The sequence below is a fragment of the Aeromonas sp. sia0103 genome (assembly GCF_963895295.1).
Lineage (GTDB): Bacteria > Pseudomonadota > Gammaproteobacteria > Enterobacterales > Aeromonadaceae > Aeromonas > Aeromonas encheleia.
Genome location: NZ_CAWQKG010000061.1, coordinates 163,679 through 211,896, shown reverse-complemented (window position 1 = coordinate 211,896; position 48,218 = coordinate 163,679). Strand labels below are relative to the sequence as shown.

The following is a 48,218-nucleotide window of genomic DNA, read 5'->3' as shown; positions in this document are numbered from 1 at the left end:
TGCCTGCTTGGCCAGTTCGGCCTTCACTAATTGTTCGAGCTGCTCATAGGGAAGCGCGCCCGGCACCAGCTGGTTGCCGATCAGGGTCGCCGGTGTGCCTTGCACCCCCAGCAAGGTGCCGATGCGCTGACTGTATGGACGCAGCTCCACGGATAGTTTCCTCATGCCTGCTTGGCCAGTTCGGCCTTCACTAATTGTTCGAGCTGCTCATAGGGAAGCGCGCCCGGCACCAGCTGGTTGCCGATCAGGGTCGCCGGTGTGCCTTGCACCCCCAGCAAGGTGCCGATGCGCAGGCTATTGCGCAGCTCCTCGGTGGCCTTGCCTTCAGGTTTGAGCGCCACATTGCCGGTGGCCGCCAGCGCCTTGTTGATGTCCGCCTCGGTCAGCATGCCCTGCTTGCTCATCAGCTTGTCGTGGAGCGGCAGGAAGCGGGCCGGATCCTGCTGCCACAGGGTCAGGCTGTACTGGGCCGCCTTGGCGGAGGTCTGCCCCTTGAACGGCAACAGCTTGATCACCAGCCCCAGATCGTTCGGATAGGCCTTGAGCAGCTTGGCTATCTGCGGATCGAACTGTTTGCAGTAGGGGCAGTTGTAGTCGGTGAACAGCACCAGGGTCAGCTTGGGGTTCCGGGCACCGAGCCGCGGGCTGGTGGCACTGTTGAACAGCATGTCCTTGTTGCCCTTGATGAAGTCACCGAGCTGGGCCTCCTGGGCCGCGGTGTTCTGCTTCTCCCAGGATTCGGCCGCCTCGTCGAGGATCTTCGGATTGGCCACCAGGGTCTCGCGGATCAGCTCCTTGATGCGGGCCTCCTGCTCCGGGGTGAAGGGGGCGGCGTGCAGAGCCGGGGCCAGCAGGCCGGCGGACAGGGAGGCAATCAGGGTCAGAGTGCGCAGGGTCGGTTTCATTTGTTCTCTCCTTCGAAATGGGGGGACTCGCCGTCGCCTTGGGATGAGGCGGCGCGGCGCAACAGGGTCAGCAGGTCGGCCTTGTCCAGCAGCGGGGAGAGTGTCTCTCCCGCTGGCAGGCCTGGGCCGTAGATCTGGTTGAAGGGGACGGCGGCCGCGTCGCGCTTGCGCAGGAAGGCGGCGATGGCGTCGTTGGGTCTGCTCCAGTCACCGCGCAGGGCCACCACATCGGGGGCCGAGAGGGCGTCTTGCACCTCATCGCGTAGCAACACATTGTATTTATTGGCCTTGCAGGTCACGCACCAGTCGGCGGTGACATCGATAAAGATCTGTTTGTTGTCGGCCAGCGCCTGGCTGATGGCCTGCTCCGACAGGGGCTGCCAGGCTACCCTGTCGAGGCTGCCCGAGCCCTGGACGGTGAAGGCCCCGCCCAGCAGCCAGGCCCCGCCCACCAGGGCACTGAGCGACAGCGCCAGGGTGAAACCCCGGATGCCGTAGCGCCAGATAATGCCTGCCAGCAGCACCAGCAACAGCGCCGCCATCAGCCAGCCGCTGGTGACGCTGCCCAGGTGGTTGCCGAGCAGGCTGATCAGCCAGAGGCTGGAGCCCAGCATCAGCAGGCCGAGCAGGAGGCGCAGCCGGCTCATCCAGCGGCCCGGTTTCGGCAGCCAGAGCGCGAGGTGCGGCAGGGCCGCCACCAGCAGCCAGGGCAGGCTCATGCCGATGCCGAGCGCGGTGAAGATGAGCCACAGCTCGGCCAGCGGCGCCGCCAGGGCGAAGGCGACGGCGGTGCCGAGGAAAGGCGCCGAGCAGGGGGTGGCCAGCAGGGTGGCAAAGCTCCCCTGCAGGAAGTGACCCCCGAGGCCATTGCCGCCGCTGGTGGCCAGCCGGGTGCTGAGGGTGCTCGGCAGGCGGATCTCGAACAGCCCCAACAGGTTGGCGCAGAACAGCGCCGTCACCACCACCATGAAGCCGATGAAGCCGACACTCTGGAACTGGATGCCCCAGCCGACCGCCCCCTGGGTGGCCCGCAGCAGGCTGCTCATGGCCGCCAGCAGCCAGAAGGAGGCGAGGATGCCGGCGCTGGAGGCGAGGAACTGCTTGCGCACCTCGGTCTGCTGCCGGTGTTGCTGTTGCAACACAGAGCCGAGCTTGAGCGCCAGCACCGGCAGCACGCAGGGCATCAGGTTGAGGATGAGGCCGCCGAGCAGCGCCGCCCCCAGCAGCCAGAGCAGGGATTGGCGCTGGCCGGGCAGGCTGAGCGCCTCACCTATGGGGACTTCTATGGGGACTTCGGTCTGCCAGGCCTGTTCGTCGCTGGTGAGCAGCAGGCCGAGTTGGCTGCCGCGAATGTCGGGCGCGTCCCCCTGCCAGCCATCGCTGACAGGCACGCGGGCGATCAGGCGGGTGCCTTGCACCTCCAGCGCCGGCTTGCCAAACTCGGCCCCCTCCAGGGCGTCGATGAAGAGCGCCGGGTTTTGCCAGCCCTCGGCGCGCTCCGCCAGCAGTTGCAGCTGGTTGTGTTGATAGCCAAGGCTGACCCTGATGTCCGCCGGCAGCGGCTGGGGCAGGGTGCTCATCCCTTTGGCATAGGCGAAGTCGAAGCCGGCGGGCACGGCACCGTCCGCGTCGAGCCGGAAGGGGTAGTCGGTCAGGATGCAGACGTTGCTGCAGGTGGAGAGGCGCAGGATCCCTTCGAGTGGCTGCTCTTTGGGGTAGCGCAGGCTGATGGGAAAGCTGACGCTTTTCTGATAGCCCTGGGTGCTGAGCCCGGCCACCTCGAAGTGCCGGGGCACGGGCCAGTGCCATTGGAGCTCGGTGACGGGCTTGTGCCACAGGATCTGGGGCGCTATGCCCCCTTCACCCGGGCTGTGCCAATAGGTCTTCCAGCCTGACTCGAGTTCGACCTCGAGCAGGATGCGGGTCTGTTGGGGATCGCTGCGGTCGGCCTGCAACCGCACCTTGGCGTGATCGTTCTGGGGGCTGGTGAGCCAGCCCGTGTCGCTGGCCAATCCCATGGATTGCCACAGCAAGCAGCCCAGTAACAGGGTTGCCTTGAGAAGGTTTGACATCGGTTTTGTCTCGCAAAAAAATGAATGACGGCTAATCAACGAACAGCCGAACTCATTCCCGCCAGACACAGAGGGTGAGATGAAGACGCCGCTCGGGCGGCGAGATGACCCTGGGGGGAGGCAAGGGGGGCGTATAGCGCCAGAGCGGAGCCAGCAGGGCGATGACCAGGGCCACCGCGAAGAACAGCTGCTCGACGCAGAGCAGGCTGGCGGCACTCAGCCACTTGCCGTTGAGCTGGCAACTGCTCGGCTGCGGGCTGGCGGCGCGGGCGCTATCCTGATCGTCGGGACTGCTCTGTTCGGGCAGAGCCTGGCAGCCGAGGGCCTGATTGAGCAGGGCCAGCCGGGCCAGCGGCTGGGCCGCACAGTTGAGCACCAGCAGGCAGACCAGCAGCAGGAGTCGTTTCGCCGCGCGTTGTTGCAACATCATGCTAGCCCCGTCCATCAAGATGGGCACATCCTAGCGGCCAATGGCGGGTGGGGCAAGTCGGGGGTCTGGTCGTGTGCCCATCCGCGGACAGGGGGAGGTCGGTTCTGTTTGGCGAACGCTTGTTCGCTAAAAGGGGGACCAGTATACTGCGCCGAGTTAACATCCGAGGTGTTCGATGCTCAAAATTGCCCGTGTGCTGCTGCTAACCCTGCTGCTCGTCTTCTGGTTTGTGTTTGGTCTGTTGCTCTGCCTGGTGCGTCCGCGCCACCCCAACAACGTCTATGTCTTCGCCCGCATGTACCACGCGGTCTGTCCGCTGATCGGGCTCAAGGTCAGGGTCATCATCCCGGACGAGGTCAAGGCGGTCGGCCCGGCAGTGTACGTCTGCAACCATCAGAGCAACTTCGACATCTTCACCGTGACCGGTGCCGTCATGCCCGGCGTGGTGGCGGTGGGCAAGAAGAGCCTGCTGTGGCTGCCGTTCTTCGGCCTCCTCTTCTGGCTCTCCGGCAACGTGCTGATCGACAGATCCAACCGCTCCCGTGCCATCGGCACCATAGGCCAGGTGGTGGATCGCATCAAGAATCACGGCACCTCCATCTGGATGTTCCCGGAGGGGACCCGCTCCAAGGGCCGCGGTCTGCTGCCGTTCAAGGCCGGCGCCTTCCACACCGCCGTGCAGGCCGAGGTGCCCGTGGTGCCCATCGTCTGCTCCAGCTACTTCGGTCAGGTCGATCTGAACCGCTGGGACAACGGCGAGGTCCTGCTGGAGATGCTGCCGCCCCTGTGCAGCAAGGAGCACGGCGCCGCCGGTATCCGCGATCTGTCAGATACCTGCCGCGCCCAGATGGAGGCCAAGCTGGTCGAGCTGGACAGCCGGCTCGGCCATAGTCCGGCCGTCTGAGGTCGCGTGACGAGATAGGAAGGGAGCCGCTGGCTCCCTTTTTTTGTTGGTTAAAATCACCACCATGTTGGCTATTTTTACCAACTCAGGGTCCTTGGATTTTGACGTTCAATCTCCATCTCTATGTAAAAAAACAATAAATCATCTTGGCACGGCTCTTGTAGTGTCATGGGTAGAGATACCCATCCCATGAACGAGGAGCCAGACCATGAGCGTATTTAGCCGCCTGACCGACGTGATCAACGCCAACCTGCACAGCCTGCTCGACAAGAGTGAGGAGCCGGAGAAGATGCTGCGGCTGATGATCGAGGAGATGGAGCAGGTGCAGGTCGAGATGAGAACCCAGGCCGCCCGCGTCATCGCCGAGCAGAAGCAACTGGAGCGCCATCAGCAGGCGCTGCGCCACCAGATCCAGGAGTGGGCGGCCAAGGCCGAGCTCGCCATCCAGAAGGGCCGTGAAGACTTGGCGCGCGCCGCCCTCACCGAGAAGCTGGCCGAGATCAAGAAGTGCGAGCAGCTGGAGCAGGACAAGGCCCGGGTGGCTGAGGTGCTGGCCCAGCTGACCGCCGACAGCGAGCGGCTGGCGAGCAAGCTGACCGAGGCGCGGGAGAAGCAGAAGATGCTGACCCTGCGCGAGCAGACGGCGCACAGCCGGATCCGGGCCCGTGCCCAGGTCGACAACCAGCGCATGCATGAGCTGATGGCACGTTTCGATGGCTTTCAGGGCCGGGTGGATCAGCTGGAAGCCCAGCTGGAGGCGGCAACCCTGGGGCAGAACCCCTCCCTGGAGGCCCAGTTCCGCGAGCTGGAGCTCAATGACGAGATAGAGCGTGAGCTGGCGAAGCTGAAGGGTCAGCAGGTCGGGGTGTGAGCATGAGCCCCTGGCCCAAGGATCTGGCCCATCGCAAGCTGACCGGGGTCTGTGCCGGCCTGGCCAATGGGCTGGGGATCTCGCGGGTGACGGTGCGGGTCCTGGCGTTGCTCGCCCTGATCCTGATGCCGCCGCTGGCCTTGGCCGCCTACCTGCTGGCGGTGCTGATTATGCCGCCCCGTCGTGAATTGAAGCGCTGGCTGGATTGATCCCCGGATCAGCCCAGTTGGCAAGATACCCCTGATGAGGAGCAACCCATGCTGGAATTTATCGTTTTGATGCTGGTGCTGGTGACCATGGCGCTGACCGGTTTTACCGTGCTGGCCATGCTGCTGGTGAGCGGGGTCTTCGTGCTGTTTGGCGCCCTGGCTGGCATGTTTGCCCTCATCATCAAGCTGGCGCCCTGGCTGCTGTTACTGCTGGTGGTGTGCTGGTTGCTCAGCAACAGGCGCAAGCAGTCGAACACCTACCGTTAAGCCTCCCTGCTGTCGGACCCTGGCCACTGCTCGCAGTGGCCTTTTTTATGGCGCCAGGTGGTTGGTCGTCTTGGGATCGGCGGCGGTGCTTGCCAGCCAGGATTGATGCCAGTCGCTCCACAGTTGAGGCTCGAGCAGCAGCCGCTCCTTGAATGCCTTGCTCTGCTGCTTGAGCCGGTATTCGAGGCGCAGCGCCTCGCCCTTGTCCGCAACCTCCTGCCGCCACACCAGTGCCAGCGGTCCCTTGCCACGCAGGGCGCGCGCGCCCTTGCCGCTCTGGTGCTGGCGCAGGCGCCGCTCGGGATCCGTGCTGATGCCGGTGTAGAGAGCCCCCGCGCCGGTGCGCACCAGATAGATAAACCAGCGCGCCGTCGGCCGATCGACAGTGGTGGGGGCGATCAGGGTTTGTGCCATTCGACTCGGCTCCGCTTGAGCAGATGCAGGGGCAGCAGGCTGATCAGCAGGCCGGCCCAGACGAAGGCGAAGCCCACCGACTTCACCGGATCCACAGTTTCGCCGAACCAGAAGATGGCGAGCAGGAAGGCGAGGCTCGGCTCTATGTATTGCAGCAGCCCCACGGTGCTCATGCGGGTGCGCGCCACGGCGTAGCAGAACAGGCCCACCGGCAGCAGGGTGGCGGGGGCGCTGCCCATCAGCAGCAACCTGTCGGCCCAGTCCCCGGCCATAAACTGGCTGGTGCCGTGCAGGCCCAGCCATACGATGATCAGCAGGGCGACGGGGAGCTGCACCAGGGACTCGAGATAGAGGCTGACGCCGGCATCATAGTGCACCTTCTTCTTGAGCAGGCCGTAGAAGGCGAAGTTGGCGCCCATGATGAGGGAGAACCAGGGCAACTGGCCGTAGGAGAACAGCATGTAGGCCAGCCCCGCCAGGGCCAGGGCGACCGCCAGGTGCTTCTGCGGGCTGAGCCGTTCCCTCAGGAAAATGACGGCAAATACGATGTTGAACAGCGGCGTCATGAAGAAGGCGAGGCTGGTGGCCAGTACCTGGCCGGTGGTCAGGCACCAGGTGAACATGCACCAGCTGACGGACATGACGGGGCCCGCCAGCAGGATGAGGCCGAGCTGGCGCGGCTCGCTGCGCAGCCGTGCCCAGGGCAGCCGATAGCCGAGCAGCAGGAAGAGCCCGCCCAGCAGGACGGCCGACCAGAGCACCCGGTGGGAGAGCAGCTCCCACATGTTGACCTCGGGCATGAACTGGTAATAGAGCGGCAGCATGCCCCACAGCAGGAAGGAGAGGGCCGCACTGCCGGTGCCCATCCAGTTCTTCATCGTTTTCCGTTTATTAAATTAAACAAGTGTGGCCGCATGATAAGTAGCTGCCGGCGGTTTCACAAGCAGGATAGAGGGGGAAAGTCTGCTACCATCGGGCCATGAACCGACTCGACATGCTGTTTGAACAGATCCGGGCCTGCCGGCTGTGCGAGGCCCATCTGCCACTGGGGCCGCGGCCGGTGATCCGTGGCGCCGAGAGTGCCCGCCTGCTGATCATCGGTCAGGCGCCGGGCACCCGTGTCCATGCCAGCGGCATCCCTTGGGATGATCCCTCCGGCGATCGGCTGCGCCACTGGCTCGGGGTGGACAAGGCCACCTTCTACGACGAGTCCCGCATCGCCATCATGCCGATGGGGCTCTGCTATCCCGGCAAGGGCAAGTCGGGGGATCTGCCACCCAGACCCGAGTGCGCGCCGACCTGGCACGACAAGGTGTTGATGCTGCTGCCCCATATAGAGCTGACCCTGCTCATCGGCCAGTACGCCCAGCATTACTATCTGGGTGCGGCGGGCAAGGGCTCGCTCACCGAGACGGTGCACAGCTGGGCCGACTATGGCCCCGCCTGGCTGCCACTGCCGCATCCCTCACCGCGCAATACCTTCTGGCTCAAGAAGAACCCCTGGTTCGAGCAGGAGGTGGTCCCTCAGCTGCGACTCAGGGTCACCCCCCTGCTGGGGTGAGCCTGTAGCCTGTCGCGTCAGACCACCGGCTCGGCCAATGGTTTTGGCTTGCCGCGGGCCATGGCGACCAGCGGCAGTATGATGCACAGGCAGCCAAGCAGCAGCGGTAGACCCGGCTGCTCGTCGAACAACCAGACCCCGATGGCGACCGCCATCAAGAGACCCGTGTATTCCGCCGAGGCGATCTTGCTCGCCTCCGCCTTGCGATAGGCCACCACGCAGAGCCCGGCGTAGACCATGATCAGCGCCGACGAGCCGAAGGCGGGCCACCACATCTGCCACTGCCAGGTTCCCCCTTCCCACCAGGCCAGCGCCAGTATGATGGGCATGCTCAGCACGTTGGTGAAGAACAGGGTCTGGGCGATGGGCTGCTTGAGCGGGATCCGCTTGATCAGCAGGTTGTTGACCGCCATGGAGAGCGCCACCCCGAGCGCCGCCAGCGCGGCCCAGTTCACCTCGGTCGGGCGCAGCACGATCAGCACCCCGATGAAGCCCACCAGCGCCGTCAGCACCTTCTGCCGCGACAGCGCTTCCCCCGCCAGCCAGACCGCGAGCGGCACCATCAGCAGCGGCGCCGCATAAAACAGGGCATTGGCGGTGGCGAGCGGCAAGCGGGTGAGGGCGACCACCATCAGGCAGACGCCGATCGCCCAGATGTGGGCCCGCAGCAGATGCCACTTGAGCGCCACCGGCGGGTTGCGGCGCCAGGACCAGAGCAGCCAGGGCGCCAGCAAGAGGGCGGCGGAGAGTTGGCGAAAGAACACGAACTGGAACACCGGCTGGCTTGGATCCAGTACCTTGACCAGCGCATCGGAAAAGACCGCCACCATGTTGCCTAGCACCAGATAAAGGATGCCGATCCCGACTGCATTCATACCACCTCCCACGTTAGATGAGGGGAGGGTAGCCTGGGGCTAGTTATCCAGTAAAATGATAAAAAATCACCATCTATGAGAATTTTGGATAATGAAGCTGCCCCCCCTGCGCGCCGTCCAGTACTTCGAGGCGGTTGCCCGCCTGCTAAGTTTTTCCCGTGCGGCCCTCGAGCTGAACGTCAGCCAGAGCGCGGTCAGCCACCAGATCCGCCTGCTGGAGGACTTTTTGGGGGAGCGGTTGCTGCTGCGTCAGGGGCGCCTGTTGTCACTGACCGCCCAGGGAGAGATCTATTTCGAGGGCATAGCGGCCGGGCTCGGCCAGATCGCCCAGAGCAGCGAGCAGCTGCGCGGGGGCGGCGAGATGCGGCTGCGGCTCGCGGTCTACAGCTCCTTCGCGGTGAAGTGGCTGATCCCGCGCCTGGCCGGGTTGCGCCAGCTCTATCCCGAGCTGGATCTCAGCCTGGAGATGGTGGCGGAAGATCCCGAACTCTCCGATCGGGTGGCGGACTGCTTCATCACCGTCTCGCCCCACGGCCGCGGCTACTGTCACGATCTCATCTATCAGGAGCGGCTGTTCCCGGTCTGTAGCCGCCGCCTGCTGCAGCAGGTCGAGGGAGAGTGGCCACAGGTCATCTGGCAGTTGCCGCTGTTGTCGGTGCAGTCCATCTACAAGGCGCGGGGGGAGGATTGGCAGCGTTGGGCCCAGGCGGGCGGTCTGGTCATACCGGAGCAGGCGCGCATGCACCACTTCAGCCATGTGCTGCTGGCGATGGAGGCGGCGGCCTGGGATCAGGGGGTGGCGTTCGTGAATGACTACATGCTGCGGCCGGATGATCCCCAGCTGGTGGCCTTGCCGGTCCACCAGCTGGTGACGGGGGATGCGTTCTACTTCACCTGCAAGCGCTCACGGGCCCATGAGCCCGCCATCAGCCGGTTGCGCCAATGGCTGATGATGGAGACGCGCCAGAGCATGCCGCTATAGGCCAAGGCGCAGCCCGACGCACCGGTGATCAGGCCTTCTTGAACTGGCTCAGGATAAACAGGCTGGTGGCGCAGACTACCACTGAGGGGCCGGCCGGGGTGTCCTGGAACCAGGAGAGGCTGAGCCCCCCCAGCACCGCCAGGCAGCCGATCAGCGCCGCCAAGCCGGCCATCTGCTCCGGGGTCTGGCTGAAGCGACGGGCGGTGGCGGCGGGGATGATCAGCAGGGAGGTGATGATCAGCGCGCCGACAAACTTCATGGCCACCGCAATCACCAGCCCGATCAGCAGCATCAGCACGCAGCGCAGCACGTCGACCCGGATCCCTTCCACCCGTGCCAGCTCCTCCGAGATGGTCATGGAAAGCAGGGGATCCCACAGCCGCCACAGGGTGAGCAGCACCAGGGCGCCGCCGCCGTAGATCCAGAGCAGATCCATGGGTTGCACCGAGAGCAGATCGCCGAACAGGTAGGCCATCAGATCCACCCGCACGTTATCCATGAAGCTCAGCGTCACCAGGCCAAGGGACAGGGCGCTGTGGGCCAGGATGCCGAGCAGGGTGTCGGTCGCCACTTGCTGGTTGCGGCTCATGACCACCAGCAGCATGGCCATGGCGAGGCAGCAGACCACCACCGCCAGGGTGAGATCCACCTGCAGCAAGATGCCGAGCGCTATGCCGAACAGGCAGGCGTGGGAGAGGGTGTCGCCAAAATAGGCCATCTTGCGCCACACCACGAAGCTGCCGAGAGGCCCGGCCAGCAGGGCGATGCCGAGACCTGCCGCGAGGGCATATAACAGAAAGCTGTCCACTTGAATGTCCTTAGCCGTGCTTAACGATTGCGAGAGGGCAGGCGGATGACCGGGGCCTGCGGCTCGTGATGATGGTGTTCACCGTCACAGTGGTGATGGTGGGTATAGACCGCCAGCACCTCCTGCTCCGGGCGCCCGAACAGGCGGGCAAATTCGGGGTGGCGGGCCACGCTTTCCGGCTCGCCGTGGCAGCAGATGTGGCGATTGAGGCAGATCACCTCGTGGGTGCTGGCCATCACCAGATGCAGATCGTGGGAGACCATCAGCACGGCGCAGTTGAGCTCGGCCGCCAGTTGACCGATCAGGGCATAGAGCTCGATCTGGCCGCTGATGTCCACCCCCTGCACCGGCTCGTCCAGCACCAGCAGCTCGGGCTTGACCAGCAGGGCGCGGGCCAGCAGCACCCGTTGCATCTCGCCACCGGAGAGCTTCTGCATCCGGTTGTCCAGCAGATCCTGGGCGCCGACCCGATTCAGCGCCTCGTCGATGGAGAGGCGGCCATTCTTGCCAAGCTGCAGGAAGCGACGCACCGTCAGCGGCAGGGTGGGATCCAGATAGAGGCGCTGTGGCACATAGCCGACCCGCAGATCGCGGCGCCGAATGATCTTGCCGGAATCCGGGTTGAGCAGGCCCAGCACCAGCTTGCTCAGGGTGCTCTTGCCCGCGCCATTGGGGCCGACCAAGGTGGTGATTTTGCCTTTATTCAGGGTAAAGGAGACCTTGTCGAGCACGGATCGTCCGTCAAACGCGAGACAGACCTCTTTCAGCTCCACCAGTTGGGTCATGACAGCTCCGGGGTTTACAGCCAGTGAGAGTTATAATATAACAATAACGTTGGTTTGTTATATTATCACACACTCACTTCCTGACGAGATCTCTATGCGAATTCTTACCCTGATCACCGCCCTGCTGGCGGTGAGTCTGCCTGTTCGTGCCCTCGAGGTACTGACCACCATCAAACCGCTCGGTTTCATTGCCGCTGCCATCACCGACGGCGTGAGTGAGCCCAAGGTGCTATTGCCGACCGGCGCCTCCCCCCACGACTTCGCCCTGCGCCCTTCCGACATTCGCAGCATCAACGAGGCTGATCTGGTGGTGTGGGTCGGCCCTGAGCTGGAAGGCTTCATGGCCAAGCCGCTGGCCAAGCATCCCCATGTGCTGACCCTGACCCGGGTCGAGGGCATGCCGCTGTTCGACTACAGCAAGCAGGCCGGACATGAGGAGCCGGCCGATGAGGAGCATGAAGGCCACGATCATGAAGGCCACGATCATGACGGGCACGAGGGCCACCATCACGAAGGGGTGGATCCCCATATCTGGCTGGGACCAACCCAGGCGCTGGTGATCGCCAAGGCGATGAGCGAAACGCTTAGCGCCCGGGATCCGGGCAATGCCGAGCGTTATCGCGCCAACCTGCTGGCCTTCCAGGCCAAGGTCGACGCCAAGGACAAGGTCATCGCCGGGCAGATGAAGGTGGTGAACCAGAAGGGCTATTTCGTGTTCCACGAAGCCTATGGTTACTGGGAGCGCCACTACGGCATGAGCTCCAAGGGACACTTCACCGTGAGCCCGGAGCGCCGCCCCGGCGCCAAGACCCTGGTGGAGATCCGCAAGGCGCTGGAGGAGAAGCAGGCGAGCTGCATCTATGCCGAGCCGCAATTCTCGCCGGCGGTGATCGAATCGGTCGCCCGCAACACCGGCGCCAAGGTGCTGCTGCTGGATGAGGTCGGTGAGCAGGTGCCGCTCGGCCCGGATGGTTATCCGCAGTTCATGCAGCAGCTGGCCGACGCCTTCGCCCAGTGCCGCTAAAGGTGGCTGCCGCGTCGATGCCCTAGTCAGGCCTGACTATACTGACCTCCAGCGCATGACACGGAGCGTCTCCTATGAAATGGCTCGTCCCCGCCTGCACACTGGCACTGGCATGTGCCCCTGTGCAGGCCTCCCAACTGTCCAATTACGTCGCCAGCCCGGATCTCAAGACCAAGCTGCAGGCGGTCTATGGCGGCAAGGTGTTGCAGCGGGCGGAGGCGTTTTCTCGACTGCTTACCCCCAGGGCCGGCACGACGGATCAGCAGAAGCTGGAGCTGGTGAACAACTACTTCAACAACCTGACCTTCAGCGATGATCCCAGGCTGTGGGGGGAGGAGGATTACTGGGCCAATCCGCTGGAGTTTATCGGGGCCCGGGGTGGGGATTGTGAGGATTACAGCATCTCCAAGTACTACACCCTGATGGAGCTGGGGGTTGACGAGCAGAAGCTGCGGCTGGCCTATGTCAAGGCGGTCCGGTACAACCAATTTCACATGGTGACGCTCTACTTCTCGACCACCAAGTCCGATCCTCTGGTGCTGGACAACATCAATGGCCGCATCCTGCCCGGTAGCCAGCGCAACGATCTGCAACCCGTCTACAGCTTCGATGCCAAAAGCATCTGGGTTATGAAGTCACGGCGTGAGGGCACCCTGGCGGGGAGCGCCGATCGCCTGACTCAGTGGACCTCGATGCAGAGCCGGTTCTCCAGTGAGCACCTGCGCACCCCCCGTCGCCAGCTATAGCTTGCCGGCCGCTTTCAACTCCTCGAAATACTTTGCCGCCCCCGGATGCTGCGCGATGCTCAGCACCGGGCCTATCTTGTTGCGCGCCTTGTGGAACAGGTTGGCGTAGCCGTAGGTCTGCTCGTTGAAGCTGGTCTGCTGGCTCAGCATGGCCCTGGTCAGACGATACACGTCGGCATCCGTGGTGCTGGCATTGGTGACCAGGGTGGCGGCGATGGCGAAGGTGGGGGTGGCCTTCAGGTTGCCAGGATAGATGCGGGCAGGCACCTGGCTACGCTGGTAATACTTCACCCCCTTCAGCAGCTGATCCCGCACCGGCCCCTCGATGGGCAGGAAGTGGATGGGGCAACGCTTGGCCGTCTCCAGCACGATCCAGTTCGGGTGCCCCATCACCAGCCCATAGGCATCGATCTGCTTGCTGCACAGCGCCTCGGCCAGATTGGCCACGCTCTTCAGATCCAGATCCTGCTCCTTTGCACCCAGAGCAGAAAATAGCGCCAGCGCCGTCTGGCGCGTGCCCGAGTGTTTCAGCCCCATGTCGATGGGGGCCAGCTTGAGCTGGTCCAGCTTGCTGATGTCGCCATCGGCCCGCACCACCAGGGTGAAAGGCTCTGCATGGGTGGCAAACAGAGCCCTCAGTTCAGGCTGGGGGAGTTTGCTGAAGGGGCCGGTGCCGTGGCTGGCCTGATAGAGCCAGTCTGACTGCACTATGGCGTAGGGGAGCCCCCCCGCCTGCAACAGGCGAAGATTCTCGATGGAGCCCGAGCTGGCCTGCAGTCTGCATTTCAGATCCGGGTCGCTCTTGCCTGCCAGGCGGCAGAACTCCTTGATGACCTGGTAATAGATGCCCTGTTCCCCCCCGGTCCCTATGGTCATGGTGGTGGCCTGCAAGGAGGGCAGCCACAGCAGGGCGAGTAACGGCAGAATGGGTCTCATGATGCCTCCTGGCTGGCATAACCATCTATGCCCCAGTTGCGTAGTGTATTGATGTCATTGATTTCGCTGGCTTCTGCCAACAGGGTATAGCCGGACGCATGCAGGCACTGGGAGAGCAGATTCCAGTAGAGCGGGGCCTGGGTCAGCTGACAACTGATGAACACCGGATTGATGGGATCGAGTCTGGTCAGGTTGTCGTTGTTCATGGGCACATTGCTGAACGCCATCTCGACCCCCTGGGCCTGCAGGGCCGTCAGGCGCTCCTCGGCAAGGGGCGGGAAGAGGGCGAGATCCCAACGCCAGTCCAGGGTCTTGCCCTTGCCGCTGGCCAGGGACGAAGAAAACTGTGCCCAGTCAGGATGATTGAGCAGGCTGAGGGGGAGCTGCAGCCCCTCCGCCTTCTGTGCCAGCCAATGGTTTATCAGGGCCCGGATCTCGTCCGGTGAGCTGTCGACGGTCGGTGGTCTCTGGGGGAGCAGCCGGCTGTACAGCCTGATCTCCCCCTGGGTGGAGATGAAGTGTTGCAGATACATGCCGCTCGCTGTCTCTGTCAGGGCCATCAGTTTCTGGCTGATGTGGGGCTCGTGCTGTTTGCCAAGCTGGGTGATCTTGAGCCGCTGCTGGAGCAGATCCCGCTTGCGCTCGGAGACCAGCTGGTTGATCGACACCACGACCTCCTGCAGTTCCTGCAGCCAGGGGGTGGGCAGGTTGCCACTGAAGCGGCGCTGACGAACCTGCATCAGCTGCAGGCTGACCTGTTCGAGGGGGCGCAGCAGGCGGGTGCATACCCACTGGATGATGAGGATCAGGACCACCAGGCCGGACAGCAAGGCCAGCCCGGTGCGGCTGATGGCATTCCACAGGTGTTGGTAGGCATAGCCTTCGTGACCCTCGAGGGTGAGGGTGCCGAGGATGCGCCAGCCATCGGTGAGCTCCTGCTCGATCTTGACCGGCGGCATGTGGACGACGGCCGGCAGCCAGCTGGGAATATTTTGCTGGGCCGTGTGGAAGACTTTCTGGAACAGCAGCTGGCCATCGGGATCCAGCAGCGTGACCGAGCTGACGAAGCCCCCGTCGAACATGGCATTGACGATGGTTTCCGCCAGCACCTTGTCGTCGTTGAGCAGGGTACCTTGCAGCACCAGGCCGAGGGCGGTGATGGCCGTCTCCAGGTTGGCCGACATCTGATCGAGGATGGATTGCCGTACCGTGGTGATCTCCAGCATGAGCAGCAGGATGGCACCCAGGGTGAACAGGATCAGGATGATTACATTTAACAATCTTGCTAATGACATACCCACTCCGTGGCAATTTTTTCGCAACATCTTGTTGCTTAGGGGCAATAACAACCGGGCCCGGGTCTTAAAAATAGAAAAAAATGACTAAAAGCGGCGATGATTTCTGCCCATGACAGGAAGTTATGCATAAAATGTGAGGTTCATGCGTATTGCTATGAACTTTTTGTGAGTAATTAGGTCTAAAACCCAGATATTCGGTTTTCATAAGAAAAAAACATAAAAACAGACCCCTTACTACCACCCTTAGATCTAATGACAGGATAGCGGATGAAACGTCTCCGTCCCTTGGTAGCACAGGCTGCCAACTGGGAACCCCCGGTTCCCCGCAAACATTTTTATGCCATGTTATTGCTCACGGCCATGACGCTGTCAGCGGTAGCGGTATTGCCAGCCCCGGGTGACATCCTGGAGCGGCCACTGCGTCTGGAGTTGCCGATCGCCACTACTGGCACCGCAACCAACGAAGACAACACCGACTTCAACGATATCCCGGATCACGAGCTGGTAGAGGCCGCGACGCCGGAGGATGACATTCCGGCCGATGCGACGCCCCAGTGGCAGGATTACCGGGTGCGCAACGGTGAAAACCTGACCACCATCTTCAACAATCTGGGGCTCTCGACCACCACCCTCTACAAGGTGCTGGATGCGGATGCCAAGAACAATCTGGCCCGCCTCAAGCCTGGCCAGACCATAGAGTTGCTGATCGATCAGGACAACATTCTGCAGCAGCTGAAGATCCGCTTGAACATCAAGCAGACCCTGGTGCTGGAGCGCACCGACGACAGCTACAGCGCCAACATGCTCAATGAAGAGGTGCAGTGGCAGCAGAAGAGCTATGACGGCGTCATCAACGGCAGCTTCTATGTCAGCGCCCGCAATGCGGGGATCCCGGCGAACCATATCCAGAAGATTGCCAACCTGTTCCAGTGGCGGCTGAATTTCGCCAAGGATCTGCAAAAGGGTGACAAGTTCAAGGTGCTGGTCCGTCAGGAGACGGTCGAGGGCAAGAGTACGGGCAACACCCAGCTGCTGGGAGTGGAAGTGTTCAGCCAGGGCAAGGCGGTATCGGCCTGGCTGTCGGAAGATGGCAACTATTATGACGGTCAGGCCAACAGTCTGGAGCGCGGCTTCCGCCGTTATCCGACCCACAGCCGCTATCGGGTCAGCTCCAGCTTCAACCCTAACCGGCGCCACCCGATCACCGGCCAGGTCCGTCCGCATGAGGGCACCGACTTCGCCCTGCCGGTCGGCACGCCCGTCATGGCTACCGGGGATGGCGTGGTGCTCAAGGCGACCCGCCACCCGCTGGCTGGTACCTATGTGGTCATCAAGAACGGTCGCACCCTGATGACGCGCTATCTGCACCTGAGCAAGCTGCTGGTAAAACCCGGCCAACGGGTGAAGATGGGTGACAAGATCGCGCTCTCCGGCAACACCGGGCGCTCCACTGGTGCTCACCTGCACTATGAGGTGCGGATCAACAACCGCCCGGTCGATGCCATGAAGGTCAAGCTGCCGATGGCGGAGCCCCTTAGCGGCAAGGACAAGCGCCAGTTCCTCGCCAAGGTGAAGGGCTATCGCAAGGAGATGGCAGCGGGCTGAGCCCGGTTTCATCCCGGCCATGAAAAAGGCCCCGCCAGTCTGGCGGGGCCTTTTCGTTGGGACCGGCGTCGTACTCAGTAGCCCTTGTCGAAGTCGATCCGTCCATCCAGCTGCTGACCATCGATGAAGCGAATGTAGTTGCGCACGAAGATCTGGGCCACATCCTCCGGGAAGCTGTAGGCGCTGTTGTGCGGGGTGATGATCAGATTGGGCTGGTGCCAGAGTGGGCTGTCGGCGGGCAGGGGTTCCTGCTCGAACACATCCAGTACCGCCATGGCGAGCTTGCCACCGCGCAGCGCCTCCAGCAGATCGCCCTCGTGGATGGCACTGCCCCGGCCGACGTTGAACAGGATGGCGTCCGGCTTGCAGTGCGCGAAGCGGGCCGCGGTGAACAGGTGACGGGTCTCGCGGGTCGAGGGCAGGACGCTGACGATGATGTCGGATTGGGCCAGCATCTTGTTGAGGGCCGGCAGCTGATAAACCTGATCGAAGCCGGCGCGCTCGCGGCCACTGTGGCTGATGCCGAGCACCTTCATGCCGAAGTGCTTGGCGGTGTTGGCGATATGCTGGCCTATGCTGCCGGTGCCCAGGATCAGCATGGTGCGTCCCTTGAGCCCCTGATAGGGATGGCTCTGCCACAGTCGCTGCTGCTGTTGCTCGCGATAGAGCGGCAGCTGGCGCGACAGGCTGAGCAGCTGGCCGAACACGTACTCGCTCATCAGCGGGCCGAAGATGCCGCGCACATTGGTCAGCTGATAGTCGCGGCGGCAGCTGGCGTCCAGCAGCACATCGACCCCGGCATAGGTGGACTGCATCCAGTTCAGCTTGTCGGCCTTGGCCAGCAGCGGCTTGGCCCGCGCCGGTTCGGCCATCAGGATGTGGGCCTCGCCGATCAGTTTCTCGGCCTCGGCCTGGTTGTCGGCCCGCAGTATGTGCAGATGGGGGAGGCGGGCGGCCTTGAGCAGGCGCTCATAGTGGTTGTTGTCCTGGCTGAGCAGAAGCAGGGTACGTTGGCTCATACTCTTGTTCCTTATCATGTTTACGGCACGGCGGAGGAGGTACTCTCCTCATCTTACCCGAGTTGATCGGGCAAGATAGCCGACCAGGCCGCTTTTTCGTTTTCGCAGGGCCCCTCGTGGGCTACAATCTGCCCCACATTTTGCAAAGGATCCGACTCCAGTGTTTGGTGACAAGTTTTATAAGCGACTGGCCGAGCTACAGCCTTGGCAACAGACCGTCTACACCCTGGCGCTGGCAGAGCGCATGTACCCCAACTATGCGCTGTTCAGCCAGGCCGCCGGTTTCGGTGATGCGAAGGCATTCCGCAACGCGCTGGATCAGATGTGGAACTATCTCACCGTGAAGGGATCCCGCGTCAATCTGGGCGCCATTCTGGAGGCGTTTGAAGTCTATATCCCGGAACCCAGCAAGTTCGAATCCTATGGCGCCTATCCGGCGCTGGATGCCTGTGTGGCACTGGGCTGCGCCTATAACTCGGTGATCTGCCGGGTCGGCGAGGAAGCCGAAGATGCCAGTCATGCCTCGGTGGGCACGGTGGCCGGTTTCATCGAGATGCTGGAAGAGCGCGAGCTGACCGATGAAGAGCTCTACGAGCACGAGTACATCGAGGCCGAGCTGGAGTTTCAGGTCGAGCTGCTCAAGCGGGTGGCCCATGAGCGCGACAGCGATCGCATCCTGGCGATCCGTACCTTCGCGGCTCAGGACGGTGTCTCCAACATCGGCATCAGCCTGGAAGAGTGATACCGCCACGGGTGCTGTAGAAAAAACCCCATGCAAAAAAGCTCCCGTTCGGGAGCTTTTTTTATGCCTGCTACTCGGTGAGCGGTCTGACGCTCAGCACAGGTGCGGCATCGATCTCGTGGGCATTCATCATCGACGAGATCCGCTGCAGGGAGGAGAGCAGCAGGCTCTGCTCCCAGGTTTCCAGCGCCTGGAAGCGCTGGATGAAACTCTCCTGCAGCGGGGTGGGGGCCTGCGCCAGCAGGGCGCGACCCGCGTCAGTCAGTGTCGCATGCACCTTGCGCTTGTCGGTTTCGCTGCGAATGCGCTGCACCAGCTGGCGGCTCTCGAGCCGGTCCATGATGGTGGTCGCGGTGGCCTGACTCATGTTGGTGTGGTCGGCCAGTTGGCGCATGGAGATCTGCCCCAGCTCGTTGATCCCCTTGAGTAGCAGGAGCTGCGGCGAGGTCAGCCCGGCTTCCTTGATCAAGCGCTTGGAGTGCATGTCGATGGCACGGATGATCTGGCGCAATGCGACCAGCACTTCATCATGTTTTTCCATGGGGTTTGAGTCATTGGGGAGCAGTTGAGAGGCGCAAAATTCTCCGCCTAATTCGTCACAAGGTCAATATGGTTTTTGGTCTAATCATTTCTGCTCTAATGATTTTTGTGTTAGGTTAACGGGTAATTTCCGAATTTTAACCCGATTTTGAGGAACGAAATGATGAGCAACGATCTGGATATCAAGTCGCTGGTTGCCGATCTCCGGGTGGTCAGAGTACGTTACGAACTGCCGGATACCTCGGCTTTCGTGCGTTATCAGCCCGCCTATGATGAAGACCCCAACAACCTGAAAGTGCACCACTATGATGGCGAGCTGCCGCTCTCCTACAGCGACACAGGTGCTTTCAGTCTAAAGGAGTTGGTGAACGAAATACGCTATGCCTATGTGCTGGTGCACCTGTTCCCCGACGAGAGCGCCATGAACTTCTACCTGACCGGCCTCGACACCGGCCTGGCCCAGCTCGAGTTCATCGGTGGCTCCTACGACTTCAACCGGCTCTGGATCACCAGCGGCATCTCCAATCTGGGCGTGCCCATGGCCATCTTCCTCGGCAAGCGCCACGCGGTGAACGGCCAGCCTTCGGTCACCCTGGTGGATCACCGTGCCCAGGCGGCGGGCCAGATGGTCTATCGCGCCATCGGTGGTGCGGGCGAGCACGTGGGCGAAGATTTTTTCAACAATGACTAAGGAGGCCCGATGAGAGCAACCAAAGGGCTACTGAAAGGCCTCAACCCCACCATGGCCATGACGGCCCTCACCGTCGTGACCCTGTTTCTGCTGTTTGGCGTGTTCGTTCCCGAGACGGCCGCCGCCTGGTTCGTCGGCGCCAAGGATCAGATCATCGCCGGCTTCAAGTGGTACTACATTCTGGTCGTCGCCCTGTTTCTGTTCTTCGCCGTCTATCTGATGTTCAGCCGTTTCGGCAGCATCAGACTGGGCGACGACGACCAGGTACCGGAGTTCGGCTACTTCGCCTGGTTCTCCATGCTGTTCAGCGCCGGCATGGGCATAGGTCTGGTGTTCTGGAGCATCGCCGAGCCCATGAATCACCTGCAGGGCAACCCTTTCATCACCGAGGGGATGACGCCGGAGGCGGCCCAGGTCGCCATGAGGCTCACCTTCTTCCACTGGGGTCTGCACCCCTGGGCCATCTATGTGATCGTCGGCCTGTCGCTGGCCTTCTTCAGCTATCGCCGCAAGCTGCCGCTGGCGATCCGCTCGGTGCTCTATCCCATCCTGGGTGAACGGATCTACGGCTTCTGGGGCCATGCCGCCGACGTGCTGGCGGTGTTCGGCACCGTATTCGGGGTGGCGACCTCCCTCGGCCTCGGCGTCTCCCAGATGAACACCGGTCTCAACCAGATGTTCGGCATGGGGGTCTCGCAGAGCAACCAGCTCTGGCTCATCGGCGGCATCAGCCTGATCGCCACCCTGTCGGCGGTCTCCGGGGTGGGGCGCGGGGTCAAGCTGCTCTCCGAGCTCAACATCTGGCTCAGCGTGTTCGTGCTCGCGCTCTTCCTGGTGCTGGGTCCGACCACCTACATCCTCAACGCCTATGTGCAGAACATCGGTGACTACCTGCAGAACATCGTCAAGCTGAGCTTCTGGACCAATACCGAGGCCAACGGCACCTCGGCCTGGCAATCGAGCTGGACCGCCTTCTACTGGGGCTGGTGGATAGCCTGGGCTCCCTTCGTCGGCATGTTCATCGCCCGCATCTCCAAGGGCCGCACCATCCGTGAGTTCGTGCTCGGCGTGCTGCTGGTGCCCTCCTTGCTCGGCATGTTCTGGCTCACCGTGTTTGGCGGTACCGCCATGAACCTGGAGCTGTTCGGCGGTGGCGGCGTGGTGGCTGCGGTCAACCAGGATGTGACCCTGGCGCTCTACCAGACGGTGGAACTGTTGCACTGGGACACCTTCGGCTGGATCGCCAAGGGGGTGTTGACCCTGCTGATCTGCACCTACTTCATCACCTCCAGTGACTCGGGCACGCTGGTCATCACCACCCTGCTCTCCATCGGCGATCAGGAGCCGCCCGTGCTGCACCGCGCCATCTGGGGGCTGGGCCAGGGGCTGGTAGCCGCCATCCTGCTGGTGTCCGGTGGACTGGCGGCCCTGCAGGCGGCCAGCATCATAGCTGCGCTGCCGTTCTCGTTGATCATGCTGGCCATGTGTTATTCGCTGATGCTGGGCCTCAAGCAGGAGAGTCAGCACCAGTTCGAATACCGGCAGAACCTCAAGCGCCACGACAGCTCCTCCCACATGAGCCTGCTGGATCGCATAGGTCCGGCCTGATGCTCCAGGGCAAGGAGTGCAATGAAAAAGGGGAACCGCGAGGTTCCCCTTTTTTGTCTGTGGCGTCGGCCGGACGGGTTACAGCAGCTGCTTGAGGCGATAGAGCAGATCCAGCGCCTGGCGGGGGCTCAGCTCGTCCGGGCGCACCGCCTCCAGCTCCTCCACCACCGGATGGGGCTGGGTGATCACGGGCATGGGCAGCGCGCCGCTTGAGGTCTGGCTGGCATGGGCCGGGGTCGCGCTCTCCAGCTCCGCCAGCTTGTGGCGGGCCTGGCTTATCACCGATTTTGGCACCCCTGCCAGCGCCGCCACCTGCAGGCCGTAGGAGCGGCTGGCCGCCCCCTCCTGTACCGCGTGCATAAAGGCGATGGTATCGCCGTGTTCAACCGCGTCCAGATGGACGTTGGCCAGGCCATCCATCAGCTCCGGCAGGCGGGTCAGCTCGAAGTAGTGGGTGGCAAACAGGGTGTAGGCGCCGATCTTGCTCGCCAGCTGTTCGGCGCAGGCCCAGGCCAGCGACAGACCGTCGTAGGTGCTGGTGCCGCGGCCGATCTCGTCCATCAGCACCAGGCTGCGGGCGGTGGCGTTGTTGAGGATGTTGGCGGTCTCGGTCATCTCCACCATGAAGGTGGATCGACCGGAGGCGAGATCATCCGACGCCCCTATGCGGGTGAAGATGCGATCGATGGGGCCGATGCGGGCGCTGTCGGCGGGCACGAAGGCCCCGATGTGGGCCAGCAGCACTATGAGGGCGGTCTGGCGCATGTAGGTGGACTTACCGCCCATGTTGGGGCCTGTGATGATCAGCATGCGCCGTGCCCGATCGAGCCGGATCGGGTTGGCGATGAAGGGATCGCTCATCACCTGCTCCACCACCGGATGGCGGCCCGCCTCGATCAGGATCTGCTCCTCGTCGATGAGCTGCGGGCAGCGATAGTCCAGGGTCTCGGCCCGCTCCGCCAGGTTGGCGAGCACATCCAGCTCGGCCAGGGCGGCGGCGGATTCCTGCAGCTCGCCGAGGTGAGGCAGCAGGTTGTCGAGCAGCTCCTCGTACAGCCGCTTCTCCAGCGCCAGCGCCTGGGCCTGGGCGGTGAGCACCTTGTCCTCGTATTTCTTCAGCTCGTCGATGATGTAGCGTTCGTTGTTCTTGAGGGTCTGGCGGCGGATGTAGTGGGCCGGCACCAGCTGGCTGTTGGCGCGGCTCACCTCGATGTAGAAGCCGTGCACCCTGTTGTAACCCACCTTGAGGGTGTTGATGCCGGTCAGCAGCCGCTCGCGCTCCTCGATGCGGGCCAGGCTGGCGGTGGCGCCGTTGGCCAGATCCCGCAGCTCGTCCAGCTCCTGGTTGAAGCCATCGCGGATCACGCCGCCATCGCGGATCAGCACCGGTGGCACCTCCATCACGGCGCGCTCCAGCAGGCTCAGCAGCTCGGGGAAGGTGCTGGCCCGCTCGGCCAGCTGTTGCACCGCCTCGTGCTGGCTATCGGCCAGCTGGCGTTGCAGCTCGGGCAGTTGCTGGAAGGCCTGGCGCAATCGGGTGAGGTCGCGCGGGCGGGCCGAGCGCAGGGCGAGGCGGGCCAGCACCCGCTCCACGTCGCCGACCTGGCGCAGCAGGCTGCCGAGATCGTCATAGAGGTTCTGCTCGATCAGGCTCTGGATGGTGCTCTGGCGCCCCTTGAGGATCACCCGATCGCGGATCGGCTGGTGGATCCAGCGCTTGAGCAGGCGGCTGCCCATGGGGGTGGCGGTGCGATCCAGCACATCGCTCAGGGTATTTTCATAGCCTCCCGCCAGGTTCTGGGTCAGCTCCAGGTTGCGGCGGGTGGCGGCATCCATGATGACCGCATGATCCGGCTGCTCGAGGCGCACGCCGCGAATGTGGGGCAGGGCGGTGCGCTGGGTGTCTTTCACGTACTGCATCAGGCAGCCGGCGGCGCAGAGCGCCGTCTCGCTCTGCTCGACCCCGAAGCCCACCAGATCCTGGGTGCCGAACTGCTGGCACAGCAGCTTGCGGGCGGTGCCAAGCTCGAACTCCCACTCGGGACGACGGCGCAGGCCGCGGCGGCCCTCGACGTGGCGCAGGAACTCGAAGGACTCCGGGTAGAGCAGCTCGGCCGGATTGGTGCGTTGCAGCTCCGCCAGTAACGTCTCTTCCTTGTCGAACTGGTTGATGAAGAAGCGGCCCGAGCCTATGTCCATGGTGCCGTAGCCGAAGCGGCGACCGTCGTGGTAGACGGCGGCGATCAGGTTGTCCTGGCGCTCCGAGAGCAGCGCCTCGTCGGAGACGGTGCCCGGGGTGATGATGCGGACGACCCTGCGCTCCACCGGCCCCTTGCTGGTGGCGGGATCCCCCACCTGCTCGCAGATGGCGGCGGACTCGCCGAGCTGCACCAGCTTGGCCAGGTAACCCTCGATGGCGTGATAGGGCACCCCCGCCATGGGAATGGGGCTGCCCGCCGACTGGCCGCGCTTGGTCAGGGAGATGTCGAGCAGTTGGGAGGCCTTGCGGGCATCGTCATAGAAGAGTTCGTAGAAGTCGCCCATCCGGTAGAACAGCAGGATCTCGGGATTCTCGGCCTTGAGGCCAAGGTACTGCTGCATCATGGGGGTGTGGGCGCTCAGGTTGGCGCCGGTGGCTTGGTGCTGTGCTGTCATGTTCTGTTCCAGAGGGTGCTCTTGCGGGCAAGCGTCTGCCGTAATGGGTCTGAATCTGGCGGCCATTCTACATGCTCAGGGCCGGATGGTGGGGAGTTATCTCTGTCTTTGGGGCGTCTGGGTCGTGCGGGAGGGAGAGGGTAAAGAGGGCTGAGTTTAGTGGTGTGGTCAGCTGGGAACCCGGAGGCTAGTGCTTGTGAGGGGTTGTTAATACGCGGGAAAGAAGGGGATCAAAATCCCCGCCATCAGCGCGGGGATTGTGGTCAGAGCGTCAGGATGAGCCCTTAGTACATGGCCTCGCCGCCACTCAGCATCTCGTGCAGCTTGGTTTTCTGCTCGGCGGTCAGCACCTTGCTCACTTCGAACAGGTAATGGGCGCGATAGTAGCGGGCTTCGGCCTGCACGCTGCTGATGGTTTGCAGCTGTTTCTTGGCGGCGGCCTCGTCCCACTTGCCGGTCTTGATCATGTTGACGATGACGTCCTGACCGATGGCATCGAGCTTGACCGAGCTCATGTTCTTGACTGCCTGCTCACGCAGACCCTTGATCTGTTCCACTTGTGCGGAGGAGAGGTTCAGCTCCTGTGCCAGAGTGGTCTCGCTCTGCAGCTCGGGGGCGCTTTCGGCGGCGATGGTATTGGTGGCAAAACAGATCGCCAGGGCAGCCATGGCGACTTTAAATTGATGCTTCATCTATTTTCTCCATTGGAACCGCGCTCATGGCGGTGCTTGCTGATTATAGGAAGCCCCCATGTACTGAAGCTTAAGCGATGACAACTTGTTGATGTGCTGGGCGTTATGCATAAAGCCTGCGACAGCTGCTGTCCCTGGTCTGAACCGGTCGCCACGGGGGAGCTGGTTGGTTGCTCGGGGTCCGGGGCGATCGCATAATGAAGCCGGGTTTGGCCAAAGAGGGCATTGATGATGGGGCTTGAGACAGAGATCGCCCGCTTATCCCGGGAGCTGGGCGAGGCGCTGACGGCGCGGGGCTGGCTGGCCGCCACGGCGGAGTCTTGCACCGGCGGCGGCGTCGCCACCGCCATCACCGACATCGCGGGCAGCTCAGGCTGGTTCGATCGGGGGTTCGTCACCTACACCAATGAGGCCAAGCAGCAGATGCTGGGGGTCAGCATCGACAACCTGCTGCGCCACGGTGCCGTCAGCGAGGCCGTGGTGCTGGAGATGGCCAGGGGCGCGCTGGCGCGCTCCGACGCGGGGATCAGCGTCGCCATCAGCGGCATCGCCGGGCCGGGTGGCGGCAGCGACGACAAGCCGGTTGGCACCATCTGGTTCGCCTGGGCGGACAAGAGCGGGCGTCAGCACTCCTTGCTGGCCCGCTTCGACGGCGACCGGCGCCAGGTTCGCCAGCAGGCGGTCAGGCAGGCATTGTCCGGGCTGTTGGCCCTGCTCAGATAAATTGGGCTTGATACTGTATGAATAGACAGTATACTTAGCCCGACTTCACTTCTTCATCACGATTCCCAGCGGAGATTGGCATGGATCAGAACAAACAGAAGGCACTGGCGGCTGCGCTGGGCCAGATTGAAAAGCAGTTCGGCAAGGGTTCAATCATGCGTCTTGGCGACAGCAAGACCATGGACATCGAAGCCATCTCCACCGGTTCCCTCTCCCTGGACGTGGCGCTGGGCATCGGCGGCCTGCCGTGTGGTCGTATCGTCGAGATCTACGGTCCGGAATCATCTGGTAAGACAACCCTGACCCTGCAGGTGATCGCGGAAGCCCAGAAGAAAGGCAAGGTCTGTGCCTTCATCGATGCGGAACACGCGCTGGATCCCATCTATGCCGCCAAGCTGGGCGTCAACGTCGATGATTTGCTGATCTCCCAGCCGGATACCGGTGAACAGGCGCTGGAGATCTGCGACATGCTGGTGCGCTCCAACGCGGTCGACGTCATCATCGTCGACTCCGTGGCCGCCCTGACGCCGAAGGCGGAAATTGAAGGTGAGATGGGGGATTCCCACGTCGGTCTGCAGGCCCGCCTGATGTCCCAGGCGCTGCGCAAGCTGACCGCCAACATCAAGAACGCGAACTGCCTCTGTATCTTCATCAACCAGATCCGGATGAAGATTGGCGTCATGTTCGGCAGCCCCGAGACCACCACGGGTGGTAACGCGCTCAAGTTCTACGCCTCAGTGCGTCTCGACATTCGTCGCATCGGCGCCATCAAGGACGGTGATGAGGTGGTCGGTAACGAGACCCGCGTCAAGGTAGTCAAGAACAAGGTGGCCCCTCCCTTCAAGCAGGCCGAGTTCCAGATCTTCTACGGTGTCGGTATCTCCAAGGAGGGCGAGCTGGTGGATCTGGGCGTCAAGCACAAGCTGATCGACAAGGCCGGTGCCTGGTACAGCTACAACGGCGAGAAGATCGGTCAGGGCAAGGCCAACGTGATGAAGCTCTTCTCCGAGAACAAGGCGATGGCGGCCGAGGTCGAAGCCAGACTGCGTGAGCTGCTGCTCTCCGGTGATGTGCCGGCCGAGAAGCCGGTGGCGGCTGACGCTGACGAGCTCGAAGCCGAAAGCGAACAAGAGTTCGAATAACAGGAAGGCCGGGCTAACCCCCGGCCTTGTCATTTATGGCTGATGAATCGATTCCCGAACCCGTCGAACCCTCGTTTGAGGAGCTGTTCGCCGCGGCCCGTACCTTTGCCATGCGCAGCCTGGCTCGCCGCGAGAGTGCCGAGTCTGAGCTGGCCGGCCGACTGCGCAGGCAGGGTTTCAACGCAGAGGTGATAGACGCGGTGCTCGTCTATTGCCGCGGCTACCACTGGATCGATGACGAACGCTATGGCGCCATGGCGGTGCGGGCCGGTGCCACCAAGGGGCAGGGCCCCATCAAGATCCGCTTCGATCTGCGCCGCAAGGGGCTCAGCGATGCCCAGATAGAGACCGCATTCGAGCAGCCTGAACTGGACTGGTTCGAATTGGCAGCCGAGCTGCTGCAGCGCCGGGCCAGGGCGAGCGATCTGGGCGACTTCAAGTTGCGGATGAAGTGGCTAAAGTATCTGCTCGGGCGAGGCTTCAATCAGGATCAGGCCCGCTATGCCATCTCGGCCATGCAGGAACGGGACGAGTAACGCCCCGCTCATGCAGGCCACCGCATTGCCTTGGCCGGTGTGAGAGGGAACAAGGCGATTAGCTGGCCGAATGGAGGATGCTCCAAACAAGTTCCCCGGCGGTGCCTGCCGAGTCGGCCCGGCGTTGGTGGGCCCTATCGCCACAAACGACACCTTTCCGCCTCTCGTTCTTCTTCCTGTCTCATGGCTCCTTTCCCCTGCTAATCTGAGAGTCCGTCCGCGATGCGTGCTTTTTCACCCATGGCGGGCCTGCGCGTTTTACTTTACCCCGCAGAAAACTTACATTAATGCGGTTAAAAGTCCGTATTCGAATCAAGCAGGATTTCCCATGTATATGTCCACGTCAGAGTTGCGCTCAGCGTTTCTCGAGTATTTCCGCTCCCAGGGGCACCAGGTTGTCTCCTCCAGCTCGCTGGTGCCGCATAACGACCCGACCCTGCTGTTCACCAACGCAGGTATGAACCAGTTCAAGGATACCTTCCTTGGCGCCGACAAGCGTGCCTATAACCGGGCCACCACGGCCCAGCGTTGCGTGCGGGCCGGCGGTAAGCACAATGACCTGGAAAACGTCGGCTATACCGCTCGTCACCACACCTTCTTCGAGATGCTGGGTAACTTCAGCTTCGGTGACTATTTCAAGCAGGACGCCATCCGTTTTGCTTGGGAATTCCTGACCGGGACCCTCAAGCTGCCCAAAGAGCGCCTGCTGGTCACCGTGTATGAAACGGATGATGAAGCCTTCAACATCTGGGCAAACGAAGTGGGCGTGCCAGTCGAGCGCATCGTACGCATCGGCGACAACAAGGGCGCCCCCTTTGCCTCAGATAACTTCTGGCAGATGGGCGATACCGGTCCGTGCGGCCCTTGCACCGAGATCTTCTATGACCACGGCGATCACCTCTGGGGTGGCCCTCCCGGCTCACCGGAAGAGGACGGCGACCGTTTCATCGAGATCTGGAACGTGGTGTTCATGCAGTTCAACCGTCAGGCCGACGGCACCATGGAACCGCTGCCTCGTCCGTCAGTGGATACCGGCATGGGTCTGGAGCGCATCTCCGCCATCATGCAGGGCGTCCACTCCAACTACGAGATCGACATCTTCCAGGCGCTGATCAAGAAGGCGGCCGAGATCGTCGGCACCACAGATCTGAGCAATCAGTCCCTGCGCGTCATCGCCGACCACATCCGCTCCTGCGCCTTCCTGGTGGCAGACGGTGTCATGCCCTCCAACGAGGGTCGTGGCTATGTGCTGCGCCGTATCATCCGCCGCGCCGTGCGTCACGGCCGCAAGCTGGGCGCCACCGAGGTGTTCTTCTACAAGCTGGCTGCCGAACTCGCGGTGCAGATGAAGGACGTAGGCCCTGAACTCATCGCCCAGCTGCCGCTGGTCGAGCGCGTGCTGCGCATCGAGGAAGAGCAGTTTGTCCGCACCCTGGATCGCGGCCTGCTGTTGCTGGAAGACGTGCTGGCGAACCTGGGGGATGCCAAGGTCATCCCGGGCGAGGTGGTGTTCAAGTTGTATGACACCTACGGCTTCCCGGCGGACTTGACCGCCGACGTGGTGCGCGAGCGCGAGATCGGCATCGACGAAGAAGGTTTCCGTGCCGAGATGGAGAAGCAGCGCGCCCGTGCGAAAGAGGCCTCCAGCTTCGGTGTGAACTACAACGAGGTGTTGAAACTCGATTTCGAGACCCCATTTACCGGTTACAAGCAGCTGAGCCAAACGACTCAGGTGGTTGGCATCTACAAGGATGCTATCGAAGTGAGCGGCCTGATCGCCGGTGAAGAAGCCGTGATCGTGCTGGCCGAGACCCCCTTCTACGCCGAATCCGGCGGGCAGGTGGGTGACAGCGGGATCCTCAAGGTGGATGACGGCATCTTCGCCGTGACCGACACCCAGAAAGCAGGCAAGGCCATCATTCACAAGGGCTATCTGGAGCTGGGTACCCTGGAGAAGGGGGCCGTGGTGGAAGCCGTGGTCGATGGGGAGCGCCGCCAGGCCGTGGCCCTGAACCACTCGGTCACCCACCTGCTGCACGCAGCCCTGCGCCAGGCGCTGGGTGATCACGTGACCCAGAAGGGCTCGCTGGTCGGGGCCGATCGCATGCGCTTCGACTTCTCCCACTTCGAAGGCCTGACCATGGCGACCATTCGCCGGGTTGAGGAGCTGGTCAACGCCCAGATCCGTGCTAACCACGATGTCGTCACTCAGGTGATGGATCTGGACGCGGCCAAGTCCGCCGGCGCCATGGCGCTGTTTGGCGAGAAATATGAAGACGATGTGCGGGTCGTGCGCATGGGTGACTACTCCACCGAGCTGTGTGGCGGTACTCATGCCAAGCGTACCGGTGACATCGGCTTCTTCAAGATCATCGCCGAGAGCGGTGTTGCCGCCGGGGTGCGCCGCATCGAGGCGGTGACCGGCAAGGGCGCCATCGATTTCATGCACCAGCTGGCAGAGCAGTTTGAAGAAGCCGCGGCTTTGGTGAAGGGCGATCAGTTCTCCATCGGCAGCAAGGTGCGCCAGTTGCTGGACAAGTCCAGGATGATGGAGCGCGAGCTGGAGCAGCTCAAGGCCAAGCTGGCCGCTCAGGCCGGCAGCGACCTGCTGAGCCAGGTGGTCGAGATCAAGGGTCAGAAGGTGCTGATCGCCGCACTGGACGGGGCCGATCCCAAGTCCCTGCGCGGCATGCTGGACGAGCTGAAGAACCGGATGAAGTCCGGTGTCGTGCTGCTGGCGACCAGCAGCGATGACAAGGTCAACCTGATCGCCGGTGTGACCAACGATCTGACCGCCAAGGTGAAGGCCGGCGAGCTGGTCAACCTGGTGGCCCAGCAGGTGGGCGGCAAGGGCGGTGGTCGTCCCGACATGGCCCAGGCGGGGGGAACCCAGCCAGAAGCCGTGCCGGCGGCGCTGCAATCCGTTCACTCCTGGTTGGAAGAGCGCCTGTAAACGGGCGAGGTGATCTGTGGCACTTTATGTACAGAAGTACGGCGGCACCTCGGTCGGCACGCTGGAGCGGATCGAGGCGGTGGCTGAGCGGGTTCAGCTGAGCCGAGCCCAAGGACACGACGTGGTGGTGGTGGTGTCCGCCATGTCGGGCGAAACCAACCGGCTGCTGGGCATGGCCCAGCAACTGGATCCTGATGCCAACCGGCGCGAGATGGATGTGCTGGTCTCCACCGGTGAGCAGGTCACCATAGCGCTGCTGGCAATCGCGTTGAACAAACGGGGTTGTGCTGCGGTCTCAATGACCGGTGATCAGGTGCGTATCCACACCGATTCCGCCTATGGCAAGGCCAGGATCAGCCACATCGATACCGAGCAGGTTCAGTCTGCACTGAGCGCGGGCAAGGTGGTGGTGATCGCCGGTTTCCAGGGCCGCGATGAGCACAACGCCATCACGACCCTGGGGCGTGGCGGTTCGGATACCACGGCGGTGGCGGTCGCGGCGGCCATCAAGGCCGATGAATGCCAGATCTTTACCGATGTGGATGGGGTCTATACCACGGATCCGCGCATCGAGCCCAAGGCTAGGCGCCTTTCCACCATCACCTTCGAGGAGATGCTGGAGATGGCGAGCCTGGGGGCCAAGGTGCTGCAGATCCGTTCGGTGGAGTTCGCGGGCAAGTACCGCGTGCCACTGCGGGTGCTGTCGAGTTTTGTCGACGGAGAGGGAACCTTGATCACATATGGAGATGAGAGGATGGAAGCACCCCTGGTATCCGGCATCGCGTTCAATCGCAACGAGGCCAGCCTGACCATTCTGGGTGTGCCGGACAGGCCCACCGTGGCGGCGCAGATCCTCAATCCGATCAGCGATGCCAACATTGATGTCGACATGATAGTGCAGAACACCCTGGGGGATGGCACCGCCGATTTTACCTTCACGGTGAATCGGGATGACTATCGCCGGGCCCGGGCGCTGCTGGAGGAGACCGCCACCGAGCTGGGGGCCGCCTGCGTGCAGGGCAACGGGGAGATCGCCAAGGTCTCCATCGTCGGGGTCGGCATGTGGAATCACCCCGGCGTCGCTCGCACCATGTTTAAGGTATTGGGCGAGGAGGGGATCAACATGCAGTTGATTTCCACCTCTGAAATCAAGATATCCGTAGTGATTGACGAGAAGTACCTGGAGCTGGCGGTGCGCGCGTTGCACTCCGCTTTCGGGCTGGATAATGAGCCTCATGAGCAGCCCTTGGGGAACAATCCCTGATTGATTTAGTTTCAACCATTTACCATATCGGTATCTTTGTAAGATAATGTCGCATATCGATATAAATACAAAACAGGATACAGGAGCAAGCGAATGCTTATTTTGACTCGTCGTGTAGGGGAAACCCTGATGATTGGTGACGAAGTGACTGTCACCGTACTGGGCGTTAAAGGCAATCAGGTTCGTATCGGTGTGAACGCACCGAAAGAGGTCTCCGTGCACCGCGAAGAGATCTACATGCGGATACAGGCCGAGAAAGTCCCGGGCCAACCGAATTTCTAAGCCGCATCGATAGCTGCTTTTAAGGCGACACTTGCTGTGTCGCCTTTTGTTTTTCTGGCCCGGCAGAATGGGCCCGCAGGGGGCGGAACTACAGGGTAAGTACCGATATTGTTTGAATATTCCACTCCTTGACCAAATGCTGAGCGAACGCTCTGTTTTCTCCAAAAAAGTGTTTGACTAAAAATCCCTGTGAAGTATTATCAGCCCCGCAAACGGAGAGGTGGCCGAGAGGCTGAAGGCGCTCCCCTGCTAAGGGAGTATGCGGCTTATACCCGCATCGGGGGTTCGAATCCCCCCTTCTCCGCCATTTGCGCCCGTAGCTCAGCTGGATAGAGTACCTGGCTACGAACCAGGTGGTCGGAGGTTCGAATCCTCCCGGGCGCACCATATTACGACTCAAGCAAGAGTCATGTGTTGACCATCAGCAAGTCGACACTTTAGAAAAGGCTTACTGATAAGTAGGCTTTTTTTATCGTTTTAAATCAGGGCGCCCGTAGCTCAGCTGGATAGAGTACCTGGCTACGAACCAGGTGGTCGGAGGTTCGAATCCTCCCGGGCGCACCATTTAAAGTGAAATCAAAGATTTATGAGCGCCCGTAGCTCAGCTGGATAGAGTACCTGGCTACGAACCAGGTGGTCAGAGGTTCGAATCCTCTCGGGCGCACCATTTTAAAGCAGTGTCAAAAGTTTGTGAGCGCCCGTAGCTCAGCTGGATAGAGTACCTGGCTACGAACCAGGTGGTCGGAGGTTCGAATCCTCCCGGGCGCACCATTTTGAAAGCAGTGTTAACAGTTAATGAGCGCCCGTAGCTCAGCTGGATAGAGTACCTGGCTACGAACCAGGTGGTCGGAGGTTCGAATCCTCCCGGGCGCACCATACAGACAGCCTCGACTTAGGTCGGGGCTGTTTTTTTATGGGCCGCCGCCGGATGACGATATGTCTGCGCTGCGGCCGCACTCGGCGCCGCCTCCGTCAGGGTGCCGGCATGTCCCGCTCCAAGGCCTTATCCCCTGCGCTATCGCTTCATACGGCGTTCCATTGCCCAGTCATGGTATGGAGTCAGCAAAGTGCCCTGGCTGCGCCCAGAGCGTGCAGGCGCGCCGGTTGGCGTCATCGAACCAGCGCCCGTCAGCGAGAAATAAAAAAGGATGCCAAGGCATCCTTTTTTATTTCTGGTGAGGCGATCAGCTCTTGAGCCACTTGCGAATGCGGTTGGCATCCCCGATCGGGGTGCGCTTGCCCACCGAGTTGAGCAGCACTATGGCGAGCTCCTGGCGGTCCGGCTTGGCGCGCATCAGCAGGCAGCGGCCCGCCTCGTCGGTGAAACCGGTCTTGGAGAGGCGCACGTCCCAATCCGGATTCTTCACCAGCGGGTTGGTGTTGTTGAACATCAGGCTGTAGGCCGGGGCCATGAAGCGCATCTCCATGTTGCTGTCCTGGGTGAACTGGCGGATCAGCGGCTGGCGATAGGCCGCCGAGATGAGCCTGGCCAGATCCTGGGCGGTGGAGACGTTGCGGGTCGACAGGCCGGTGGAGTCATAGAAGCGGCTCTTGCGCATGCCGAGCTGTTTGGCCTTGTTGTTCATGGCGCGGATGAAGGCCGAGCGGCCACCCGGGTAGTGACGGGCCAGGGCCGAGGCCATGCGGTTCTCGGAGGACATCAGCGCCAGGTGCAGGGCATCGCGGCGGGTCACCTTGGTGCCAAAACGCACCCGGGAATAGGTGTGCTTGATGTTGTCCCTGTCGTTCTGATCGACGGTCAGGGTCTGGCTCAGGCTCTGACGGGCATCCAGCACCACCAGGGCGGTCATCAGCTTGGTGAGGGAGGCGATGGGACGCACCCGGGTGGCATTCTTCTGATAGAGCGTCTTGCCTGTGTTGACGTCCATTACCAGGGCACTGCCCGATTGCAACTTCAGATTGGCCGGGTTGGGCGCCGCCAGGGCCGCAGGCAATCCGAGCAATCCAGCCAACCCACACAGCAGCGCAATTGCGCGAATTCGACACCCCATACAACCGACTCCATCCACAGCGAAAAAAGGCGCTAGATTCACTCATTTTTGCCCTTGCTTTACAAGAGCGGCGGCGAGGAATTCGTCATTATTTCCATAAAAAAGGGCCGCCCCTGGCGACCCTGATGATTTGTCTCAGCCTTTGCCTCAATCCCGGGAGGCGGGGGCCTTGCGTTTGCTCAACCAGCGCCAGATCAGCGCGATGAGTCCGCCGACCAGCAGCACCAGCGGCAGGCAGAGGATGATGCTGAGGAACTGGGACTCATACTGTGCGGCCAGCTTGGTGTGGCTCAGGTAGTAACCCAGCCCGACCAGGGGGCAGATCCACATGATGGAGCTGATCAGGTTGACGATGAGGAAGCGCCCCTGCGGTATCTCGTTGGCGCCGACGATGTAGGGATAGGCGGTGCGCACGAAGGCGATGTAGCGGGCGGTGATCAGGGTGATGATGCCGTACTTGTTGAGCAGGTAGTGCACCTTCTCCTTGTGCTTGTCGTCCAGGTGGGACATCAGCCTGTGGTACATCTGGGTATGGCCGAGAAAGCGCCCCTGCATGTAGCCGCACCAGGTGCCGACGAAGGTAGCCATGATCAGCAGCGGAATGACCGCCAGCGGCAGCACGCCCTGATAGATGAGCACGCCGGTCAGGATCAGCAGGGTGTCGCCGGGCAGGAAGGCGGTCGGGATGAAGCCATTCTCCAACACCAGGAAGGTCAGCAGGACGATATAGACCATGAAGACCATCTTGGGATCGGACAGGGTCGCCAGATCCTGATTAATGAAGGCGTGAGCCAGGTGGTAAAACTGCTCCATACGTGCAAACTCCGCAGATTAGCTGGGTTGGTCGGTCAAGGGCATGGCAAGCACCTTGTCGATGCGCAGGCCGTCCATATCTACAATTTCCAGTTGCCACTGTTCCAGGGTGACCAGGTCTCCGGTCCGGGGAAGGCGACCAAGGAGCAGCATGATAAGCCCTCCAAGGGTGTGATAGTGATGTTTTTCTTCTTCCGGCAAGCGGACCAGCTCCAGACAATCTTTCAGCTCCGGCAGGGGGATGAGGCCATCCAGCAGCCAGCTGCCGTCGGCGCGCTGGAATGCCCAGTTGTCCTCACCATCCTCCTGCTGGAAGTCACCGGCCAGGGTCTCCAGCAGATCCTGCTGAGTGACCAGCCCCTGCAGCTCACCATACTCGTCCACCACCAGCACCATGTGCTCGGAGTGGGCGCGGAAGTGATTGAGCAGCTCGAGGCCGTTGAGGGTCTCCGGCAGCAGGCTGCCATCCTGGGTCAGGGCCGCCAGATCGATGGGCTCCCCCTTGATGTAGGCGTGCAGCACCTTGTTGACGTTGAGGATGCCCACCAGATCCGACAGGCTGCCGTCACAGACCGGGAAGAAGCTGTGGCGATACTCCACCAGTCGCTGCAGGTTGGTCTCCAGTGGCAAGGAGAGATCCAGATAGCGGATGTCGCTGCGTGGCACCATCAGGGAGGCCAGGCTGCGCTCGTCGAGACGAAACACATTCCGTAACATAGTGTGTTCCTGATCCTCGATGATGCCAGCCTCGGAGCCTTCCACCAGCATGGCGTGGATCTCCTCCTGGGTGACGTTGTTGCTGTTGTTCTGATCGACCCGCAGGATGCGCAGGCTGGCATGGGTCGAGGCCGACAGCAACCAGACGAAGGGGCGGGTCAGGGTCGCCAGCCACTGCATGGGGCGGGCCACCAGGCAGGCGATGCGTTCGGCATTGAGCTGGCCGAGGCGCTTGGGGACCAGCTCCCCCACCACTATGGAGAGGTAGGTGACCAGCACCACCACGATGACGGTGGCGAGCAGGCTGCTGCTCTTGGCGGAGAGGCCCCACTCCTGCAGCCATTGTGCGAAGGGTTGTGCCAGCAGGGATTCACCGTAGATACCGTTGAGCAGGCCGATGCTGGTGATGCCTATCTGGACGGCAGAGAGGAAATGGGTCGGATTCTCGCCCAGTTTGAGCGCAATGGCGGCGGAGCGGCTGCCTTCGCTTGCCATCTTGCTGAGGCGGGCCTTGCGTGCGGTGACGATGGCGATTTCCGACATGGCGAAGACGCCATTGAGCAAAATCAATCCGAGCAGGATCAATATTTCCATACTGCGACAGCACTCCAAATAGAAAAGATCGCTGGCAGTGTAATGAATTTACGGGCGATGCGCTTGTGAAAGCGGGTGACTGGGCTCGCTAATTTTTCAATTGCGCGGGGGAGAATGCCGCCTTGCCGGGTGCCGGACAACCGAAAGCCTCCATCAACTGGAAGCTGCGGCATGGTAGGCCAGCCTCGGTGCCGGTGGCGAGTCAATAAAAAAGCCCCCGATAAACGGGGGCTTTTTGCGGACGTGATTCGCTTACAGGGCGGCGATCTCGACCTGCTGGGCTTCCAGCTTGACCAGCTGGAGGCGGTACTCCTCCAGCTTCTCGCGCTCCTTGGCGATGACCGCCTCCGGCGCCTTGGCCACGAAGGCCTCGTTGCCGAGCTTGCCTTCGATACGGGCGCATTCGCCGGCCAGCTTGGCCACCTCTTTGGCCAGACGGGCCAGCTCGGCTTCCTTGTCGATGAGGCCGGCCATGGGGATCATCAGCTCGGTGCTGCCGATCAGCTTCTTCACCGACAGCGGGGCGACGTCGCCGTCCGCCAGCACGCGGATGGACTCCAGGCGAGCGAGGGACTTGAGGAAGGCCTCGTTGTCCTTGGCGCGCTGGGCATCCTTGGCATCGCACTGGAGCAGCACGTTGAGGCCCACGCTCGGCGCCACGTTCATCTCGGCGCGGATGTTGCGGATGCCGACGATGAACTCCTTCACCCACTCCTGATCCGCCATGGCGGTCTCATCCAGCCTGGCGGCATCGAACTCGGGGAAGGCTTGCAGCATGATGGTGTCGGCATGGACCCCGGTCAGCGGCGCCACCGATTTCCAGATGGTCTCGGTGATGAACGGAATGATCGGGTGCGCCAGCCGCAGCAGGGTTTCCAGCACAGTCACCAGGGTGTGACGGGTGGCACGCTGCTCGGCCTCGGAGCCCTTGCCCAGCACCGGCTTGGTCAGCTCCAGATACCAGTCGCAGAACTGGTTCCAGATAAATTCGTACAGCACGCCGGCGGCCATGTCGAAGCGGTAGGTGTCGAGCGCGGTGCGGAAGTCGCGGATGGCGACCTGCAGCTGGGACTGGATCCAGCGATCCGCCAGGCTGAACTGCATCTCGCCGCCATTCAGACCGCAATCCTGCTGTTCGGTGTTCATCAGCACGTAGCGGGAGGCGTTCCACAGCTTGTTGCAGAAGTTGTTGTAACCGTCCAGGCGCTTCATGTCCCAGTTGATGTCGCGACCCGTGCTGGCCAGCGCCGCCAGGGTGAAGCGCAGGGCGTCGGTGCCGTGGGCCTCGATCCCTTCCGGGAACTGCTTGGCGGTGCGCTTGCCGATCTTCTCGGCCATCTGCGGCTGCATCATGTTGCCGGTGCGCTTCTCCAGCAGATTTTCCAGGCTGATACCGTCGATCATGTCGAGCGGGTCCAGCACGTTGCCCTTGGACTTGGACATCTTCTGGCCCTCTTCATCCCGGATCAGGCCGGTGATATAGACGGTCTTGAAGGGAACCTGCGGGGTGCCATCTTCGTTCTTGATGAAGTGCATGGTCATCATGATCATCCGGGCTATCCAGAAGAAGATGATGTCGAAGCCGCTCATCAGCACGTCGGTCGGGTGGAAGGTCTTGAGCGCCTCGGTGTTGTTCGGCCAGCCCAGGGTGGAGAAGGTCCACAGGGCGGAGCTGAACCAGGTGTCGAGCACGTCTTCGTCCTGACGCAGCACGGTCACGGACGGAATGTTGTGCTTGGCGCGCACCTCGGCCTCGTCGCGGCCGACGTAGACCTTGCCGGATTCGTCATACCAGGCCGGGATGCGGTGACCCCACCACAGCTGACGGGAGACGCACCAGTCCTGAATGTCGCGCATCCAGGAGAAGTACATGTTTTCGTACTGCTTGGGCACAAACTGGATGCGACCATCTTCCACCGCCTCGATGGCGGTCTTGGCCATGGGCGCCACGCGCACGTACCACTGGTCGGTCAGCATGGGTTCGATGGGCACGCCACCGCGATCGCCGTAGGGCTGTTGCAGCACGTGATCCTTGGTTTCGCTCAGCAGGCCCAGCTCGTCCAGCCTGGCCAGGATGGCCTTGCGGGCGGCGAAGCGCTCCAGCCCGGCGAATTCGGCCGGCAGGGCGGCGTCATAGGCGGTGCAGGGGTTGCCGTTGGTGTCGACCACTTCGGCCTCGGCGCGCACGTGGGCGTCCAGGGTGAAGATGTTGATCATCGGCAGGTTGTGGCGCTTGCCCACTTCGTTATCGTTGAAGTCGTGGGCCGGGGTGATCTTCACGCAGCCGGTGCCCTTCTCCATGTCGGCGTGTTCGTCGGCGACGATGGGGATCAGGCGGTTCACCAGCGGCAGCAGTATGTGCTGGCCGATCAACGCCTTGTAACGGGGGTCTTCCGGGTTCACGGCGACGGCGGTATCACCCAGCATGGTCTCGGGACGGGTGGTGGCGACGATCAGGTGATCCTGGCCTTCGGCGGTCTTGGCGCCGTTCGCCAGCGGATAACGCAGGTGCCACATGTGGCCCTTGATCTCACGGTTTTCCACTTCCAGATCGGAGATGGCGGTGTTGAGCTTGGGATCCCAGTTCACTAGGCGTTTGCCACGGTACATCAGGCCATCTTCGTAGAGACGCACGAACACTTCCTGTACGGCTTCGGAGAGGCCCTCGTCCATGGTGAAGCGCTCGCGCTCCCAGTCCACTGAGTCACCGAGGCGACGCATCTGACGGGTGATGGTGCCGCCGGACTCTTCCTTCCACTGCCAGATCTTGTCGATGAAGGCATCGCGGCCGTAGTCGTGACGGGTCTTGCCCTCTTCGGCGGCGATCTTGCGCTCCACCACCATCTGGGTGGCGATGCCGGCGTGGTCACAGCCCGCCTGCCACAGGGTGTTCTTGCCCTGCATGCGGTTGTAGCGGATCAGGGTGTCCATCAGTGTCTGCTGGAAGGCATGACCCATGTGCAGGCTGCCGGTGACGTTCGGCGGCGGGATCATGATGCAGAAGGAGTCTTTGCTGGTGTCACCGTGGGGCTTGAAGTAACCCTGGGATTCCCAGTGCTGGTAGAGCGCCTGTTCGATGGCGTTGTGATTAAAAGTCTTTTCCATGGTCTCGCCGTATTCTGGATGAATTCTGGTGTTGATGGGGTCTGGATCGCGGGGGAGGCAGTCAGGGCTGCGCCGGATCCGGTGCGGCAAGGACGGGCTGATCCCTCATCTCGAGGGCATGGCCTGCCTGGCGATAGTGCTTGTAGCGCTCGCGGGCTTGCTGCTTTTGCGTTTCGTCAGTGGGGACAAAATCTACCACTTGAGCGAAGTGTCCTGCAAACAAAGGTGTCTGTTCGGCCAGATTGATGAGGCAGGCATAGCGCCGCTTCGGTGGCTGGCAGCCGATCTCGACCGGGGCCTGACCGGTCTCGCCCTGCAACTGATGCGGTACGAAGCGATCCGGCGGCAGCTGCCACAGCAGCTCGTCCAGGCGCTCGGCCTGAGCCTGATCCACACAATGCAGATAGAGATGGCCCGCGCCCCAGGCATCGGCCGCCAGCTGGCAGGCGAGCCGCTCGACGGCGGAAGCCTGCGCGTCATCCGGCTCACTCATCAGGTAAAAGGTCACTTGGCTCATCAGGTTGGGTCCCGTTTGGCTGTGACGGACAGCGATTGGCCGTCGGTGGGGTGCCATGCCGGGCATGGTTCCCCCAGTTCTCTCAATGAAACAAGGAAGAGGCGGGCCTCTTCCTTGTGATACGGGTTAACACCTCCCCGCCGCGCACAGGGTGCGGCGGGCGTGAGGAATCACTCCTTGTCTTCGACATCCGCCACGCCGGCCCGGTTCAGCAGGAACTGGGTCAGCAGGGGCACCGGACGACCGGTGGAGCCCTTGTCCTTGCCACTCTTCCAGGCGGTACCTGCGATGTCCAGGTGGGCCCAGTTGTACTTCTTGGTGAAGCGTGACAGGAAGGCGGCGGCGGTGATGGTACCGGCCGGGCGGCCGCCGATGTTGGCCATGTCGGCGAACGGGCTCTCCAGCTGTTCTTGGTACTCATCGAACAGCGGCAGGCGCCAGGCGCGATCACCGGCCTGCTCTGAGGCGTTCAGCAGCTCGTGGGCCAGCGGGTTATGGTTGGCCAGCAGACCCGAGGTGTGGTGGCCCAAGGCGATGATGCAGGCCCCGGTCAGGGTCGCCACATCGATGACGGTCTCGGGATCGTAGCGATCGACATAGGTGAGGGCATCGCACAGCACCAGGCGACCTTCGGCGTCGGTGTTGAGCACCTCGACGGTCTGGCCGGACATGGTGGTGAGGATGTCACCTGGCCGGTAGGCGTTGCCACCCGGCATGTTTTCGCAACCGGCCAGCACGCCTATGACGTTGATGGGCAGCTGCAACTGGGCCAGGGCGTGCATGGTGCCGAGCACGGAGGCGGCGCCACCCATGTCGTACTTCATCTCGTCCATGCCCTCGGCCGGCTTGATGGAGATGCCGCCGGAGTCGAAGGTCAGCCCCTTGCCGACCAGCACGATGGGCTTGGCGTCGCCGTTGCCCTTGTACTCGATGATGGCCATCATGGCTTCATTGTCGGAGCCACGGGCCACCGCCAGGTAGGAGTTCATGCCGAGCTCGGCCATCTCCTGCTCGCCGATCACCTTGGTGGTGATGTTGTCATAGGCATCGGCCAGACGACGGGCCTGGGAGGCCAGGTAAGCCGGGTTGCAGATGTTGGGCGGCATGTTCGCCACGTCGCGACAGACCCGCACCCCTTTCGCCACGGCCAGGCCGTGGGCGATGGCGCGCTCGCCTATGGTCAGTTCCCGACGCGTCGGCACGTTGAACACCAGCTTGCGCAGCGGGCGGCGCGGTTCGGCCTTGTTGGTCTTGAACTGATCGAAGCTGTAGAGGCCCGCCTTGGTGGTTTCCACCGCCTGACGCACCTTCCAGTAAGTATCCCGTCCCTTGACGTGCAGCTCGGTCAGGAAGCAGACGGCTTCCATGGACCCGGTCTCGTTGAGGGTGGTGATGGTCTTGTTGATGATCTGCTTGTACTGGCGTTCGTCGAGTTCCCGCTCCTTGCCGCAACCGACCAGCAGTACGCGCTCGCTGAGCACGCCCGGTACTTGATGCAGCAACAGCATCTGGCCTGGTTTGCCTTCCAGATCGCCGCGGCGCAGCAGCGAGCTGATGTAGCCGTCGCTGATCTTGTCCAGCTGTTCGGCGACCGGAGAGAGGCGACGGGGCTCAAACACGCCAACCACGACGCAGGCACTGCGTTGCTTCTCAGGACTGCCACTCTTTACACTGAACTCCATGGAATCTCCTACATCCTAAAGACAAAAGGCACCTTTTATTGAATAATGCGGTGCTTGTTGGGGTATCAGAGGCGGAGCGAACAGCCACAGGCTCCGCAGTTCAAACTGGTAAAAATCCAATATAGGGCCCTATTTTTCAGGCATTCGACTAAAAACACAAGTTTACTTGGGAATGACTGTGATCGTTTTCCGATATTTGTTCAGGGAGACCCTGAAAACCCAGCTGGCGGTGTTATTCGTACTGCTGCTTATCTTCGTCAGCCAGCAATTTATCCAGATCATCGGCGACGCCGCCGATGGCGAGGTGCCGACGCGCCTGGTTTCCACCCTGCTGCTGCTCAACCTGCCCAATATGGCGCTGTTGATGCTGCCTATCAGTCTGTTCCTTGCCATTTTGTTTGCTCATGGTCGTTTGTATGCCGAAAGCGAGATGACGGTGATGCATGCCGTGGGTTTCAGTCACCGCTTCGTGATGCGCAGCGCCATGCTGCTGGCCTTGTTGACGGCGGCGGTGGCGGCGTTCAACACCGGCTGGATCGCGCCCCAGGCCAAGGAGCGCGAGTATCAGGTGATCGACGAATTCAAGGCCGATCCTGGCATCTCCTTCCTGCAGGCGGGCCGCTTCATGGAGCTCGACAAGGGACGGCTGGTCGCCTACATCCAGGATCTGAACGACAAGGGCTCGGAGCTGCAGAAGATCTTCGTGCTGCAGCGCGCCGAAGGCACCTCGCCGCCCTCCGTCGTGGTGGCCAGTGAAGGGCATGTGACCGCCGACAGCAACGGCCTGCAGTGGTTGACCCTGAAGGATGGCTCCCGCTACGAGGGCCAGTTCACCGGCAAGCAGTTCCAGATCTCCAACTTCGACGAGTACAGCCTGGTGATCCGTCAGCAGGAGATGGAGCGCTCCAACCGCAAGGCGGCGGCCAAGCCGACCGTGGCGCTGCTCGGCACCCAGGACAATCAGCTGATGGCCGAGTTGCAGTGGCGCCTGTCGCTGCCCGTCTCCATCCTGGTGCTCACCTTCTTGGTGGTGCCGCTGGCCAGGGTCAACCCTCGTCAGGGTCGCTACGCCAAGTTGCTGCCCGCCATTTTGCTCTATCTCTCCTATTTCCTGTTGCTCAGTGCCGCCCGCTCGGCCATCGACAGCGGGCGTCTGCCCCACTGGCCAGGCATGTTCCTGGTGCCTATGGTCTATCTGCTGGCAATCGGCCTGCCGCTCAACCTGCATGGCACGACCTGGTGGAACGGGGTGAAGAGCCACTTCTTCAAAATGAAATCGGCATGATGCTGCAACATAGGGATCTCTGCTGATGTTTGACGTTCTCGACAGGCATAACAAGCGGGTCGCCGTCGTGTCGATCCATGTTCCGTGCACCGTATTTCAAGGGAAAATCGGCATGATGCTGCAACCTGGGAGTCTCGGCTGATGTTTGGCATTCTCGATAGATATATCGGCCGGGTCATTTTCATGTCGATCCTGTTGTGTGAACTGACCCTGGTCGGGCTGGCTGCGCTCATCAAGTATGTGGAGCAGCTCAAGGCGGTGGGGGAAGGCAACTACGACATGCTCAACGCGCTCTATTTCGTGCTGCTCTCCATGCCGAAGGAGGCGGTGCTGTTCTTCCCGCTGGCGGCCCTGCTGGGGGGGCTCATCGGGCTCGGTCAGCTGGCGACCACCTCAGAATTGGTGGTGATGCAAGCATCGGGCCGCTCCAAGATCAGCATAGTGATGGCGGCGCTCAAGACCGCGATCCCCCTGATGTTGCTGGTAGGGCTGATGGGGGAATATGTGGCCCCCGCCGCGAAGCGGATGGCGGATGACATCAAGGCGGGTGCCATGTCGGAGGGACGTCTGACCGTCTCGGCCTATGGTGTCTGGGCCCGGGATGGCAACAACTTCGTCAATATCAACGGGGTACGCAACGACGGAGCCTTGACCGGCATCACCCTGTACCGTTTCACTCCGTCCCGTGCTCTGATCGACGTCGTACAGGCACAGGAGGGGGTGTTCGAACAGCATCACTGGCTGCTCAAGCAGGTGCATATCACCCGCTTCGACGATCCCAAGCAGATCCAAGACGAGAAGCATGAACAGATGGCGTGGAGCTCGGAGCTGACCCCCAAACAGCTGGGGGTAGTCAGCATAGATCCCGAGAACCTGCCGATCTCCGGCCTGCGCGACTACATCGGCTATCTGGATGCCAACAAGCAGGACGCGGGGCGTTACAAGCTGGAGATGTGGCGCAAGCTGCTGTCGCCGCTCTCTGTGGTGGCCATGATTTTGCTGGCCTCTTCCTTCATCTTCGGCCCGTTGCGCTCGGTGAGCATGGGGGCGCGGATGCTGATGGGGATCATGACCGGCTTCGCGGTCTATGTGAGCGATCGGGTGTTCGGCCCCGTCAGCCTGGTGTATGCGATGCCGCCCATCCTGGCCGCCATCGCCCCCAGCCTGCTGTTCGGCGGTATTTCCTTCTATATCCTGAGCCGCAGGCGATAGCCGGATGGCGAAACGAAAAGGGCCCTCATGGGCCCTTTTTTCATGCTGTCCATGGTGATACGGGCCATGGAGGCAGGTAGTGAGAAGGGCACCCCTGGGTGCCCTTCTCGTCATTCAAGCGGCCTTATTTGTTAAGCTGCTCCAGATTCTCCTGCTTGCTCAGCACCACCACCTCGCACTCGGACCAGATGTCCTGGAAGGCGCGTGGCCGCTGGCGGTTCATCACGCACAGCAGGTTGCCGAGTCCGAAGGCGGCAGTCCCGAGCCGGATCAGGGCCTGGGTGATGCGGATGTTGCTGCCATCCACATTCTGGATGCGCAGACGCCAGGCGCGCATGCCGATGGTCTGGCCGGCACGGGTCCAGAACCAGGCGTAGAAGCCGCAGATCACCAGGGCCAGCCAGGCGCTGTAGAGCGGGCTGGTCAGCAGCCAGGAGGCATCCTTGCCCTCGGGCACGCTCGCCATGCCGGTGGCCAGCAGTAACTGGGCAACCCCCATGCCGATGAAGCCGGCGATGATCAACAGGGCGATGACCACCAGATAGTCATAGAGCAGGGCGCCCAGGCGGCGCAGCAGACCGGCGGAGGGATATTGATGCTGAGGGGGAGGGGTCGGGGAGGAGACTGTCTTGCGCTTGGCCATGATGCTTATTCCATTAATATGATGCGGGCATTCTATGTAACTGACCCCACATCGGCAAGGCGTTGAATAAATGAGCAAACGGGATCCGACGCGAGAAAAACACCTTGCATGCCCAAGCGCCATTCGTATAATCCCTCGCAGTTGCCCGGGTGGCGAAATCGGTAGACGCAGCGGATTCAAAATCCGCCGTTGAAAGACGTGTCGGTTCGAGTCCGACCCCGGGCACCATTAACTAATTCAATGACTTAAGGCCACCCAAGCGGGTGGCCTTAAGTTTTTCTGGCTTCCCAACATGGCGATGTGTCCACATCGTGTCCACCTAGGTTTAGGTGATCGGGTTATTGTCGTGTCCACTTTTACTAGAGCAGCACCAAGCGTGACCGGACACACTTCACAAAAAACCTATTCTCCGTGGGGCAGGCCAGCCAGCGCACCAACGCCGTATCCCCCTTTCAAAATTTCAGTTATCAAATAGGCCCTCATCACGCCTAACCGGCTGAAACAAAACGGCTTCTAGCTGTTCACTCGCGGCAAACTCGATCCTTCCCGAGAGTTCAAATTCCCACGGAAAGTACGACTCACCCAATATATTCAATAAGTTACGTTTTCATCGTTGTTATCCAGCGCACCGCTGAACTGTAAAACCCTGCAATTTCTTTCGATCCTTTCAGATCCTCACCAAGCCCAAGATCCTTTATCTGGCGCGGCCTGGGCCTATGGTCTTGCGGTAATCCACTTTTGCAAAAAATTTTATTGGTGCGGCGCGCAGGCGGGAGCGGATGAGCGCGGATTCCGTGGCGCAGACGCGTCCGTGGGCGTCGCCGCCGGGCGCTGGGAGGCTGTGAGCGTCTGTAGGCTTCACGTATGATGCTGGACTGCCCGATGGCGCCCCTTCATGCGGCGCCCTTCCCTGGCCATGCTCAGGCGCTGTCAGGCAGATAGAAGAAGGCCCCACATTGTGGGGCCTTCTTCGCTTGGTGGGTTACTCGAGGATGGGGGAGAGCTGGCTGGCGAGCTGCTTGGCCTGCTGGCCTTGTCCCGTCATGGCCTGGCTGTTGCCGGGGGCTGGCCCGCTGCCGTGGGTATGGCTGGCGGTGGCTGCGGCCAGCTGCTCCACCACGTTCATCAGCTGCAACAGTAGCCGGAAGATGTTCACGCTGTCCGTGCCCATCCATGAGCGGGGGGCCTCCAGGTGCTGCAACTCACCGGCAACGGCCCGGCGCAGTTGTCCCACCACCTCGACCAGATCTCCCGCGGTGGTCTGGCTCATGTTGCCGAGACTCCCCAGGGCCAAGTCATCGCCGGCCAATAGTTCGATGGCGCCCAGCGCCTCGATGAGCTTGAACCCACCCACCTCCTCGATGCTGTGTTGTGCCACCTGCAGCTGATGCTGGCCATGTTCCCCCAGGTAGTCGTCACTCTGATGGTGCATCTGCAGGGCTTGGTCGTGCAGGCGCCGGTCGGTGTGGCGGCTCAGGTTGCCCACGGTATCGGTGCGGCTGAACACCTCGGCCCGTTGCTGCTGCAGTTGCTCGCCCGGGGCGATGTCTGGCAGCGACCAGCCGCTGCCGAGCACGGTGCGGATAAAGGGCCGGTCGGCTCGACCGAAGGCAAACCCCAGCTCGACGATGGTCCCCTCGATGGGGAACTGCAGCAGCCCTTGTTCCTGCCCGCCGAACAGCACCGGTAACGGGACCGCCCGATACAGCGGGGCGGCCTTGTCCGGCTGGCCATCTTCCCCCAGCAGTTGCACATCCACCGCATAGCGAGGGCGAAACGGGTCATTGAGCTGGCCGGCGTTGGCCTGATCGCTCACCGCTTCGACCCGCCCGAACTTGGGCAGGTGCATGCTGTCGGCCAGCTCTGGGAACTCCCCCTCAATCTTGCGCCGCTCTGGCGACTTGATGGCCTTGCCCGGGGTGGCTGTGGTCAGGGTCATCTCGTCGCCCTTGAGCCGCACCCGCATCACCCGCTTGCCGTTGATGATGGCCCCGGGGCGGATGGCCGGCACCGGCGACAGAGTGAGGGTGTCGCCTGCCTGGCGACTCGACCAGGCGGGATCGAGCGTCACCTCTTTGCCGGCCCAGCGACTGTGAGCATGGCTGCCCACGTAGATAGCGCCATCAGGTTGCTGGTACCAGATAAAGTCCGGCACCTCAAAGGCGCGGCCGGCGTTGTTGATCAGCTGATAGCCGGTGCCGGCGCTGGTGAAGTTGGGGATAGGTCGGTCGGTGTAATCGGTGCCCTGGGGCAGCAGGAAGGTGAGCCCGCATCGATCGGTTAGCCAGGCCAGCAGGCCACGCAGGGTGGCATGCTGCTGGCTGACCGGCAGACGAGAGCCCAAGGCCCCGGCCAGCTCGCGGCACAGCAGCTTGCTGGCGCCATTGGCGGCGGGTTGCACGTCGTACACGTAGCCGGTGAACCAGCGGCGCAGGTCGCCGTTGTAGCCGGTGTCCAGGGTGAAGGTCTGCCCCTTGCTGGCCGTTCCTTCAATGGTCAGGGCGGCGCGGCCGCCGGCGTTGATGTCCAGCACCAGGTCGTGGTCTACCAGGTGCAGCGATTGGCCTGCGAGGGTCAGTGACGTCGAGAGTTTCATGCCAGCATGTCATCCATCGGTTTGAGTACATAGCGCTCGAAGCCGCTCAGGTCCTGCTCGCCGCTGCCATCAGTCTTTGAACCTGGCTTGGCGGCGCTGGTGTTGGCGGTGCCCTGGCCCACGGTCGGGGCCTTCTTCGGCAAGCGCTGCTCGCGCTTCTCCGGTACCGAGTTGAACTCCTTCAAGGTGAACTGCACCTGCCAGGCCAGCAGCCCCTCCTGTTCGTTCGCGCTGATGCGGCCGGCAAACTTCGCCTGGCGTACCTTCACCGACTTGGCCAACAGCGACCCAACCCGGTAGATGTGGCGCTTGCCGCCGTTGCCCTTGGCATCAGCCAGCTCAAACAGCCGGCTTAACATGCGCTCCTCCTTGAACGGGATGAGGCCGGAGATGTCGAGCTCCTTGCCCTTGGCGCCCTGTTCAGCGCTGCTAGTCGAGCTGGTCTGGCCGCTCTGGTCCTTGTCCTGAAACTGCATCGATGCGGAGATCCGCATCGACTCCATGATGATGGGCTCGCCATCCAGTGTCAGCATGGCTTGGCTCATGGGGTTAACTCCTGCCAGAAGGTGAGCGGGGAAGGGGAGAGCAGCAGGGCGCCGACCGTCATGCTCATGCTGTGGTCGGGGGGCGTGCTCTGCCCGAGCTGGGTGGCGAGGCTTGCCGCATCTCCCTGGCCCTGCCAGTACCAGAGCGTGCCGGACAGCGTGCCGGACAGCGTGCCAAGTTCGGCCAGGGCGGTGGCCAGGGCATCGAGGTGGGCGGCGCGGCGCACGGCGAGCCCCTGCAACTTGTCGATGGGATTCTGGCTATCCCGGGCCAGGCTCTCCAGTTGCGCCAGCTCAGCGCCAAGTGCCGCCCGGGCAGGGCGCAGCGGTGCCCAGCAAAGGGGCTCCCCGGCGCGCCAGCGCGGCACCCTGGCGGCGGTGGGCTGGTGCATGGCGTCGTTACTGGCCGTGAGGCGGCGCAGAGTGGCGCACCACTCCGGCAGCGGCAGCAGGGCGCAGAGGGGCGCCAACTGCCGGGCCAGGTCCTCGGCGCTGTTACCGGTCACCAGCCAGGCGAGGGCATGCTGTTGCCCGCTGGGCAGCCGTGGGTCGGCGCCATCCTGCAGCTTGGCGGCCAAGGTGGCCACCGCATTGGGGGCGGAGAGATGATACTGCTTGCCCTGCAGTTGACCCACCCCATGCTGATAGGGGGTAACGGTGAGGCAATGGCCATTCACCAGCAACCGGTCGAGCTCGGCCCGCAGAGTGGCCAAGTCCCCGGCCGCCTCGCTAAGCGGGTGGCGCCGATATTGGGCGCGTGCGGCCAGCCCCTGCAGTCGGCCCATGGCGCTCGCCTGATTCGCCGGGAGCTGCTCCAGCACCTCCCGGGTGCGGGTGTGTACGCTGCCGGCACTGGCTGGCCAGCGCAGCACCCCCTGGGCCCAACTCATTGGGGCATCTCCGGCCAGGTGACCGAGGTTGGCCAACCCTCGCTTTGCGGCAGGCGCATCAGGGCGAT

Annotated in this window: 45 protein-coding genes, 7 tRNA genes and 1 pseudogene (1 of these 53 cut by a window edge); 27 read left to right on the top strand and 26 right to left on the bottom strand. The window is 62.3% G+C overall.

The window, feature by feature from the left end:
- From AACW18_RS21535 to AACW18_RS19905, 4 genes and pseudogenes are all read right to left on the bottom strand, one after another.
- Positions 1-153: pseudogene (locus AACW18_RS21535) on the bottom strand (DsbA family protein); the annotation flags it as partial.
- Between the two features lie 8 nt (positions 154-161).
- Positions 162-905 (bottom strand): DsbA family protein, encoded by a 744-nt coding sequence (locus tag AACW18_RS19915; RefSeq protein WP_218389642.1) that lies wholly within the window; start codon positions 903-905, stop codon positions 162-164.
- Positions 902-2,977, bottom strand: a complete 2,076-nt coding sequence (locus AACW18_RS19910) for a protein-disulfide reductase DsbD family protein (protein WP_218389641.1) — start codon at positions 2,975-2,977, stop codon at positions 902-904. The genes AACW18_RS19915 and AACW18_RS19910 overlap by 4 nt, the downstream gene beginning before the upstream one ends.
- 52 nt (positions 2,978-3,029) lie before the next feature.
- Positions 3,030-3,407 carry a hypothetical protein gene (locus tag AACW18_RS19905; protein WP_218389640.1) on the bottom strand — a complete coding sequence of 126 codons (378 nt, stop codon included), beginning with the start codon at positions 3,405-3,407 and terminating at the stop codon, positions 3,030-3,032.
- 175 nt (positions 3,408-3,582) lie between these two features.
- Between AACW18_RS19905 and AACW18_RS19900 the strand changes: the two genes are divergently transcribed.
- From AACW18_RS19900 to pspG, 4 genes are all read left to right on the top strand, one after another.
- On the top strand, positions 3,583-4,311 hold the full coding sequence (locus tag AACW18_RS19900; protein ID WP_218389639.1) for a 1-acylglycerol-3-phosphate O-acyltransferase: 729 nt from the start codon (positions 3,583-3,585) through the stop codon (positions 4,309-4,311).
- 208 nt (positions 4,312-4,519) lie between these two features.
- Positions 4,520-5,182: a phage shock protein PspA gene (gene pspA, locus AACW18_RS19895; RefSeq protein ID WP_218389638.1), complete on the top strand. Its 663-nt coding sequence runs from the start codon at positions 4,520-4,522 to the stop codon at positions 5,180-5,182.
- Between the two features lie 2 nt (positions 5,183-5,184).
- Positions 5,185-5,391 (top strand): PspC domain-containing protein, encoded by a 207-nt coding sequence (locus AACW18_RS19890; protein WP_042652027.1) that lies wholly within the window; start codon positions 5,185-5,187, stop codon positions 5,389-5,391.
- A gap of 48 nt (positions 5,392-5,439) precedes the next feature.
- Positions 5,440-5,658 carry an envelope stress response protein PspG gene (pspG, locus tag AACW18_RS19885; RefSeq protein ID WP_218291113.1) on the top strand — a complete coding sequence of 73 codons (219 nt, stop codon included), beginning with the start codon at positions 5,440-5,442 and terminating at the stop codon, positions 5,656-5,658.
- Between the two features lie 45 nt (positions 5,659-5,703).
- Here the strand turns inward: pspG and AACW18_RS19880 are convergent, their stop codons facing one another.
- Positions 5,704-6,072 (bottom strand): GIY-YIG nuclease family protein, encoded by a 369-nt coding sequence (locus tag AACW18_RS19880; protein WP_218389637.1) that lies wholly within the window; start codon positions 6,070-6,072, stop codon positions 5,704-5,706.
- Positions 6,057-6,950: an EamA family transporter RarD gene (gene rarD / locus AACW18_RS19875; RefSeq protein ID WP_218389636.1), complete on the bottom strand. Its 894-nt coding sequence runs from the start codon at positions 6,948-6,950 to the stop codon at positions 6,057-6,059. Before rarD ends, AACW18_RS19880 begins: the two co-directional genes overlap by 16 nt.
- Before the next feature lie 101 nt (positions 6,951-7,051).
- Here rarD and AACW18_RS19870 point away from each other — a divergent pair, with 101 nt between their 5' ends.
- A complete protein-coding gene (locus AACW18_RS19870; RefSeq protein WP_218389635.1) occupies positions 7,052-7,633 on the top strand; it encodes a uracil-DNA glycosylase family protein in 582 nt (193 codons plus the stop codon).
- 17 nt (positions 7,634-7,650) lie between these two features.
- Here AACW18_RS19870 and AACW18_RS19865 read toward each other — a convergent pair whose 3' ends face one another.
- Positions 7,651-8,508 (bottom strand): DMT family transporter, encoded by an 858-nt coding sequence (locus AACW18_RS19865; protein ID WP_042652032.1) that lies wholly within the window; start codon positions 8,506-8,508, stop codon positions 7,651-7,653.
- A gap of 91 nt (positions 8,509-8,599) precedes the next feature.
- On the opposite strand from AACW18_RS19865, the gene AACW18_RS19860 reads away from it, so the two are divergent.
- Positions 8,600-9,490 (top strand): LysR substrate-binding domain-containing protein, encoded by an 891-nt coding sequence (locus AACW18_RS19860; RefSeq protein ID WP_218389634.1) that lies wholly within the window; start codon positions 8,600-8,602, stop codon positions 9,488-9,490.
- Positions 9,491-9,518: 28 nt separating this feature from the next.
- Here AACW18_RS19860 and znuB read toward each other — a convergent pair whose 3' ends face one another.
- Both znuB and znuC read right to left on the bottom strand, forming a co-directional pair.
- Positions 9,519-10,298, bottom strand: a complete 780-nt coding sequence (znuB, locus tag AACW18_RS19855) for a zinc ABC transporter permease subunit ZnuB (protein ID WP_042652034.1) — start codon at positions 10,296-10,298, stop codon at positions 9,519-9,521.
- Between the two features lie 20 nt (positions 10,299-10,318).
- Positions 10,319-11,083 carry a zinc ABC transporter ATP-binding protein ZnuC gene (znuC, locus tag AACW18_RS19850; protein WP_042652035.1) on the bottom strand — a complete coding sequence of 255 codons (765 nt, stop codon included), beginning with the start codon at positions 11,081-11,083 and terminating at the stop codon, positions 10,319-10,321.
- A gap of 94 nt (positions 11,084-11,177) precedes the next feature.
- Between znuC and znuA the strand changes: the two genes are divergently transcribed.
- Together znuA and AACW18_RS19840 are read left to right on the top strand one after the other, a co-directional pair.
- Complete coding sequence (gene znuA / locus AACW18_RS19845) at positions 11,178-12,107, top strand: zinc ABC transporter substrate-binding protein ZnuA (protein ID WP_218389633.1); 930 nt, start codon at positions 11,178-11,180, stop codon at positions 12,105-12,107.
- 74 nt (positions 12,108-12,181) lie between these two features.
- Positions 12,182-12,853 carry a transglutaminase-like cysteine peptidase gene (locus AACW18_RS19840; RefSeq protein WP_042652037.1) on the top strand — a complete coding sequence of 224 codons (672 nt, stop codon included), beginning with the start codon at positions 12,182-12,184 and terminating at the stop codon, positions 12,851-12,853.
- Here the strand turns inward: AACW18_RS19840 and AACW18_RS19835 are convergent.
- Positions 12,848-13,789 carry a TAXI family TRAP transporter solute-binding subunit gene (locus AACW18_RS19835; RefSeq protein WP_218389632.1) on the bottom strand — a complete coding sequence of 314 codons (942 nt, stop codon included), beginning with the start codon at positions 13,787-13,789 and terminating at the stop codon, positions 12,848-12,850. The genes AACW18_RS19840 and AACW18_RS19835 overlap by 6 nt on opposite strands.
- Positions 13,786-15,084, bottom strand: a complete 1,299-nt coding sequence (locus AACW18_RS19830; RefSeq protein ID WP_042652039.1) for a LapD/MoxY N-terminal periplasmic domain-containing protein — start codon at positions 15,082-15,084, stop codon at positions 13,786-13,788. Before AACW18_RS19830 ends, AACW18_RS19835 begins: the two co-directional genes overlap by 4 nt.
- 270 nt (positions 15,085-15,354) lie before the next feature.
- On the opposite strand from AACW18_RS19830, the gene mepM reads away from it, so the two are divergent.
- Positions 15,355-16,692 carry a murein DD-endopeptidase MepM gene (gene mepM, locus AACW18_RS19825; RefSeq protein WP_218389631.1) on the top strand — a complete coding sequence of 446 codons (1,338 nt, stop codon included), beginning with the start codon at positions 15,355-15,357 and terminating at the stop codon, positions 16,690-16,692.
- Between the two features lie 74 nt (positions 16,693-16,766).
- Here mepM and AACW18_RS19820 read toward each other — a convergent pair whose 3' ends face one another.
- Positions 16,767-17,711: a D-2-hydroxyacid dehydrogenase gene (locus AACW18_RS19820; RefSeq protein ID WP_218389630.1), complete on the bottom strand. Its 945-nt coding sequence runs from the start codon at positions 17,709-17,711 to the stop codon at positions 16,767-16,769.
- A gap of 160 nt (positions 17,712-17,871) precedes the next feature.
- Between AACW18_RS19820 and AACW18_RS19815 the strand changes: the two genes are divergently transcribed.
- The gene (locus AACW18_RS19815; RefSeq protein WP_042652042.1) at positions 17,872-18,453 is read left to right on the top strand and encodes a YjaG family protein; all 582 of its coding nucleotides are present in this window, start codon (positions 17,872-17,874) and stop codon (positions 18,451-18,453) included.
- Positions 18,454-18,523: 70 nt separating this feature from the next.
- On the opposite strand, the gene AACW18_RS19810 is transcribed toward AACW18_RS19815, so the two are convergent.
- Positions 18,524-18,994: a MarR family winged helix-turn-helix transcriptional regulator gene (locus AACW18_RS19810; protein ID WP_042652043.1), complete on the bottom strand. Its 471-nt coding sequence runs from the start codon at positions 18,992-18,994 to the stop codon at positions 18,524-18,526.
- A 162-nt stretch (positions 18,995-19,156) separates the two neighbouring features.
- On the opposite strand from AACW18_RS19810, the gene AACW18_RS19805 reads away from it, so the two are divergent.
- Entirely contained in the window at positions 19,157-19,684 is a 528-nt protein-coding gene (locus AACW18_RS19805; protein ID WP_042652193.1) for a hypothetical protein, read from the top strand.
- Positions 19,685-19,693: 9 nt separating this feature from the next.
- Positions 19,694-21,292: a BCCT family transporter gene (locus AACW18_RS19800; RefSeq protein ID WP_042652044.1), complete on the top strand. Its 1,599-nt coding sequence runs from the start codon at positions 19,694-19,696 to the stop codon at positions 21,290-21,292.
- Positions 21,293-21,370: 78 nt separating this feature from the next.
- Here AACW18_RS19800 and mutS read toward each other — a convergent pair whose 3' ends face one another.
- Together mutS and AACW18_RS19790 are read right to left on the bottom strand one after the other, a co-directional pair.
- Positions 21,371-23,947 carry a DNA mismatch repair protein MutS gene (gene mutS, locus AACW18_RS19795; protein ID WP_218389629.1) on the bottom strand — a complete coding sequence of 859 codons (2,577 nt, stop codon included), beginning with the start codon at positions 23,945-23,947 and terminating at the stop codon, positions 21,371-21,373.
- A gap of 284 nt (positions 23,948-24,231) precedes the next feature.
- Complete coding sequence (locus AACW18_RS19790; RefSeq protein WP_232018896.1) at positions 24,232-24,639, bottom strand: Spy/CpxP family protein refolding chaperone; 408 nt, start codon at positions 24,637-24,639, stop codon at positions 24,232-24,234.
- A 231-nt stretch (positions 24,640-24,870) separates the two neighbouring features.
- Between AACW18_RS19790 and pncC the strand changes: the two genes are divergently transcribed.
- The 12 genes from pncC (at position 24,871) to AACW18_RS19730 (ending at position 32,415) form a co-directional block, all read left to right on the top strand.
- Positions 24,871-25,362: a nicotinamide-nucleotide amidase gene (gene pncC / locus AACW18_RS19785; RefSeq protein WP_042652195.1), complete on the top strand. Its 492-nt coding sequence runs from the start codon at positions 24,871-24,873 to the stop codon at positions 25,360-25,362.
- An 80-nt stretch (positions 25,363-25,442) separates the two neighbouring features.
- Positions 25,443-26,504, top strand: a complete 1,062-nt coding sequence (gene recA / locus AACW18_RS19780) for a recombinase RecA (protein WP_042652046.1) — start codon at positions 25,443-25,445, stop codon at positions 26,502-26,504.
- A gap of 35 nt (positions 26,505-26,539) precedes the next feature.
- The gene (locus tag AACW18_RS19775) at positions 26,540-27,040 is read left to right on the top strand and encodes a regulatory protein RecX (RefSeq protein ID WP_218389628.1); all 501 of its coding nucleotides are present in this window, start codon (positions 26,540-26,542) and stop codon (positions 27,038-27,040) included.
- A gap of 328 nt (positions 27,041-27,368) precedes the next feature.
- Positions 27,369-29,993, top strand: coding sequence for an alanine--tRNA ligase (alaS, locus tag AACW18_RS19770; protein WP_218389627.1), 2,625 nt, complete (start codon positions 27,369-27,371; stop codon positions 29,991-29,993).
- A gap of 16 nt (positions 29,994-30,009) precedes the next feature.
- Entirely contained in the window at positions 30,010-31,257 is a 1,248-nt protein-coding gene (locus AACW18_RS19765; protein WP_042652049.1) for an aspartate kinase, read from the top strand.
- Positions 31,258-31,350: 93 nt separating this feature from the next.
- The gene (gene csrA / locus AACW18_RS19760) at positions 31,351-31,539 is read left to right on the top strand and encodes a carbon storage regulator CsrA (protein WP_005315760.1); all 189 of its coding nucleotides are present in this window, start codon (positions 31,351-31,353) and stop codon (positions 31,537-31,539) included.
- A gap of 214 nt (positions 31,540-31,753) precedes the next feature.
- Positions 31,754-31,846: transfer RNA gene (locus tag AACW18_RS19755), tRNA-Ser, on the top strand.
- A 3-nt stretch (positions 31,847-31,849) separates the two neighbouring features.
- Positions 31,850-31,926 (top strand) — tRNA-Arg (locus tag AACW18_RS19750).
- 100 nt (positions 31,927-32,026) lie between these two features.
- Positions 32,027-32,103: transfer RNA gene (locus AACW18_RS19745), tRNA-Arg, on the top strand.
- A gap of 26 nt (positions 32,104-32,129) precedes the next feature.
- Positions 32,130-32,206 (top strand) — tRNA-Arg (locus AACW18_RS19740).
- Between the two features lie 27 nt (positions 32,207-32,233).
- Positions 32,234-32,310, top strand: a tRNA-Arg gene (locus tag AACW18_RS19735).
- A 28-nt stretch (positions 32,311-32,338) separates the two neighbouring features.
- A tRNA-Arg gene (locus AACW18_RS19730) sits at positions 32,339-32,415 on the top strand.
- A 308-nt stretch (positions 32,416-32,723) separates the two neighbouring features.
- Here the strand turns inward: AACW18_RS19730 and pbpG are convergent.
- From pbpG to pepA, 6 genes are all read right to left on the bottom strand, one after another.
- The gene (gene pbpG / locus AACW18_RS19725) at positions 32,724-33,551 is read right to left on the bottom strand and encodes a D-alanyl-D-alanine endopeptidase (protein ID WP_218389626.1); all 828 of its coding nucleotides are present in this window, start codon (positions 33,549-33,551) and stop codon (positions 32,724-32,726) included.
- A gap of 147 nt (positions 33,552-33,698) precedes the next feature.
- Positions 33,699-34,364 (bottom strand): DedA family protein, encoded by a 666-nt coding sequence (locus AACW18_RS19720; RefSeq protein WP_042652051.1) that lies wholly within the window; start codon positions 34,362-34,364, stop codon positions 33,699-33,701.
- Between the two features lie 18 nt (positions 34,365-34,382).
- Positions 34,383-35,675, bottom strand: coding sequence for a hemolysin family protein (locus tag AACW18_RS19715; RefSeq protein WP_042652052.1), 1,293 nt, complete (start codon positions 35,673-35,675; stop codon positions 34,383-34,385).
- A 252-nt stretch (positions 35,676-35,927) separates the two neighbouring features.
- On the bottom strand, positions 35,928-38,780 hold the full coding sequence (locus AACW18_RS19710) for a valine--tRNA ligase (RefSeq protein ID WP_218389625.1): 2,853 nt from the start codon (positions 38,778-38,780) through the stop codon (positions 35,928-35,930).
- A 61-nt stretch (positions 38,781-38,841) separates the two neighbouring features.
- Complete coding sequence (locus AACW18_RS19705; RefSeq protein ID WP_168236363.1) at positions 38,842-39,297, bottom strand: DNA polymerase III subunit chi; 456 nt, start codon at positions 39,295-39,297, stop codon at positions 38,842-38,844.
- Between the two features lie 170 nt (positions 39,298-39,467).
- Positions 39,468-40,979 (bottom strand): leucyl aminopeptidase, encoded by a 1,512-nt coding sequence (pepA, locus tag AACW18_RS19700; RefSeq protein WP_042652055.1) that lies wholly within the window; start codon positions 40,977-40,979, stop codon positions 39,468-39,470.
- Between the two features lie 172 nt (positions 40,980-41,151).
- Between pepA and lptF the strand changes: the two genes are divergently transcribed.
- Together lptF and lptG are read left to right on the top strand one after the other, a co-directional pair.
- On the top strand, positions 41,152-42,264 hold the full coding sequence (gene lptF / locus AACW18_RS19695; RefSeq protein WP_042652056.1) for an LPS export ABC transporter permease LptF: 1,113 nt from the start codon (positions 41,152-41,154) through the stop codon (positions 42,262-42,264).
- 141 nt (positions 42,265-42,405) lie between these two features.
- Complete coding sequence (gene lptG, locus AACW18_RS19690; RefSeq protein ID WP_218389624.1) at positions 42,406-43,476, top strand: LPS export ABC transporter permease LptG; 1,071 nt, start codon at positions 42,406-42,408, stop codon at positions 43,474-43,476.
- A 124-nt stretch (positions 43,477-43,600) separates the two neighbouring features.
- On the opposite strand, the gene AACW18_RS19685 is transcribed toward lptG, so the two are convergent.
- A complete protein-coding gene (locus AACW18_RS19685; RefSeq protein ID WP_218389623.1) occupies positions 43,601-44,119 on the bottom strand; it encodes an RDD family protein in 519 nt (172 codons plus the stop codon).
- A gap of 143 nt (positions 44,120-44,262) precedes the next feature.
- On the opposite strand from AACW18_RS19685, the gene AACW18_RS19680 reads away from it, so the two are divergent.
- Positions 44,263-44,347: transfer RNA gene (locus AACW18_RS19680), tRNA-Leu, on the top strand.
- Positions 44,348-45,101: 754 nt separating this feature from the next.
- On the opposite strand, the gene AACW18_RS19675 is transcribed toward AACW18_RS19680, so the two are convergent.
- The 4 genes in view from AACW18_RS19675 to AACW18_RS19660 are tightly spaced (each overlapping or abutting the next) and all read right to left on the bottom strand, a layout consistent with a single transcriptional unit that may run on beyond the window.
- Complete coding sequence (locus tag AACW18_RS19675; protein WP_218389622.1) at positions 45,102-46,715, bottom strand: hypothetical protein; 1,614 nt, start codon at positions 46,713-46,715, stop codon at positions 45,102-45,104.
- Positions 46,712-47,260: a baseplate complex protein gene (locus tag AACW18_RS19670; RefSeq protein WP_218389621.1), complete on the bottom strand. Its 549-nt coding sequence runs from the start codon at positions 47,258-47,260 to the stop codon at positions 46,712-46,714. Before AACW18_RS19670 ends, AACW18_RS19675 begins: the two co-directional genes overlap by 4 nt.
- Positions 47,257-48,150 carry a hypothetical protein gene (locus AACW18_RS19665; protein WP_218389620.1) on the bottom strand — a complete coding sequence of 298 codons (894 nt, stop codon included), beginning with the start codon at positions 48,148-48,150 and terminating at the stop codon, positions 47,257-47,259. The genes AACW18_RS19670 and AACW18_RS19665 overlap by 4 nt, the downstream gene beginning before the upstream one ends.
- A protein-coding gene (locus AACW18_RS19660) for a tail fiber assembly protein (protein ID WP_256351955.1) crosses the window boundary here: on the bottom strand, positions 48,147-48,218 show its 3' end. Its footprint extends 354 nt past the window's final position; the window shows 72 of its 426 coding nt (coding positions 355-426); the start codon falls outside the window, past its right edge; the stop codon is at positions 48,147-48,149. Before AACW18_RS19660 ends, AACW18_RS19665 begins: the two co-directional genes overlap by 4 nt.

What these genes read in the sequence shown, in the direction of transcription:
- AACW18_RS19915 (WP_218389642.1), bottom strand. Translation starts at nt 905, where the DNA reads ATGAAACCGACCCTGCGCACTCTGACCCTGATTGCCTCCCTGTCCGCC.
- AACW18_RS19910 (WP_218389641.1), bottom strand. Translation starts at nt 2,977, where the DNA reads ATGTCAAACCTTCTCAAGGCAACCCTGTTACTGGGCTGCTTGCTGTGG.
- AACW18_RS19905 (WP_218389640.1), bottom strand. Translation starts at nt 3,407, where the DNA reads ATGATGTTGCAACAACGCGCGGCGAAACGACTCCTGCTGCTGGTCTGC.
- AACW18_RS19900 (WP_218389639.1), top strand. Translation starts at nt 3,583, where the DNA reads ATGCTCAAAATTGCCCGTGTGCTGCTGCTAACCCTGCTGCTCGTCTTC.
- pspA (WP_218389638.1), top strand. Translation starts at nt 4,520, where the DNA reads ATGAGCGTATTTAGCCGCCTGACCGACGTGATCAACGCCAACCTGCAC.
- AACW18_RS19890 (WP_042652027.1), top strand. Translation starts at nt 5,185, where the DNA reads ATGAGCCCCTGGCCCAAGGATCTGGCCCATCGCAAGCTGACCGGGGTC.
- pspG (WP_218291113.1), top strand. Translation starts at nt 5,440, where the DNA reads ATGCTGGAATTTATCGTTTTGATGCTGGTGCTGGTGACCATGGCGCTG.
- AACW18_RS19880 (WP_218389637.1), bottom strand. Translation starts at nt 6,072, where the DNA reads ATGGCACAAACCCTGATCGCCCCCACCACTGTCGATCGGCCGACGGCG.
- rarD (WP_218389636.1), bottom strand. Translation starts at nt 6,950, where the DNA reads ATGAAGAACTGGATGGGCACCGGCAGTGCGGCCCTCTCCTTCCTGCTG.
- AACW18_RS19870 (WP_218389635.1), top strand. Translation starts at nt 7,052, where the DNA reads ATGAACCGACTCGACATGCTGTTTGAACAGATCCGGGCCTGCCGGCTG.
- AACW18_RS19865 (WP_042652032.1), bottom strand. Translation starts at nt 8,508, where the DNA reads ATGAATGCAGTCGGGATCGGCATCCTTTATCTGGTGCTAGGCAACATG.
- AACW18_RS19860 (WP_218389634.1), top strand. Translation starts at nt 8,600, where the DNA reads ATGAAGCTGCCCCCCCTGCGCGCCGTCCAGTACTTCGAGGCGGTTGCC.
- znuC (WP_042652035.1), bottom strand. Translation starts at nt 11,083, where the DNA reads ATGACCCAACTGGTGGAGCTGAAAGAGGTCTGTCTCGCGTTTGACGGA.
- znuA (WP_218389633.1), top strand. Translation starts at nt 11,178, where the DNA reads ATGCGAATTCTTACCCTGATCACCGCCCTGCTGGCGGTGAGTCTGCCT.
- AACW18_RS19840 (WP_042652037.1), top strand. Translation starts at nt 12,182, where the DNA reads ATGAAATGGCTCGTCCCCGCCTGCACACTGGCACTGGCATGTGCCCCT.
- AACW18_RS19835 (WP_218389632.1), bottom strand. Translation starts at nt 13,789, where the DNA reads ATGAGACCCATTCTGCCGTTACTCGCCCTGCTGTGGCTGCCCTCCTTG.
- AACW18_RS19830 (WP_042652039.1), bottom strand. Translation starts at nt 15,084, where the DNA reads ATGTCATTAGCAAGATTGTTAAATGTAATCATCCTGATCCTGTTCACC.
- mepM (WP_218389631.1), top strand. Translation starts at nt 15,355, where the DNA reads ATGAAACGTCTCCGTCCCTTGGTAGCACAGGCTGCCAACTGGGAACCC.
- AACW18_RS19820 (WP_218389630.1), bottom strand. Translation starts at nt 17,711, where the DNA reads ATGAGCCAACGTACCCTGCTTCTGCTCAGCCAGGACAACAACCACTAT.
- AACW18_RS19810 (WP_042652043.1), bottom strand. Translation starts at nt 18,994, where the DNA reads ATGGAAAAACATGATGAAGTGCTGGTCGCATTGCGCCAGATCATCCGT.
- AACW18_RS19805 (WP_042652193.1), top strand. Translation starts at nt 19,157, where the DNA reads ATGAGCAACGATCTGGATATCAAGTCGCTGGTTGCCGATCTCCGGGTG.
- AACW18_RS19800 (WP_042652044.1), top strand. Translation starts at nt 19,694, where the DNA reads ATGAGAGCAACCAAAGGGCTACTGAAAGGCCTCAACCCCACCATGGCC.
- mutS (WP_218389629.1), bottom strand. Translation starts at nt 23,947, where the DNA reads ATGACAGCACAGCACCAAGCCACCGGCGCCAACCTGAGCGCCCACACC.
- AACW18_RS19790 (WP_232018896.1), bottom strand. Translation starts at nt 24,639, where the DNA reads ATGAAGCATCAATTTAAAGTCGCCATGGCTGCCCTGGCGATCTGTTTT.
- pncC (WP_042652195.1), top strand. Translation starts at nt 24,871, where the DNA reads ATGGGGCTTGAGACAGAGATCGCCCGCTTATCCCGGGAGCTGGGCGAG.
- recA (WP_042652046.1), top strand. Translation starts at nt 25,443, where the DNA reads ATGGATCAGAACAAACAGAAGGCACTGGCGGCTGCGCTGGGCCAGATT.
- AACW18_RS19775 (WP_218389628.1), top strand. Translation starts at nt 26,540, where the DNA reads ATGGCTGATGAATCGATTCCCGAACCCGTCGAACCCTCGTTTGAGGAG.
- alaS (WP_218389627.1), top strand. Translation starts at nt 27,369, where the DNA reads ATGTATATGTCCACGTCAGAGTTGCGCTCAGCGTTTCTCGAGTATTTC.
- csrA (WP_005315760.1), top strand. Translation starts at nt 31,351, where the DNA reads ATGCTTATTTTGACTCGTCGTGTAGGGGAAACCCTGATGATTGGTGAC.
- pbpG (WP_218389626.1), bottom strand. Translation starts at nt 33,551, where the DNA reads ATGGGGTGTCGAATTCGCGCAATTGCGCTGCTGTGTGGGTTGGCTGGA.
- AACW18_RS19720 (WP_042652051.1), bottom strand. Translation starts at nt 34,364, where the DNA reads ATGGAGCAGTTTTACCACCTGGCTCACGCCTTCATTAATCAGGATCTG.
- AACW18_RS19715 (WP_042652052.1), bottom strand. Translation starts at nt 35,675, where the DNA reads ATGGAAATATTGATCCTGCTCGGATTGATTTTGCTCAATGGCGTCTTC.
- AACW18_RS19710 (WP_218389625.1), bottom strand. Translation starts at nt 38,780, where the DNA reads ATGGAAAAGACTTTTAATCACAACGCCATCGAACAGGCGCTCTACCAG.
- AACW18_RS19705 (WP_168236363.1), bottom strand. Translation starts at nt 39,297, where the DNA reads ATGAGCCAAGTGACCTTTTACCTGATGAGTGAGCCGGATGACGCGCAG.
- pepA (WP_042652055.1), bottom strand. Translation starts at nt 40,979, where the DNA reads ATGGAGTTCAGTGTAAAGAGTGGCAGTCCTGAGAAGCAACGCAGTGCC.
- lptF (WP_042652056.1), top strand. Translation starts at nt 41,152, where the DNA reads ATGACTGTGATCGTTTTCCGATATTTGTTCAGGGAGACCCTGAAAACC.
- lptG (WP_218389624.1), top strand. Translation starts at nt 42,406, where the DNA reads ATGTTTGGCATTCTCGATAGATATATCGGCCGGGTCATTTTCATGTCG.
- AACW18_RS19685 (WP_218389623.1), bottom strand. Translation starts at nt 44,119, where the DNA reads ATGGCCAAGCGCAAGACAGTCTCCTCCCCGACCCCTCCCCCTCAGCAT.
- AACW18_RS19675 (WP_218389622.1), bottom strand. Translation starts at nt 46,715, where the DNA reads ATGAAACTCTCGACGTCACTGACCCTCGCAGGCCAATCGCTGCACCTG.
- AACW18_RS19670 (WP_218389621.1), bottom strand. Translation starts at nt 47,260, where the DNA reads ATGAGCCAAGCCATGCTGACACTGGATGGCGAGCCCATCATCATGGAG.
- AACW18_RS19665 (WP_218389620.1), bottom strand. Translation starts at nt 48,150, where the DNA reads ATGAGTTGGGCCCAGGGGGTGCTGCGCTGGCCAGCCAGTGCCGGCAGC.